Origin of the sequence: Prevotella aurantiaca, assembly GCF_015262605.1 — a bacterium.
Lineage (GTDB): Bacteria > Bacteroidota > Bacteroidia > Bacteroidales > Bacteroidaceae > Prevotella > Prevotella aurantiaca.
Genome location: NZ_JABZSJ010000012.1, coordinates 1 through 47,290 on the forward strand (window position 1 = coordinate 1; position 47,290 = coordinate 47,290).

General features: G+C 39.2%; 49 protein-coding genes, 1 tRNA gene and 1 pseudogene. 44 read left to right on the plus strand and 7 right to left on the minus strand.

What is annotated here, in order from left to right:
• Positions 1-72 precede the first annotated feature (72 nt).
• Positions 73-687 (minus strand): glutathione peroxidase, encoded by a 615-nt coding sequence (locus HXN26_RS03560; protein ID WP_025000509.1) that lies wholly within the window; start codon positions 685-687, stop codon positions 73-75.
• A gap of 32 nt (positions 688-719) precedes the next feature.
• Complete coding sequence (locus HXN26_RS03565) at positions 720-1,412, minus strand: SIR2 family NAD-dependent protein deacylase (RefSeq protein ID WP_273158761.1); 693 nt, start codon at positions 1,410-1,412, stop codon at positions 720-722.
• A 119-nt stretch (positions 1,413-1,531) separates the two neighbouring features.
• Between HXN26_RS03565 and HXN26_RS03570 the strand changes: the two genes are divergently transcribed.
• From HXN26_RS03570 to HXN26_RS03585, 4 genes are all read left to right on the plus strand, one after another.
• Positions 1,532-2,137 (plus strand): FKBP-type peptidyl-prolyl cis-trans isomerase, encoded by a 606-nt coding sequence (locus HXN26_RS03570; protein ID WP_025000507.1) that lies wholly within the window; start codon positions 1,532-1,534, stop codon positions 2,135-2,137.
• 45 nt (positions 2,138-2,182) lie between these two features.
• Complete coding sequence (locus HXN26_RS03575) at positions 2,183-3,076, plus strand: FKBP-type peptidyl-prolyl cis-trans isomerase (RefSeq protein WP_273158764.1); 894 nt, start codon at positions 2,183-2,185, stop codon at positions 3,074-3,076.
• A gap of 147 nt (positions 3,077-3,223) precedes the next feature.
• Positions 3,224-4,174: a BamJ family beta-barrel-assembly machinery protein gene (locus HXN26_RS03580; protein ID WP_273158766.1), complete on the plus strand. Its 951-nt coding sequence runs from the start codon at positions 3,224-3,226 to the stop codon at positions 4,172-4,174.
• Positions 4,175-4,322: 148 nt separating this feature from the next.
• Positions 4,323-4,781 (plus strand): Lrp/AsnC family transcriptional regulator, encoded by a 459-nt coding sequence (locus HXN26_RS03585; protein WP_025000504.1) that lies wholly within the window; start codon positions 4,323-4,325, stop codon positions 4,779-4,781.
• A gap of 75 nt (positions 4,782-4,856) precedes the next feature.
• Here the strand turns inward: HXN26_RS03585 and HXN26_RS03590 are convergent, their stop codons facing one another.
• Positions 4,857-5,033, minus strand: a complete 177-nt coding sequence (locus HXN26_RS03590; RefSeq protein WP_159102262.1) for a hypothetical protein — start codon at positions 5,031-5,033, stop codon at positions 4,857-4,859.
• Between the two features lie 22 nt (positions 5,034-5,055).
• On the opposite strand from HXN26_RS03590, the gene HXN26_RS03595 reads away from it, so the two are divergent.
• Genes HXN26_RS03595 through HXN26_RS03605 form a run of 3 tightly spaced genes read left to right on the plus strand, consistent with a single transcriptional unit; the run spans position 5,056 to position 9,051 of the window.
• Positions 5,056-6,924, plus strand: coding sequence for a membrane dipeptidase (locus HXN26_RS03595; RefSeq protein ID WP_273158769.1), 1,869 nt, complete (start codon positions 5,056-5,058; stop codon positions 6,922-6,924).
• Between the two features lie 11 nt (positions 6,925-6,935).
• Positions 6,936-7,958: a M28 family peptidase gene (locus HXN26_RS03600; protein ID WP_025000502.1), complete on the plus strand. Its 1,023-nt coding sequence runs from the start codon at positions 6,936-6,938 to the stop codon at positions 7,956-7,958.
• Between the two features lie 46 nt (positions 7,959-8,004).
• Positions 8,005-9,051, plus strand: a complete 1,047-nt coding sequence (locus tag HXN26_RS03605) for a C1 family peptidase (RefSeq protein ID WP_273158770.1) — start codon at positions 8,005-8,007, stop codon at positions 9,049-9,051.
• Positions 9,052-9,055: 4 nt separating this feature from the next.
• Here HXN26_RS03605 and HXN26_RS03610 read toward each other — a convergent pair whose 3' ends face one another.
• Both HXN26_RS03610 and HXN26_RS03615 read right to left on the minus strand, forming a co-directional pair.
• Positions 9,056-9,760, minus strand: coding sequence for a LytR/AlgR family response regulator transcription factor (locus HXN26_RS03610; protein WP_025000500.1), 705 nt, complete (start codon positions 9,758-9,760; stop codon positions 9,056-9,058).
• A 9-nt stretch (positions 9,761-9,769) separates the two neighbouring features.
• Positions 9,770-10,825 carry a sensor histidine kinase gene (locus HXN26_RS03615; protein WP_273158772.1) on the minus strand — a complete coding sequence of 352 codons (1,056 nt, stop codon included), beginning with the start codon at positions 10,823-10,825 and terminating at the stop codon, positions 9,770-9,772.
• 864 nt (positions 10,826-11,689) lie between these two features.
• Between HXN26_RS03615 and pyrE the strand changes: the two genes are divergently transcribed.
• Together pyrE and HXN26_RS03625 are read left to right on the plus strand one after the other, a co-directional pair.
• A complete protein-coding gene (gene pyrE, locus HXN26_RS03620) occupies positions 11,690-12,322 on the plus strand; it encodes an orotate phosphoribosyltransferase (RefSeq protein ID WP_273158773.1) in 633 nt (210 codons plus the stop codon).
• Between the two features lie 2 nt (positions 12,323-12,324).
• Complete coding sequence (locus HXN26_RS03625) at positions 12,325-12,738, plus strand: thioredoxin domain-containing protein (RefSeq protein ID WP_025000497.1); 414 nt, start codon at positions 12,325-12,327, stop codon at positions 12,736-12,738.
• A gap of 145 nt (positions 12,739-12,883) precedes the next feature.
• Here the strand turns inward: HXN26_RS03625 and HXN26_RS03630 are convergent, their stop codons facing one another.
• Positions 12,884-13,519 (minus strand): DUF4294 domain-containing protein, encoded by a 636-nt coding sequence (locus tag HXN26_RS03630; protein WP_273158775.1) that lies wholly within the window; start codon positions 13,517-13,519, stop codon positions 12,884-12,886.
• Between the two features lie 133 nt (positions 13,520-13,652).
• Between HXN26_RS03630 and HXN26_RS03635 the strand changes: the two genes are divergently transcribed.
• From HXN26_RS03635 to HXN26_RS03660, 6 genes are all read left to right on the plus strand, one after another.
• The gene (locus HXN26_RS03635) at positions 13,653-14,243 is read left to right on the plus strand and encodes a hypothetical protein (RefSeq protein WP_025000495.1); all 591 of its coding nucleotides are present in this window, start codon (positions 13,653-13,655) and stop codon (positions 14,241-14,243) included.
• 105 nt (positions 14,244-14,348) lie between these two features.
• Positions 14,349-14,434 (plus strand) — tRNA-Leu (locus HXN26_RS03640).
• Positions 14,435-14,540: 106 nt separating this feature from the next.
• Entirely contained in the window at positions 14,541-15,533 is a 993-nt protein-coding gene (locus HXN26_RS03645) for a TlpA disulfide reductase family protein (protein ID WP_273158778.1), read from the plus strand.
• A 3-nt stretch (positions 15,534-15,536) separates the two neighbouring features.
• Positions 15,537-17,078, plus strand: a complete 1,542-nt coding sequence (locus HXN26_RS03650; RefSeq protein WP_025000493.1) for a YifB family Mg chelatase-like AAA ATPase — start codon at positions 15,537-15,539, stop codon at positions 17,076-17,078.
• A 68-nt stretch (positions 17,079-17,146) separates the two neighbouring features.
• A complete protein-coding gene (locus HXN26_RS03655; RefSeq protein ID WP_273158781.1) occupies positions 17,147-17,965 on the plus strand; it encodes a pyridoxamine kinase in 819 nt (272 codons plus the stop codon).
• A gap of 46 nt (positions 17,966-18,011) precedes the next feature.
• Positions 18,012-19,673, plus strand: a complete 1,662-nt coding sequence (locus HXN26_RS03660; RefSeq protein WP_025000491.1) for a putative transporter — start codon at positions 18,012-18,014, stop codon at positions 19,671-19,673.
• A gap of 24 nt (positions 19,674-19,697) precedes the next feature.
• On the opposite strand, the pseudogene HXN26_RS03665 reads toward HXN26_RS03660, so the two are convergent.
• Positions 19,698-21,403: pseudogene (locus HXN26_RS03665) on the minus strand (RluA family pseudouridine synthase).
• A 324-nt stretch (positions 21,404-21,727) separates the two neighbouring features.
• Here HXN26_RS03665 and HXN26_RS03670 point away from each other — a divergent pair.
• The 29 genes from HXN26_RS03670 to HXN26_RS03810 all read left to right on the plus strand — a co-directional run bounded on the left by HXN26_RS03670 (position 21,728) and on the right by HXN26_RS03810 (position 46,772).
• Positions 21,728-22,216 (plus strand): glutathione peroxidase, encoded by a 489-nt coding sequence (locus HXN26_RS03670; protein WP_273158783.1) that lies wholly within the window; start codon positions 21,728-21,730, stop codon positions 22,214-22,216.
• 6 nt (positions 22,217-22,222) lie between these two features.
• Complete coding sequence (locus HXN26_RS03675; protein ID WP_273158786.1) at positions 22,223-22,666, plus strand: MarR family winged helix-turn-helix transcriptional regulator; 444 nt, start codon at positions 22,223-22,225, stop codon at positions 22,664-22,666.
• 612 nt (positions 22,667-23,278) lie between these two features.
• The gene (locus HXN26_RS03680; RefSeq protein ID WP_273158788.1) at positions 23,279-23,656 is read left to right on the plus strand and encodes a hypothetical protein; all 378 of its coding nucleotides are present in this window, start codon (positions 23,279-23,281) and stop codon (positions 23,654-23,656) included.
• Between the two features lie 112 nt (positions 23,657-23,768).
• The gene (locus tag HXN26_RS03685) at positions 23,769-24,638 is read left to right on the plus strand and encodes a tetratricopeptide repeat protein (protein WP_025001248.1); all 870 of its coding nucleotides are present in this window, start codon (positions 23,769-23,771) and stop codon (positions 24,636-24,638) included.
• A gap of 39 nt (positions 24,639-24,677) precedes the next feature.
• The gene (locus HXN26_RS03690) at positions 24,678-25,109 is read left to right on the plus strand and encodes an SMI1/KNR4 family protein (RefSeq protein ID WP_115082682.1); all 432 of its coding nucleotides are present in this window, start codon (positions 24,678-24,680) and stop codon (positions 25,107-25,109) included.
• A 23-nt stretch (positions 25,110-25,132) separates the two neighbouring features.
• Positions 25,133-25,561: a tudor domain-containing protein gene (locus HXN26_RS03695; protein WP_273158791.1), complete on the plus strand. Its 429-nt coding sequence runs from the start codon at positions 25,133-25,135 to the stop codon at positions 25,559-25,561.
• A 10-nt stretch (positions 25,562-25,571) separates the two neighbouring features.
• Positions 25,572-26,165, plus strand: coding sequence for a hypothetical protein (locus HXN26_RS03700; RefSeq protein ID WP_273158793.1), 594 nt, complete (start codon positions 25,572-25,574; stop codon positions 26,163-26,165).
• Positions 26,166-26,267: 102 nt separating this feature from the next.
• On the plus strand, positions 26,268-26,837 hold the full coding sequence (locus HXN26_RS03705; RefSeq protein ID WP_273158795.1) for a protein kinase family protein: 570 nt from the start codon (positions 26,268-26,270) through the stop codon (positions 26,835-26,837).
• Positions 26,838-26,840: 3 nt separating this feature from the next.
• The gene (locus HXN26_RS03710) at positions 26,841-27,449 is read left to right on the plus strand and encodes an SMI1/KNR4 family protein (RefSeq protein WP_273158797.1); all 609 of its coding nucleotides are present in this window, start codon (positions 26,841-26,843) and stop codon (positions 27,447-27,449) included.
• An 11-nt stretch (positions 27,450-27,460) separates the two neighbouring features.
• Positions 27,461-28,054, plus strand: coding sequence for an SMI1/KNR4 family protein (locus HXN26_RS03715; RefSeq protein WP_273158799.1), 594 nt, complete (start codon positions 27,461-27,463; stop codon positions 28,052-28,054).
• 85 nt (positions 28,055-28,139) lie between these two features.
• Positions 28,140-28,748, plus strand: a complete 609-nt coding sequence (locus tag HXN26_RS03720) for an SMI1/KNR4 family protein (protein ID WP_273158801.1) — start codon at positions 28,140-28,142, stop codon at positions 28,746-28,748.
• A gap of 61 nt (positions 28,749-28,809) precedes the next feature.
• The gene (locus HXN26_RS03725) at positions 28,810-29,298 is read left to right on the plus strand and encodes a hypothetical protein (protein WP_273158802.1); all 489 of its coding nucleotides are present in this window, start codon (positions 28,810-28,812) and stop codon (positions 29,296-29,298) included.
• A gap of 127 nt (positions 29,299-29,425) precedes the next feature.
• Positions 29,426-30,358, plus strand: a complete 933-nt coding sequence (locus HXN26_RS03730) for an SMI1/KNR4 family protein (protein ID WP_273158804.1) — start codon at positions 29,426-29,428, stop codon at positions 30,356-30,358.
• Between the two features lie 30 nt (positions 30,359-30,388).
• Positions 30,389-31,039 (plus strand): SMI1/KNR4 family protein, encoded by a 651-nt coding sequence (locus HXN26_RS03735; protein WP_273158806.1) that lies wholly within the window; start codon positions 30,389-30,391, stop codon positions 31,037-31,039.
• 139 nt (positions 31,040-31,178) lie between these two features.
• Entirely contained in the window at positions 31,179-31,652 is a 474-nt protein-coding gene (locus HXN26_RS03740; RefSeq protein WP_273158808.1) for an SMI1/KNR4 family protein, read from the plus strand.
• A gap of 63 nt (positions 31,653-31,715) precedes the next feature.
• On the plus strand, positions 31,716-31,976 hold the full coding sequence (locus HXN26_RS03745) for an AraC family transcriptional regulator (protein WP_273158810.1): 261 nt from the start codon (positions 31,716-31,718) through the stop codon (positions 31,974-31,976).
• Positions 31,977-32,014: 38 nt separating this feature from the next.
• Positions 32,015-32,551 carry a hypothetical protein gene (locus tag HXN26_RS03750; RefSeq protein ID WP_273158812.1) on the plus strand — a complete coding sequence of 179 codons (537 nt, stop codon included), beginning with the start codon at positions 32,015-32,017 and terminating at the stop codon, positions 32,549-32,551.
• Positions 32,552-32,852: 301 nt separating this feature from the next.
• Positions 32,853-33,500 (plus strand): hypothetical protein, encoded by a 648-nt coding sequence (locus HXN26_RS03755; RefSeq protein ID WP_273158813.1) that lies wholly within the window; start codon positions 32,853-32,855, stop codon positions 33,498-33,500.
• 45 nt (positions 33,501-33,545) lie between these two features.
• A complete protein-coding gene (rpoN, locus tag HXN26_RS03760) occupies positions 33,546-35,057 on the plus strand; it encodes an RNA polymerase factor sigma-54 (RefSeq protein ID WP_273158815.1) in 1,512 nt (503 codons plus the stop codon).
• A 34-nt stretch (positions 35,058-35,091) separates the two neighbouring features.
• Entirely contained in the window at positions 35,092-35,709 is a 618-nt protein-coding gene (locus HXN26_RS03765) for a phosphatase PAP2 family protein (protein ID WP_084472188.1), read from the plus strand.
• A 27-nt stretch (positions 35,710-35,736) separates the two neighbouring features.
• The gene (gene purE, locus HXN26_RS03770) at positions 35,737-36,243 is read left to right on the plus strand and encodes a 5-(carboxyamino)imidazole ribonucleotide mutase (protein ID WP_025001234.1); all 507 of its coding nucleotides are present in this window, start codon (positions 35,737-35,739) and stop codon (positions 36,241-36,243) included.
• A 119-nt stretch (positions 36,244-36,362) separates the two neighbouring features.
• Entirely contained in the window at positions 36,363-38,264 is a 1,902-nt protein-coding gene (locus HXN26_RS03775) for a 4-hydroxy-3-methylbut-2-en-1-yl diphosphate synthase (protein ID WP_273158818.1), read from the plus strand.
• 57 nt (positions 38,265-38,321) lie between these two features.
• Positions 38,322-39,341: an SPFH domain-containing protein gene (locus tag HXN26_RS03780; protein ID WP_273158820.1), complete on the plus strand. Its 1,020-nt coding sequence runs from the start codon at positions 38,322-38,324 to the stop codon at positions 39,339-39,341.
• Positions 39,338-39,676, plus strand: a complete 339-nt coding sequence (locus tag HXN26_RS03785; protein ID WP_273158822.1) for a transporter — start codon at positions 39,338-39,340, stop codon at positions 39,674-39,676. The genes HXN26_RS03780 and HXN26_RS03785 overlap by 4 nt, the downstream gene beginning before the upstream one ends.
• Positions 39,677-39,685: 9 nt before the next feature.
• Positions 39,686-41,083: a hypothetical protein gene (locus tag HXN26_RS03790; protein WP_273158825.1), complete on the plus strand. Its 1,398-nt coding sequence runs from the start codon at positions 39,686-39,688 to the stop codon at positions 41,081-41,083.
• A 291-nt stretch (positions 41,084-41,374) separates the two neighbouring features.
• Positions 41,375-42,160, plus strand: a complete 786-nt coding sequence (locus HXN26_RS03795) for a toxin-antitoxin system YwqK family antitoxin (protein WP_273158827.1) — start codon at positions 41,375-41,377, stop codon at positions 42,158-42,160.
• 704 nt (positions 42,161-42,864) lie between these two features.
• Positions 42,865-43,131 carry a hypothetical protein gene (locus HXN26_RS03800; protein ID WP_273158828.1) on the plus strand — a complete coding sequence of 89 codons (267 nt, stop codon included), beginning with the start codon at positions 42,865-42,867 and terminating at the stop codon, positions 43,129-43,131.
• A gap of 77 nt (positions 43,132-43,208) precedes the next feature.
• Positions 43,209-44,501 (plus strand): radical SAM/SPASM domain-containing protein, encoded by a 1,293-nt coding sequence (locus tag HXN26_RS03805; protein WP_273158830.1) that lies wholly within the window; start codon positions 43,209-43,211, stop codon positions 44,499-44,501.
• A gap of 3 nt (positions 44,502-44,504) precedes the next feature.
• Positions 44,505-46,772, plus strand: a complete 2,268-nt coding sequence (locus HXN26_RS03810) for an outer membrane beta-barrel protein (protein ID WP_273158832.1) — start codon at positions 44,505-44,507, stop codon at positions 46,770-46,772.
• Positions 46,773-47,290: the final 518 nt, after the last annotated feature.

Sequence of the window (47,290 nt, forward strand, 5' to 3'; positions counted from 1 at the left end):
GTAGTAAATAAAAGCGTTCCGTGAGCTTTCAGCCTACCAAATGTCCATTACGCCACTTTTTCCGTATTTTCTTTATTTCAATTTCAGCACGGCACGAATACCAGCCTCAACATCTTTCATGTCAGCAGTAGGCTCAAAACGATCTACAACATGGCCTTCGCGGTCGATTAAGAACTTCGTAAAGTTCCATTTAATGCTTGGATCTTTCGCATAATTAGGGTCTTGCTTGCTGAACTTTTCGTCCAAATACTTTCCAATCTGACTATTCGTATCGAATCCTTTAAAGCCTTGTTGCGCCTTTAAATAGCTGTAAAGAGGCTGTTCGTTCTTGCCATTTACCTCTATTTTATCGAACTGAGGGAAAGTAACGCCGTAGTTTCCCGTGCAAAAAGCCTTAATCTCGCTGAGAGAACCAGGCGCTTGGCCACCGAATTGGTTGCATGGAAAGTCAAGAACAACGAGTCCTTGCGCCTTATAAGTATCGTAAAGTTTCTGCAAAGCCTCGTATTGAGGAGTGAAACCGCACTGTGTTGCCGTATTAACAATAAGCAATACCTTGCCTTTATAGTCTTTTAGCTTCACCATACGCTCGTTAGCAGCCTTCACTTTAAAGTTATAAATGTTCTTCTGCGCCATAGTTGGAACAGCTAAAAGCACACAGATAAGTGCTAATATCAATTTTTTCATCATCTGTTATTTAATTTATTATAGGGTTATATTTAAATTCTTTCAATGAGTTCACGCATTCCTTCGCTTGCTCCCTTGCGGATAATGGTAATGTTAGGATTATGTCCTGACTCCACATCGTTAGGGTCTATCAAGAAAATAGGTACTCCGGGACGCACATAATGCACCAATCCTGCAGCAGGATAGACGTTCAGCGAGGTACCAACAATCACAAAAATATCGGCTTCGGCAACTGCTTTCGCAGCTGGTTCTATCATTGGAACGCTCTCACCAAAGAACACTATGAACGGACGAAGCAGACTTCCGTCGGCTGCTTTCTCCCCTGGTAGCACGTCAGGAGCGTCTTCTGACAGCTCTTTTATATAGTTTGGGTTGTAAGCATCAGCACTTGAGCAAGCCTTTTTCAACTCTCCATGCAAGTGAATAACATTGGCTGAGCCTGCCATCTCATGCAAATCGTCTACATTTTGCGTAATGACGGTTACGTCGTAGTTTTCCTCCAACGTCTTTACCAGCTTATGCCCATCATTGGGTTTCGCTGTAAAGAGCTTCTTCCGCAACTGATTGTAGAAGTTATTCACAAACTCTGGATTGTTCTCCCAAGCCTCGTGAGTGGCCACTTGCTCTACTGGATGATTCTCCCACAAGCCATCGCTGCCACGGAAAGTCTTAAAACCACTTTCCACCGACATACCAGCACCCGTTAGAAACACTATTCTTTTCATACCGTTATTTTACTTGTTGATTCTACAAATTTAGTAATTTTAATTAGATAAATGCTAAACTATATTCTAAAAATAGTATCTTTGCACATTATTTATATACAAACAAGAAAAGAAAATCAATGGACAAATTAAGCTACGCTTTGGGAATTGGCATCGGCACACAACTCAGTGGCATGGGTGCAAGCAACTTAAACATCGACGATTTCGCACAAGCGATTAAAGATGTAATAGCTGGCAACAAGTTACAAGTAAGCAATGAAGAAGCACAAACGCTTGTTAACAACTTCTTTGCCGAGCAACAAGCAAAGCAAGAGGCTACTGCTGCAGAAGCAGGCAAGGTGGTTAAGGCTGTAGGAGAGGACTTCTTAGCAGAGAATGCAAAGAAAGAAGGCGTCGTTGTATTACCTTCAGGACTTCAATATGAGGTTATTACAGAAGGAAACGGCAAGAAACCAGGCGCAACAAGCAAGGTAAAGTGTCACTATGAAGGCACTCTTGTAGACGGAACCAAGTTCGATAGCTCGTACGACCGCGGTGAACCTGCAACATTTGGGCTTAATCAAGTGATTGCTGGTTGGACAGAAGGCGTGCAACTCATGGGCGAAGGGGCGAAGTATCGCTTCTTTATACCTTACAATCTTGGCTATGGAGAACGTGGAGCAGGCGCATCTATTCCTCCATACGCAGCATTGATATTCGTAGTAGAACTAATTGAGGTTCTATAAAAAAGTACGTTAACAATAATAATACATAAAATAAAACATTAGAAAATGAAGAAACTTACAGTTGTAGCCGCATTGGCTATCGCCGCAGCATCGTTTACAGCATGCGGCAATCAGGCTCCAAAAGAAGAGATGAAATCTGACATTGACTCATTGAGCTACGCTTTTGGTGTCGATCAAGGTCAAGGTGTTAAGCAATACTTGCAGCAGATGAACATCGACACAGCCTACATTAACGAATTCATTAAAGGTTTGAACGATGGCGCAATGAATATGGACGATAAGAAGAAAGCAGCTTACAACGCTGGTATCGGTGTCGGTATGAACATGAGCATGGTTATTAAAAACCAAATCAATAAGAGCATCTTTGGTGAAGATTCTACTCAGTCTATCTCATTAGGCAACTTCCTCGCTGGCTTCGCAGCAAGCGCAAAGGGAGACAATAAGAATATGACCGTAGAAAAAGCACGCCAAATTGAACAAAGAGTACCACAGGCTCTTCAAGCTAAAGCTGCTGAAAAGAAGTACGGAAATGAAAAGAAAAAGAACGATGCCTACATGGCAAAGATAGCAAAGACTCCAGGTATGAAGGCTTTGAAAGAAGGTGTTTACTACAAAGAAATAAAGGCAGGAACAGGTGCAAAGCCTACTGCTTCTCAAATAGTAAAGATTAGCTACGTAGGTAAGACCATTGATGGAACAGAGTTCGACAAGAACGATAACATGACCATGCAAATTGGGCAAGCTGTTCCTGGCTTCAACGAAGCATTGTTGAATATGCCTGTTGGTTCAAAGTGGGAGGTTTATATTCCTTATGAAGCTGGTTATGGCGCACAACAACCAAGCCCTAACATCAAGCCTTTCTCTACTTTGATATTCACAATAGAGTTGTTATCTATCGAGAAAGCACCTGAAACAAATGCACCAAAAGCTGTGCAGTAATCTGCAATAGGCTTTTAAGCTATATATATATAATAAGGTGGGTTGGGATACGAGTTAGCCCAATCCACTTTTTCGTTATTACACCATTTTATGGAAAACAATAAGGGATTACAACTTGTAAGTATTCCTGTATAATCAAAAAGAACTATGAAGAGAATAGCATTTATGGCATTGCTCGTTGTGGCAAGTGCAAGTTTCAACACTGCAAATGCACAGAGCAAGAAAGAGAAAAAACAGAAAAAGCAAGAGCCAAAAGAAGCAATTGCAATCACAGCACCTGTCAGCAATGAGACCGCAATAATCAAAATAAAGTTCGATTCGTTAAGTTATGCAGCAGGTATAAGTATGACACGTGGACTGGAAGACTATCTTTCAAGTCAGTTAGGCGTATCAAAAGAAGATATGCCCGACTTTATGCGCGGACTGAAAGAGGGCATTTCAAAACGTAAGGACGCTTCTTTCTCTGCTTACACTGCAGGTTTGCAAATCGCAGCGCAAGTAGAAAGAGCGATGCTTCCCAATATAAAGAAGCAGTTTAAAGGTACATCTGCAGAGATTGACGATAGAGTTTTCTTCAAAGGTCTCGTTGATGCTATGGAAAAAGACACAACCTTCTTTAAACAAGAAGAAGCGCAAGAATACGTTTCTAAAAAGCAAAAAGCATTGGGAGACGAACGCAATGCTCAGGTAAAAGCTACAGGAGAGAAGTTCCTTGCTGCGAATAAGAAGAAGGCAGGAGTAGTTACTTTGCCAAGCGGATTGCAGTACAAGGTGCTCGTTAAGGGCAATGGACCGAAGCCAACAAAGGACGACCAGGTTGAAGTTGTATATGAAGGACGCACCATTGAAGGCAAAGTGTTCGACGCAACAGAACGCCACGGCAAGCCAAGCGATACTTTTGGAGTAAGCAATCTGATTAAAGGATGGACCGAAGCCCTCACGCTTATGCCAGTAGGATCTAAGTGGGAGATTTATATACCACAGGATTTGGCTTACGGTGCCCGCGGTGCTGGTGAAGATATTGCACCTTATTCAGCACTTATCTTTACCCTTGAGTTGAAAGATATAGTAAATACGCCAAAAGGTTCGAATAAGTAATCGTCTATATACTCACTTGACAAAATGTGCCCTCGGGCACATTTTTTTATGCTTTTTTATTGTTCAATCCATTTAAAATGCCTACTTTTGCTTTCAATTTGTAAACTAACAACCATGCCTAAGATAGGCAAGTAAACCTAAAACCTATATGGATAAGATTGATAAATTAGACAAAAAGATTCTTAGTATCTTGTCGTTAAATGCTCGTATCCCATTTAAAGACGTAGCAGCAGAGTGTGGAGTATCGCGCGCAGCCATTCATCAACGTGTGCAACACCTTATTGAGAACGGCGTAATTGTGGGCAGTGGGTTCCACGTAAACCCCAAAAGCCTCGGCTATACTACCTGTACTTATGTTGGATTGAACCTTGAACGCGGCTCGATGTATCGCAATGTTGTGGAACAAATCAACACCATTCCAGAAGTTATAGAGTGCCATTTCACCACAGGTTCATATACTATGCTCGTTAAACTCTTTGCAAAAGACAACGAACAACTGATGGATTTGCTCAACAACAAGATTCAAAGCATTCCTGGTGTAGTATCTACTGAAACGCTTATCTCGCTCGAACAGAGTATCAAGCGCGAAATTCCAATCACCGAATAACCATTCATAAAGCGAATAGCATAGTGCCTCAAGCATCAGAAAATAGGTATTAACAACATTAAAGAATAGCGGCATTTATTGATACTTCGCAGCAGCTTTTACAACAACTCCGTTACGATGATTGTCGTAACTAAGTTGCGACGTTTTCAGTAACTCCTTTGCGATGATAGCCGTAACCTCGTTGCGATTTTGGTAACTACTTAGAAAAAAGCCATCATCGAACCTACACCATTCTAAATTCGTTGAACTCACGTTATTATATATAAGTACGATTATGACACTAAATTATAATTTGGACGCCCATTTAGAAGAGCTTTACGGAAGCTATACAGAGGGAAGCCACAAGCCTATTATTGGTATTACCACCAATTTCTCAGGGCAAGACGTTACCATTCGTGAGGTTTTCCACAAACAGGTGATAGATGCTGGCGGCACACCGCTACTTATTCCACCCACCACAGATAAGCAAGTACTTACCAATATACTCGACCGCATTGACGGACTCCTACTTACTGGCGGTGCTGATGTGAACCCTTTGTGGGCTGGCGAAGAGCCAACGCTCAACGTAGGTAGCATTAACGATAAGCGAGACCTATCCGAACTGCTCACTACACGGTTGGCTTACAATCGCCAAATACCCATCTTTGCCGTGTGCAGAGGTATGCAGGTCTTAGCCATTGCCTTAGATGGAAAGGTGCAACAGCACATTTACGACCCTTATATCGTTGAGGAGACAGAGGAAAAGAAGCTCACACGTTTGAAAAGTGTTACTACCTTGCGCCCTGCAAAGCTTAAGCACGACCAGAGTGCAGCCTTCACTGAGCCTACACACAGCATTGCAATAGAGCCCAATTCCATACTTCATACCATTTACAAGCAAGACAAAATCTTTGTAAATTCATTCCATCACCAAGCCGTTTCAGTTACAGGCAAACGCTTTAAAGCAACAGCTTACGCTCCCGACGGCGTAATAGAGTGTATGGAAAGTGCTGAATTCAAACCTATCTTAGGTGTTCAGTGGCACCCTGAATGGTTGGAAGAAGAAGGTCAGAAGCTATTTAAATGGTTTGTTAACGAAGCTAACAACTTCCGTACAGCCAAGCATCTGCATACACGCATACTCACACTCGACACCCATTGCGACACTCCTATGTTCTTCCCACAAGGTGTAGACTTTGCCAAACGCGACCCGCGCATTCTCTACGACTTACATAAAATGACGGAAGGACACCAAGATGCCGTTACAATGGCAGCCTATTTACCTCAGCCACGCATAGGAGAGAAGTTCTCATCTAAGATAGATATCAAAGGATTAAAGCGATTTAACCCTGAACTCACCGACGTTTTAGACAACCTTACTCCCACTTCTTATGCCGATTTAATCTTCAACAAGATAGAGAAAATCGTAAAAGATAACAGCCGTTACCTTAGTATTGCACGCACACCGTCCGACCTTTACGAAGATAAACGCAAGGGACGCAAGAGCATTATGTTTGCAATTGAAAATGGTTTAGCCTTAGAAGGCGACCTTTCCAACGTGAAATACTTCGCACAACGTGGTGTTACGTACATCACACTGTGCCATAATGGCGACAATGACATCTGTGATTCAGCACGAGGGAGCAATCTTCACGGAGGTGTAAGCAAGTTTGGTATTGAAGTAATCAAGGAAATGAACCGCAACGGCATTATGGTAGACCTCAGCCACGGCAGCGAAAAGAGTTTCTACGACGCTCTTGAAATAAGCAGTCAGCCCATTGTTTGCAGTCATTCCAATAGCAAAGCCCTTTGCGATGTGCCTCGAAACCTTACCGACGACCAGCTGAAAGCATTAGCAAAGAAAGGCGGTGTGGCACACATAACGCTTTATCAAGGTTTCTTACGTAAAGGAGAAACAGCCTCAATTCTCGATGCTATCGCGCATTTAGAGCACGCTATTGATGTAATGGGCATTGACCACGTAGGTATCGGAACAGATTTCGACGGAGACGGAACAGTACGTGGAATGGCAGATGCAAGCGAAATGATAAACTTCACCCGCCATTTGCTTGCTCGCAAATATAGCGAACGTGACATAGAAAAGATATGGGGAGGCAACTGGTTGCGCGTAATGGCACAGGTACAGGCTGCCAAACAAAAATAAAAAGAACAACGATGAACGGAAAAATAAAGTTTTTATGTAATGGTATGGCAGTACTTTTCCTTACTGCCTTCGCCTTTGGTTGCAAAGGACAGTCGTCTAACAAGAGTACCGAACCCAGCGATACAGTGGCAACAGCAAAGCCCGTTGGTCCTAAATTCAACCCCGATTCGGCATTCGCCTATACTGCAGCGCAATGCGATTTCGGCCCTCGCACAATGAATTCATCGGCTCATGACAAGTGCGAACAATGGATTATCAAGAAGTTTAAGCAATACGGATGCGATGTTCAGACACAGAAAGCCGACTTAAAAGCCTTCGATGGTACAACATTAAAATCGACAAACATCATCGCTCGTACCAATCCTAATGCACAACGACGTATCTTGCTTTGTGCACATTGGGATAGTCGACCATGGGCAGACAACGATCCTGATTCAACAAACCATAAGAAACCCGTTATGGCAGCCAACGACGGAGCCTCTGGTGTTGGCGTTATGATAGAGTTAGCACGCCAGTTACAGGCAGACAGCACGCTGAATGTAGGTGTCGATTTTGTTTGTTTCGATGCTGAAGACTGGGGTGTTCCGCAGTGGGAAACCAACTATCAAGAGCAGTCGGGCGATAGTTGGGCTTTAGGTTCCAACTATTTTGCAAAGAACTTGCCCCTCGCCGTTCGTCCTGAATTTGGCATTCTGCTCGATATGGTAGGTGGCGAAGGCGCTCAATTCTATAAGGAAGGCGTTTCAATACAGTTTGCACCAGACGTTGTAAACCGTGTTTGGGAAGCAGCAAAGAGTGCTGGTTTTGAGGCGTACTTCCCCGCAGCGACAGGCGGAATGGTTACCGACGACCACTATCCACTCAACAAAATAGCAAGCATTCCTACGATAGATATCATTCCTTACTATCCTGATTGCGCTCAAAGTTCGTTCGGTCCGACATGGCATACCGTCAACGATACGATGGAACATATAGACCGCTCTACTTTACAGGCTGTTGGTCAGACTATCATTCAGGTACTTTACAGTATGTAAGATTGCCATTGCCACTGCATACGCTCTAATAAGTTGTAAGCTCAAAATGAAGAAATCAGTACTCACAATAGTTGCTTTAATCCTCCTTGTGGGGTGTTCAAAGCAACCTAAACAGCACCACCCAGTTGTCAATTTCACCGATGAAGTACGATTAAAGACTACTCCTGTGAAAGACCAAGGCTCCAGTTCGCTATGCTGGGTGTATGCTATGCTTGCCACAATAGAGACCGAACACCTTATGAAAGGCGACTCTGTAAACCTCAGTCCCGACTATGTGGCACGTATGTACCTTATGGAACAGGCTAAACAAAGCCTACTAATAAGGTCTGGAAGTAATGCTTCTGCCAACAGAAGTGCCACTATTACAACACGTGGTATGGCTTCTATGTTGATAGACCTTATACAAACGTATGGTTTATTCCCCTTTGACGCATACCATAAGCGCGAAAATGCCGACTACAAAGTGATTACACGCAAGCTCGAACGGGCAATTTTATCGCCCAAGACAAACACTTTAGCCGAGCAAGTGAACTATATCGATGCGCTATTGGACGACAAAATCGGTTTTATACCCAAGCAAGTATTTCTTTATCGCGCCACTTACACCCCGCAGCAGTTTGCTCGCAGCGTGTGTAAGAACAACGAATACTTAGGATTAACAAGCTTTACGCACCACCCTTTCGGCGAGTTCTTCCCATTAGAAGTGCCCGATAACTATTTCCACAATACATTCTTGAACGTTCCTATCGACACTTTGATGCACCGAATTGAACAATCTGTCCGCTCTGGACACCCTGTTTGCTGGGAGGGCGATACCTCTGAAGATGGCTTTTCGTTTGCTGAAGGTGTAGCAAAGTTGGACAACGACAACCAACAACCAACACAGGCAGACCGCCAAAGGGCCTTCGAAACCTACCGAACCACTGACGACCACTGTATGGAAATTGTGGGAATAGCCCACGATAAGGCTGGCAACAAATACTTCTGCTGCAAGAATAGTTGGGGTAAAAACAATCGTTTTGATGGCTTTATGTACCTAAGTTACAACTATGTGCGGCTGAAAACTATTGCCGCCTACGTTGTAAGAACCTAAGAAACTATCGCTTGCGCACTTCCAAATATTCTTTGAAGTGCGCAAGAAAGGCTCCGGTAACGTGTATAATCTCGTTGCCTATGTAAATACAATCGTTCCTATCCACCTTTCTTATTTTATCTAAAGCTACAATATACGAACGGTTTACTCGCATAAAATCGTTGTTAGGCAACAACTCTTCTGCCGTTTTCATTGTCATGTGTGTAACCAATCGTCGGTCGGAAAGGTGGAAAATAACGTAATCTTTCATTCCTTCCACATATATAACATCGCTCAACGACACTTGCTGTAGCTCTCCATCTACTTTCAGAAACACCGTTGTGTGCTGGTTGTTGAGTGGTTGCGACGCCATTTCAAACCATTTTTTAGCCTTTTCGGCAGCCGCAAGAAACTTGTTATAGCGTATCGGCTTCAGCAGAAAGTCGAGCGCATTCACTTCGTAACTATCGAAAGCATATTCCTTGAAGGCTGTGGTAAAGATGATTCGGGTATGCGATGGTACCATGTGCGAAAGCTCCATACCGTCCATATCGGGCATTTGTATATCGAGAAATAGCACGTCTGCACTATCGTTTACTATGGTTTGCAAAGCCGCAACCGAGTCGGTAAACGATGCTTTGAGTGTCAAAAAGGGTGTACGCTCTATGAAGTTCTCCAATAAGCGGATAGCCAGCGGTTCGTCATCGACGATGATACACGATAAATTCATAGGCAAATATTAACTCGTTACATTTATTTTTATACTCAACTTATAAACTCCCTGCTCCAGCGTTTGGTGCATTTCATAGCGTTTGGCATACATCAATTCCAAGCGTTTGCGCATATTTTCTGTTCCAATGCCGCTACCGCTACGACCGCAATTGCCTTTCGGATAGTTACTATTCTGGCACGAGAACAAGACAATCCCCTTGTCTTCAGTCAACGAAATATCTATAAACGATGGCTTTCCGTTACTTACGCCGTGCTTAAAAGCGTTCTCAATGGGCGACAAGAACAGCATAGGAGCAATGGTTAGTGCCGTGTTGGACGTATCAAAATGCGTCGTTATCTTCACATTTTTGTCGCAACGCAGTGCCATAAGAGAGATGTAGTTCTTCATAAAATCAATTTCTCCACTCAATGGAACCTCTTTTTGTTGCGTTTCGTAGAGTGCATAACGCAGCAAATCGGATAGTTCGCCAATGGAGTTTTGCGCCTCATCGGCATCAATCTGTGTTAAAGAAGAGATGTTATTTAGTGTGTTAAACAGGAAGTGCGGGTTCAGTTGATTCTTTAGCCAAGCCAATTCGGCTTCTGTATTGCGCTGTTTTTCTTCTAAAAGTTGTTTCTGAAGATTGTTCTGTCGTATGAAGTAGCGTACAGATATAGCGGCAATCGCCACGACATAGTTAAGAACCAGCCAGATGATAGCGAACTGATAGTGGTACAAATGTACCACCACACCATGGTCTGTATTGCTGCGTGGGAAGAACAAGTCGTAGTTCAGTAAAAATACCAAGGCAAATTCTACCAACCAAAACAACCATCGGTGCAGCTTACTTTTATCTTCGTAGAGATACGGAACAAGCACATAGAAGTTTGCCATAAAGACCACGAGGAGCAGAAAGAACATAACAGCGTTGGTGCGCACCGAAGCCGTTGCCACCCATGGGTCGCGTTCGGTGATATATACCACCACACACCACGTTGCAGTAAGCATTAAGTAAATGCCTATCTGTGCAAGAAATATAAGTATATTGCGCTTCTTTAACCACGCCTTCATTGTTTCCAACATTGCTTTTACTATTGTAAAGGTATTCCTATTTGCATACAAAGATAATTTTATTCCACCATACCTACAAATTATTTTCGACGAGTAATGCTCCTTGCTTCGACGAAAATACAAATAAATAGAGAATGTAAAAGTAAATATAAGTCTTTCTAACACGAAGTTTGAGTAACGATTTAGAGATGGTAGACCTATCCTTCTACAAACTGATTGTTTCGCGATACCATGTATAAAATAGCCTTTTAATGGTCTGAAATATAGCCATTGAGAAGCTTTTTATATGGGTGGAGAAAGACCATACCAATGTAAATATTTTTCAGCAACACCATTACCATATAACACCTTATGTATCAATATATTGCAATACCCATTGTTTTATATTGCAAAAGAGCCTGTTTTGCTGAGTAAAAGAGCCTATATTGCAGCGCAAAACAGGCACTTTTGCATTGCGAAACCGATATTATTGTTTTCAGTTGCTATTTTTTTTACAAAACAAGAGTATTTTCCTTGTAAAGTCTCCCTTATATCCTTTACGGATTAGAGGATTTATTGCAGGGGCAGAACAGACTCCGTTTCCAGTTTCTAAACATCTTTTTTATCGTATTATGAAGATGGTAATTCGTGGCTCTACAATGCACTAAACGGCCCAAAAATATAAAAAGCGTGAGGGTCTGATGTACATAATGCAATTTCAAACAATACGTTTTTTTACGTTGTAATTTAATTTATATTACACAAAACAGTTGCTTTCGATAACTTAAATAATTGATATTTTTGCCAAAGCATTAAAAAATACCTCTCTGTTCGCTTTGCGTATCATCGGTAATTCGTTATCTTTGCAACATAAATAGAAGCATACTATTGAAATATATGGAAGATTTAAGGAAAACATTTGCAGGCAAACTGCTCGGTATTAAAGCTATTAAGTTGCAACCCAACGACCCTTTTACATGGGCAAGCGGATGGAAATCGCCTTTCTACTGCGACAATCGTAAAACCTTGTCGTACCACGATGTGCGCTCATTCGTAAAGTTAGAACTTGTACACGCTATCTTAGCGCACTTCCCAGAGGCCACTGCTGTGGCTGGAGTAGCTACTGGCGCCATTGCACAAGGGGCATTAGTGGCTGAAGAACTGGCTATGCCGTATGCCTATGTGCGCCCAAAACCAAAGGACCACGGTATGAAAAACCAGATAGAAGGGCAACTACCAGAAGGCGCAAAGGTTGTTGTGGTAGAAGATTTAATATCTACTGGCGGCTCATCTCTTAAGGCTGTGGCTGCATTACGCGAGGCTGGCTTTGACGTAGTAGGCATGGTAGCTTCTTATACCTATGGTTTCCCTGTGGCAGAAGAGGCTTTTAACGAAGCAAACGTACAGTTGGTAACACTCACCGACTATCAAAGCGTAGTGGAAAAAGCTTTGGAAACAGGATATATTAATAAGGAAGACGTGCCAATGCTTGATGAATGGCGCAAGGATCCTGCTAATTGGAAGAAGTAATAATGAGTAAATTTGAAAGTAGCGTAAAGCAGATTGCTTATCCTCAACAAAGTGTTTACAACATGTTGAGCGACCTTACAAACATTGAACGCGTTAAGGATAAAGTGCCAGAAGATAAGTTGAAGGACTTAACTTTCGACAAAGACACTATCTCTATAAGCGTTGATCCAGTGGGACAGATATCTATGCGCATCATAGAACGCGACGAACCAAAGACCATTAAGTTTGCAAGCGAAAACTCACCGATGTCGTTTAACTTCTGGATTCAAATACTTCCAGTAGACGAAACATCTTCAAAGATGAAGCTAACCATTGATGCTGACATTCCTTTCTTTGCAAAAAGCATGGTTTCTGGACCTTTGCAAGAAGGCATAGAAAAGATTGCCAACGCCTTGGCAATGATTCCTTTCGAATAGAAAAAAAACGAAACTAAGATTGGAAGGGCGTGATTTTTCACGCACCTTTCACAAAGTTTCGCTTTCAAAATGACTATTATTTGCTTTTCAAGGTATTAGGAATATATAGGGTAATGCGGTGTTAGAGAAAGTCGGACCAATGTTATTACAATTGTCCAGCCTCTACTTGCAACACTATTCGCTCCACAAGACGGTCGGAACCTTGAGGGTCGTATCGCTTTTTAAGGCTAGCACCAAACACCCAAGCAAAGGCTTGATAGAAGCCAGCACGCACTGGACCGAGGAAAGCTTGTATAAGTTCGTAACCCGTAGAGTGGGTTTCGCGGTCGATAAGCTTAATAAGGAGTTTTCCTTGTGAATAACTTAGCTTCTTAATACGTGGGGTATACTCCTCTTTCAAGTCCTTTTCAACGGCTTTCATGTGCTCGTCACGTTCCCTTTTCGTAGGAATCGTCTGGAGATAAGCACCTGTTTCCAAGATAATTTGGTTGCATTCTTTCGCCAATGGCAACACCTTTTTAATATTATATACAAGGCGGTTGTATTCGTTACGCTGTTTATCGTTCTTGAATTCCATAGGCGGAAAGATGTAAATCTTGTTAGTTCGCACGTATTGTATGCTGTCTCCGCCTACCTTTGCCTTGCCAATATGCACCATTGGTACAAATGTGGGAGAGTTTAAATCTACCACACGGTCTTCAGGATTGATATGTTCTTGAGATGAAACGCCCATAGCGACTAACAAGAACCAAAGGAAAAGTATTATTCTATAGTGTATCATAACGACAGCAAAAGTAACAATAATTTCACAATCAAGTGCTTTTTTATATTATTTTATGGTTTTCTAAACTCAATAAATGCAACAATTTATCGTTAACATATAATAGGGTTAAATTGAAAAAATATAAATTGTCATGAAATTAAGAAGTTTTATAGGAAAAGGCATAATAGCACTTTCTGCGCTGAACGTAGCCACAGCTTGTAGCGACATGGTAGACTACGAGTTCAGCAATTACCACTGTAACCTTGCAATTGACAACAATGTGCATCTTGATGCAACGCTTGCCAGTTCGATGAACCATCTATCGCCAGGTGTATTTACAACAATAAAGCCTGACAATAAAGATGGAGTGTATTACTTTCACTTTCAAAACAATCAGGGTTTGGTGTCGGAAAAACGATTCAATGCCATTGATGAGCGTTTGCAAAGCCATCTGCGTATTGGTATGAACAAAGGTCTTATAGTGGGCTTTGGCAATCTGGACGCACCTGCAAGGTTCTATGCCTACGACTTGCAGTGCCCAAATTGCTTTGATATAAACTCTCTACCGTTCCGCTCTTTCGAGCTAACAATAAGCGGAACAGGTTTTGCTACTTGTAAAACATGCCAGAGAACATACAATCTTAACACTGGTGGAAACATTGTAAGTGGCGATAGAGGCAAAACATTAACACGCTATAGAGCAAATACAGCGGGACCAAATGGAATGCTGAGTGTACGTTAAGCATTGTATCAAGCATAAAATTAATAAAGATTAAAGGCTAAAATACAAAAAAACATCAATTATCTTGTGAAATCCGATATTTAGCATTATCTTTGCACTCGGTTTGCCGCAATGGTGGAATTGGTAGACACGAGGGACTTAAAATCCCTTGGCCAGTAATGGCTGTGCGGGTTCAAGTCCCGCTCGCGGCACTTTTTTAGATTGCGTATTCGTACGCATACAAATGAAAAGCATATAAGAGCGTTTGCTCTCAATAAGCTTTTTGCTTTTTATAAAACCTAATTAAACATCGTCCGTATGAAACGAATAGTTTATCTCTTCTTACTTTCTATACTATTAGTTTCATGTGGTGAGCGCAACGGATACTTTAAAATTGATGGTAGATTGCTGCATGTAAATCAAGGACAACTATTTGTTTATAGTCCTGAAGGAGTCATGAACGGACTTGATACCATTCAAATCAATGGCGGACGATTTACTTATGAAATACCATGTCAGTTCGATGGTACGCTTATTCTCGTATTCCCAAACTATTCTACCCATGTAATCTTTGCTGAACCAGGCGAAGCTGTGGAAATAAAAGCTGACGCTTCACACCTAAAAGAGATGGAAGTGAAGGGGACAGACAACAATGAACTGATGGGACAGTTCCGCAAACAAACGGCAATGGCGTCTCCACCAGAAGAAGTTAAGCTTGCAACTCAGTTTGTAAAGAACCACCCTGACTCTCCTGTAAGCATATACATAACAGAGCGTTACCTTGTTTCGAATAAAAGAGCGAACCTAAAGGAAACAACTGAACTCGTAAAACTGATGGAGAAAGAACAACCAGAAAATGGCGCTTTGGCACGTTTAAAACAGTATTTACAGGGTTTACAAAATGGAAATGTAGGGCAACCATTGCCTAAATTCACAGCAAAAGACCTGAATGGCAATATCATTAACAGCGCTAAACTAAAGGGTAAAAATACCATTATTTGCTCATGGGCATCTTGGAACGATGACAGTAGAGACATTCTTATGACGCTTAATAGTATAGCACAAAAGGATTCAACTACGATAATCGGTATTTGTCTCGACCCATCACCCAATGAAGCAAGAAGATATATCAAGGAAAACAATATAACATTTCCCAACATCTGCGATGGAGAGATGCTGGAAAGCAAACTTATAAAGACTCTTGGGCTAACATTAATCCCTGACAACATCATTGCAAACAAGGGCAAAATAACTGAACGAAGGGTAAGTGCTAACATGCTCAGAGGACGAATGATAAAGTTAGAAATCTAATTCATGCTTGTAAAAACTTATTGTGCTGCTGTAAACGGAATGGAGGTTACCACAGTTACAGTGGAAGTTAGCATTACAAGGGGAGTGATGTTTCATCTCACTGGATTGGCTGATGTGGCTGTAAAAGAAAGCCACGACCGCATTGCCGCAGCACTATTGAATAATGGATATCAGTTTCCTGTCGCGGATATCACAGCCAATCTTGCTCCCGCAGACTTACGTAAAGAGGGTTCAAGTTTTGACTTACCACTTGCAATTGCTATCCTTGGTGCAACCGAAAAAATAGCTTCCGACCATCTTGGTAAGTATATGCTGGTAGGAGAACTAAGCCTTGATGGTACATTGCAACCTATTAAAGGAGCATTGCCAATAGCAATTAAAGCAAGAGCAGAGAAGTTCAAAGGACTTATCGTACCAAAAGCAAACGAACATGAAGCCGCCGTTGTAGATACACTTGAGGTGTACGGAATGAATAATATAGGCGAAGTTATAAGTTTCCTTAACGACGCTTATACGCAGGCACCATGCAAAGTAGACACACGAAAAGAGTTTTATGAAAATCAATATATTAGCGATTTAGACTTCGCAGAGGTTCGAGGACAGGAGAATGTAAAGCGAGCTTTGGAGGTCGCAGCGGCTGGTTCGCACAACGTTATTATGATAGGACCACCCGGAAGTGGCAAAAGTATGATGGCAAAGCGACTTCCTTCCATACTTCCACCATTGGCATTAACCGAGAGTTTAGAGACTACGCAGATACATTCTATTGCTGGAAAGCTAAAGAAAAATACAGGACTCATCACTCAACGTCCGTTCCGAAGCCCGCACCACACCATCTCTGAAATTGCTTTAGTGGGCGGAGGAACCAACCCTATGCCTGGTGAAATAACCTTAGCCCATAATGGAGTCTTATTCTGCGACGAACTTCCAGAGTTCAGCAAGCATACCCTTGAAGTCTTACGCCAACCTTTAGAGGACCGTGCAATTACTATTTCGCGCGCCAAATATACTGTTACTTATCCTTGTAGTTTCATGTTTGTAGCCAGCATGAACCCTTGTCCTTGTGGCTATTATGGAGATATTACACATCATTGTGTTTGTTCTCCAGGACAGATACAACGCTATCTTTCTAAGATTTCAGGACCTTTACTCGATCGTATTGATATTCAATGCGAGATTTCTCCACTCCCTTTCAAAGATCTTTCCAAAGCTGAGCAAGGCGAATCAAGTGCTAATATTCGCGAACGAGTATTGAAAGCGCGCAGTATTCAGACCGAAAGATTTAAGAATTACCCCAATATTCATTGTAATGCACAGATGTCTGAACGCATGATTCACGAATTTGCAGAACCTGATGAACAATCGCTTGAAATACTTCGTAAGGCCATGGAAAGTCTGAAATTATCGGCTCGTGCTTATAATCGTATTCTGAAAGTAGCACGAACCATTGCTGATCTCGAAGCATCACCGAAGGTTCAAGTCCATCATATTGCCGAAGCCATTGGTTACAGAAGCCTCGACAGGGGTGATTGGGGCGAAAGATAATACTGTTTTTATTTTGCTATGTTTTTAGTTTGCAGTACCTTTGCAACCTGATATAATATAGAATTAGAATGCGTAAGAAACAAATTCTTCTCATTAACGATATTGCTGGATATGGTAAGGTAGCCACAGCAGCAATGCTACCAATCTTGTCTTATCTTGGTCATCCAGTGTATAATTTGCCAACAGCATTGGTTTCTAATACATTGGACTACGGCAAATTTCGCATCCTTGAAACCACTGATTACATTAAAGAGGTATTTCCTATTTGGAAAGAATTAGGCTTCCAATACGATTCTATCGCCACTGGCTTCATTGCATCAGAGCGCCAAGCCAAGCTTATATCAGCTTATTGTCGTGAGCAGGCTGCCACTGGTACAATGATATTTGTAGACCCTATCATGGGCGATGAAGGTAAATTATATAATGGTGTTACGCCAGCAACCATCAATTCGATGCGCGAAATGATTAGCGTTGCCGACCTTTGCTTCCCCAATCATACCGAAGCGTGCTATCTTACCGATTCTGAATACAACGCTAAAGACGTAACGAAAGAAGAAGGTTTCGAGCTTATTAAGAAGTTAAGACAGATAGGAACGAAGTCAGTACTTATTACTTCGATACATATCGACGGCCAACCCTCTGTGATAGGATACAACCATCGCAACGACAAATACTTTAGTTTGCCTTACAATGAAATCCCTGTGCATTTTCCTGGTACTGGAGATATCTTCTCAGCCATCCTCATTGGTCACCTGCTTGACGAAGAACCACTCATAGATAGTACCCAAAAAGCCATAGACGGAGTTTACAAACTCATTGAACTCAATAAGGAAAACGAGGATAAAAATAGAGGAATACCTCTCGAACAGTATTTGGATATACTATAAGTAACATCACATTTAACTGCTAAGAATGGCTTAAAAAGATAGTAAGATGGATTGGATAAACGGACTTTTCAATATTCACTCAGCACTTCAAGGCGTTATTATCGTTTCGCTTGTATGCGCTATTGGACTTGGTTTAGGTAAGATTAAGTTCGGTGGAGTTTCTTTAGGCGTTGCCTTTGTGTTCTTTGTTGGCATCGCTGTAGGAAACTTTGGTTTCAACATAGACACACAAATGCTTAACTATTGCGAGACTTTTGGTCTTGTATTGTTTGTTTACACGTTAGGATTACACGTTGGTCCTAACTTTTTTAGTTCCCTTCTTCACGAAGGAAAAGCCTTAAATATGTGGTCGTTAGCTGTCATTTTACTTGGAACCGTTATGGCTATTGGACTCACATATACCCTCAACATTCCTATGAGCGACATGGTTGGTATTCTCAGTGGAGCCACAACCAACACGCCAGCCCTCGGTGCAGCACAACAGGCTTTAGAGCATATTGGTGTAAGCGGTGGCCGTGCTGCCCTTGCAACAGCCGTTACATACCCACTCGGTGTTGTTGGTGTTATCTTTGCAATGATAATATTACGCAAGTTCTTTGTAAAGCCTCAAGACTTAGAAATAAAAGGCAGCGATGAGGAAAACCATACTTATGTAGGACAATATGTTGTTGTAAATCCTGCCGTTATTGGCAAAACCATTGCAGAAGTATCGCAAGGTTCTCATACCAAATTTATTATTTCGCGCATCTGGCGTGACGAAAAAGTAATACTTCCGCAGGGAACAACCCAACTGGAAAACCACGATAACCTTCTCGTTATAGCCAATAAGGACGACGTTGCCAGCATGGAAATACTCTTTGGACAGACTGTTCGTCGCGATTGGAATAAGGAACAGATAGATTGGAACAATATTGATTCGAACATAGAAAGCCGCATTATCGTACTCACAAAGCATGAACTGAACGGCAAACGACTTGGGCAGTTACAGTTGCGTGATATATATGGTGTAAACGTCAGCCGTGTATTACGTGGTGACATTAAGCTACTTGCTACCCAAGACTTGCGTTTACGCTACGGCGACCACCTTACAGTTGTCGGCACTCCCCATGCTGTTGATAATGCGGAACATTTTCTTGGCAATTCCATAAGAACTCTGAACGAACCTAATCTTGGCAATATCTTCCTCGGAATGATACTTGGTCTTGCCCTCGGAACCATTCCTTTTACGTTGCCTGGCATGGATTCTCCAATCCGTTTAGGTATTGCTGGCGGTCCAATTATTATGGGAATCTTGGTCGGAACATTTGCTCCGCGCCTGCACATGATTTCTTATACCACTCGAAGCGCATCGCTTATGCTGCGCAAATTAGGTCTTTCGCTATATTTGGCATGTATCGGTTTAGATGCAGGTAAAGACTTCTTAGACACCGTTATCCGTCCCGAAGGTTTAATGTGGGTGGGATTAGGCTTCCTGCTTACGGTACTTCCTATCATTATTATTGCCCTTATTGCCTTACGAACGAAGAAATACGACTTTGGTACAATCTGTGGAATCCTCTGCGGTGCAATGGCAAATCCGATGGCGTTGGTTTATGCTAACGACACCACCAAGGGCGAAACATCTAACATTAGTTATGCTACGGTTTATCCGTTGGGAATGTTTATCCGAGTGATCATTGCCCAAGTGCTGGTAATGTTCTTTGTTTAGCAAGACTTAAAAAGCAATATTAGCTTATATTTTCTTCTCGAAACGAATGCGTTTTCCCGTCGTTGGGTGCGTAAATTCAAGATATTCAGCGTGCAGATAGAGTCTATCTGCACGTTTTCCGTATAGAGTGTCACCAAGAATAGGACACGACAACCCTTCAGAATGTGCACAATGCACCCGCAACTGGTGCGTGCGTCCAGTAATAGGACATAACTCTACCTTTACCGCCTCGTTGTAACGACTATCTTGTAAAGGTGTTTTCCCTACTATTTTATAATGTGTTATAGCAGTCTTTCCTTTGTTTTTGTCTACTATTTGGCGCGGTCGATCGACCGCATCGGCACACAATGGCAACGAAATAGTGCCTTCACTGGGCAACCCTACCCTATTTAATAAAGTGGCGTCCAACAAGGCTATATAGCGTTTTCTCACCATTTTTGCTTTAAATTGTGCCTGCAAATGCTTATGCACTTCCTTATTTCGTGCCACAACAAGCAATCCGCTGGTTGCCATATCAAGGCGATGCACAATGATAGGGGTAGTCTCCTCGTAACCCCAACGCTGGCGTAGAATAGCCTCAACCGACTGCTGTTTGCTACGTCCAGGCACTGTAAGCATACCGCTTGGCTTGACTATGACAGCCAAATCGCGGTCTTCGTAAACGATGTCAATACTTTGTTTGGCTTCCACTTCCAACGCATTGGCAGCTACATTCATACCTTTCAGCATCCAAGTTAGCAAGGGTTTGCACTTTCCATTGCATGCAGGATAGAACTGTCCGTGCTGTCTTATCTCGGTTTTAGGGGGCTCTCCCCACCAAAACATCGCCATTTCTACTGGTCGCATGCCGTGTGTAAAAGCATATTGAAGTAATTTTGGTTCGCAACATTCGCCTGTTCCAGATGGTGGAAACAGCGTTATCTGCTCTCCCACAGTGGCAAAATGCATAGCAAACACAGACTGTGGACGATTCAAAATATAGTAATTGCGAAAGATAGAAAGTAAATCGCTGCGCTCACCCTGAGCATTCAAGAAAGTAAATTGCGAGAAAAGCCAACGCTGCAGATGGTCCGACTTAAGCTTACGGTCATTCTTTAACCCTGCTATCCTACTGCTATACGCTTCCACTCTTCGGCTTCTGCCTCTTGTAACAGCGCTGCATAACGCTTCTTTATGCGGTGCAATTCTGCCTTCATATACTGACTTTCGCGTATCATCTCCCTTTGTTCGTCTTCCGAAACAATAGCTTTTTCCTTCCTCCGCTCGTCGCGTAAACGTTTCGCAATAGCAATTTTTTGTTGTGCTTCTGCAACAACCTGCTGTGCTTCTACCTTGAGATCAGCATATTTTTTTATTGCTTTTTCGTAATCGTCCGACTGCTTTAAAACTTCAATTTCGTGGTTTAAAGCAGTTATTTCGGCTTCGTGTATTTTGAAATACCCATTAGGTTGTAAGTAATCGAACACAAGTGGAACAAAGCTATCGTCACTAATACCTTCTAACTGACCTGAGTAGGCTTGCAGATAGCCTAACTTTCCCCCGTATTCTACTATCAGCACACCAAACATTTTGCCTTCTTTCAACTCTGGAAGCGACTGTTGCAACAACGTAACAGCAAGGCGCGCAAGCGGAGAGGGCTCATAATAGAAAGGATTGGGAAAGACTTTCGCCTTGCCCATCGCTTCCTTTTCATTGCCAGTTGGCAACCTATGAAAACACTTATCCTCCATTTTTACTTCTTCTATCCTACCAAAGAATAGCATTGCAAATATACTGCTTTTCAATGGCAATACGCTTACTACACTTCAAATAAATACTATTTAGCCTGCAATTTGAAAAGTTTTGTTAAGAAAAACACCCTTTCTTACATATACACCAAACTAAAGTTAAAAAACGGAAGAATTAATATTTATATCTTGCGCGATATATTTTAAGTTCTTATCTTTGCACTCATAAAACAGAAGATAATAGTTGAGGCGTATTAAAAACACGCGATATAAAATTCAAAGGATAGCGATTTATAAAATCAGGAAACAAATAATCAAGGTAGAACAATGGACAAAAAGACAATTTACGACTTTATAGTCAAGGACAAAAAAGGCAACGATGTAAGCCTTTCAACATACAAAGGTAAGGTAATATTGGTTGTTAACACTGCCAGCAAATGTGGTTTTACTCCACAGTTCGAGGGATTAGAGAAGCTATGGAAGGACTTTGGAGACAAAGGTTTACAGGTAATTGGCTTCCCATGTAACCAGTTTGCCAATCAAGAATTGGGCACTGACGACCAAATTCAAGAGTTTTGCTCGCTCAATTATGGCGTTACCTTCCCTATAATGAAGAAGATTAAGGTGAACGGAAGCGAGGCAGATCCATTGTATAAATGGCTGAAAAGCGAAAAAGGTGGTTTCCTTACAAGTGCCATTAAGTGGAATTTCACAAAGTTCTTAATCAACAAAGAAGGTGAGGTTGTGGGCAGATTCGGACCTACCACAAGCCCTGCGAGTATAGAAAAGTATATCGTAAAGGAACTAAATAGATAAGTAACAATGGCAAACGATGCACTTCTTTTAGACAATCAGTTCTGCTTTCGCTTCTATACAGTGTCTCGGCTAATCGTCAAACACTATCAGCCGTACCTCACAAAGTTAGGCATTACCTATCCGCAATACTTAGTTTTGCTGGTTCTTTGGGAACAAAACGATATGCCAGTAAACGACATTGCCAAGCGTTTATACTTAGAAACAAATACGGTAACACCTATTTTGCAGCGCATGGAGAAGCAAAAAATAATTGTCCGTAAGAAGGATAAGCAAGACCATCGTAAGGTTATTGTATCGCTCACAGCACATGGTGAGGAGTTAGAAAGGTTGGCAAAGGACATTCCATCGGCAATGGCCAACACTGTATCGGAAGATGTAAAACAACACTTCATCAACTGCAATGCCGAAGCAAAGAAGCTATTAGACAGGATGATAGCTGAGTTATTATAAAATAAAATAGGATTCACAACATTTAAAAAAATATTATTTTATGCCCACAGACTTTAGGTTTGTGGGCATTTTCTTTTAATCATCTGATGGTAAAACATACTATTCAAAATCTTGCAAAATTCATTTTCACTTCTTATTAGAAGCCTGACAAGTCTGCTATAAAAGTGTAAATATTTTTTCAAAGCACATAAACCACATAACTACCTTGCTACCAACGTGTTGCAATACCCATTGTTTTACACTGTAAAAGTGCCTGTTTTGAACGGCAAAAGCGCCTATATTGCAACGCAAAACAGGCTCTTTTGCAAAGTAAAACCATTTCTTTCGTTTTAGCTTACTACTTTCTTTACAAAATAAGTACTATTGTAAGGCTATTCCTTAAGCATTCTTTCATCTATTCATTGAGGTTTTTTCAATAATGTTATAGACTTACAAAAATATGCTGTTGCTTGCCTATCTGAAAGATATTCCTTACATTTGTAGCAAATAAACGACCATCATCAACAACGTAAAGAAGTTGAGAACCAATTGCAAACAGGTATTATCTATCTTGCAAAATATGGTGAAAATATGCTCGTTTGCCGAATATAATAGAGTATAAATACTCATTAAATGGTATCAAACAATGATATTTACTTCGGAGATGAATTGGGAACAAGTATCTTTCTCGATGCTTTAAAGAAGAAAGTGCGCATCGTTTTGTCTGACGATTTAGAGGCATTAGAGCAAGAACTCACCGAAGAATACAAAGAAAAGATAGTGCAATTTCTTGAAGATATCAGTATTTGGTACAACAAAACAATCGATGCTGTTAAGCAATATGCTGATAATAAATATAGCATTAAGGATATTACCGATTCCGATATAGAGTTAATGGCTATATTTATACTATTCGAACAAGACGAGCCTGCACTATTTGGATTAAGCTACAGAACTGAATTCGATGTGGAACACGGTTGCGGTATCAAACTGAAAGGCAACAACCAATAGTTTGAAATAGTCGAAATAGGTCGTGCAGATGTTGCCTTTTGCTAATTAAAAGCCATCGTACAATCACATTATAAACAACTTATTACAGAACATAACTAACGAAATTGAATTTATGGCAGTATTAGAACAAGAGCTATTTGACAAGGTAATTGAATACGGCAAGGAAGCTATTACAAAATATAACGACGGAAAATACGACGACGCTTTTGCATTAGCAGAGCAAGGTTGGGCACAATTCCCAACACCTGTAGAGGGTTGGAACCAAGCATATAACTATGCAAAGTCGTTCTTTGGAAAGGCTTTAGGGCATCAAAACTTTGACGAAGCCAAGAAATGGCTAAATAGATTGATAGACAATAACAACAATCTGCACCTGTCAGACGAGGAAGTTCGGTTTTTAATGGGCCAGTATTGCTATGAGAAAAAAGATAAAAAACAAGCCTTTAAGCATTGGGATATTCTGGTGAAAGAGACAGGATTAAGATACTTTACAAATGCTAAGCCGGAGTATTTGGAGTTTTATAAGAACTATAAAGATACAGAAGATGATACGGAAGAACTATCTTCTGAACTTAACGAAACTATCAATAAGCTGTTAGACGAAGGCGATGAGTTAGTGGAAAGAGGTAAATATAAAGAAGCCATAGCCTACTACGAAGAGGCTATGAACCGTTTGCCTGAGCCTAAAGAAGAGTGGGGTTTGTTCGACACAATAGCTGTATGTATTGGCGATTCGTATTACGAAATGGGCGAATACATAGTTGCCGACAGGTTCTATTCTATGTCCTTAACACGTGGTAGTGGTATAGAGAACCCATACGTTTGGTATGTTAAAGGGCGCAACCTTATTAAATTAGGCAACAAAGAGGAGGGTGTCGATGCACTGATGCGTGCCTATATGTTAGACGGAAATAAGGTTTTCAATACCGACAAAGGCGAATTTCTATCGTACATTGAGCCATATATCGGAGCAGAAAACTAACGTAAAACCAATAAACAATATATTTTTTGTAAATGTAATATGGACTTTCAAGTATTATCTAAAGCAAAAGCAGACATTCATTCCATAGAACAAGAACTCTCTGTAAGTATTCCTGCCGACTACAAAGCGTTTCTTATTGAACACAATGGTATTTGTACGGAGAACACAATTGTCAGGATTGAGGCTATCGAAGAGGAAACTTTACTCAACGTTTTGTTTGGTAGCGACCCACAATTAAACCGAGCTTTGACGCTCGAATACTGGAATACAGAGTATAAAGACGATATTCCAGAGGGTGCATTGCTTATTGGCGACTTCCAAGATGGCGGCTTCTTGCTCTTGATTCCTGATGGGGACTACAAGGGTGTGTACTACTACGACCATGCCTACACGTTCGAATCGTCAGACGATGATGGTAACACGTACTTGCTTGCCGATACTTTCGAAGCATTCATAAATAGTCTAAAATAAGCCAATAGAACCATTCGTACACTATGGAAGTCTTCAAACTGGTAAACTTTAAGCACGAACACAACACCAATATGCCTATTGTTAGAAGCATAGAAGGTAGCGAATGCGAAGCAGTGTGCCGTTCCTTGTTTCATCGTTGGCACGTGAATACACCCGAAGAGTTCTTTAAAAAGGAAGAACAAGAGTTTGTTTTGTTGGACGATATAAATGCTGAAGACGAGGATTTAGACTGGAACAAGGTGTTCAATCGTATAGGAATACCTGTTCCGAACGAGGTTTTCATCAACTTTGAACGCTTCAACAACGTTGATGTTTTCCTATTCAAAGACTTCTGTAAATACTTCGATGATATTTGGTATCCCGCTGCTGACGACATAGAAGTATTTGATGCATCGTTTAACTGGATAGTTTCTGTAAAGCATTATGGGGCAGTACACTATGCAAAAATATAGAAAATAGGAAATGACAGTACCAAAGGAAACAGCCAAAATACAGGAGAAGAAGAAGGAATTTAGCTTCTATGCATCGCCTTTAAGTATAATCCATATATTAGGATTGCTTGTTTTTAGTTATCTAATAGACCATATTATTAATTCGTTTCTTGGCACTTCTCATCGCTATTTTCGCTATGAAAGTGCTATCCCATATATTATTTGTGGTTTAATAATAGTGTGTTTGCTTCGCAAAAAACGGGTTGAGATTGTTGATAACCATACTATTAATTTCTATACAAAAGGTAAACTGAAATACACAAACACCATAGACAACTTATTATATATAAGGTGTGCAGGGCAAGGAAAGATAACTTCATCTATCGTTTTTGTATTTAGCGATAAACGAATAAGGCTTTGTATGCCCTTAGTTATGTTCTCTCAATATTTCAAATTATACGAGTTAGAAAAACTATCTGGGTATTTAAGAACACAATTTAAGCTTAAACAAAGGGAGCATCGCACCGTATTTGGTGTTTCAAAATACGTATTTACCTATTGGAATCCGGAGAAAGACCAGAATTATAAGATATATTCGGAAAGCAAAGGTAGGCGTGTTTGCTGATATAAAGAGAGCTGTAACAAATAAAAAAAGCATAGTTTATGGTACCAATAAAGGGCAGTACGCTATGGTAAAATATAGAAAAAGATAAATCAAACATATCAAATGAAGCTATTAACAATGCAAGAAATCGCGCTTTCTATTATGAAAGAAACTCGCGATGTAGACCCAGAAATTACGGAAGGGCTTATTTTAAAGGAAGCCGTTATCCCTCGTTCGGAAATCGAAAAACTACAAACTAAGCTGCATATTGGTACGTTAAACCAAATATTCACAGAGTTAATACTTAGTTACAATTGGGGAAATTTTGGCTTTTTGAGCTACCAATTCGGGGTAAACGATGAGGAAACGCTGAATTGGATAGTACAAAGGAACTTGGAATATGCCGATTATGACATTCTGCATCAGTACGATTTGATGATTATTGCTAATGGAGATCCATCTACAATCTTGTTGGAATGTGCAACAGGAAAGGTCTACGCAATCGATAGCGAGACCGCTTATGAAGACCGAATACTAATAGCCAACAACTTCGAAATGCTTGTACGGGCGATGGGTACAGGGCAATACGCAGTGTGGAATGGTAAGGAAAGCGAGTTCATAAGTATGATACGAGAGTCCGTAAACGCCAAAGGAGTTGAGTTTTGGCGGGGTTTTGTTAGTTATTACGAATAGAATATGAATGTAATACATGTATTAGAGCCTTTAGCTTCAAATGCTATGGCAGAGAAAATAAACGAGTTAGAACATACAATAGGTACTGTTTTGCCTTCTCATTTCAAGGATTTGCTGATGCAAAACAATGTTTGCAAGCCTCATAAAAACCATTATAAGGATAAGGAAACAGAGTTTACCATTAACTATTTTCTCGGATTTTCGGAAAGCAAAAACGATGATATTATCGCAACATACAACGACTATGAGGGCAGAATGCCAGAGGAATTGATACCCATTGCAAGTGTTGATGGGGGCGATTGGCTATGTATTAACAAGATAATAGGTAAGGTTTACTATTGGTTTCACGAAGAAAACGATTGGGGATTAGAGGGAAATAACAAATACCCAACACTGGTTTCGGAAAACCTTAACGACTTTATTGAAAAGCTAACCCCTACCCCGTTGCCAACAAAAGAGGAGATTAAGCGAGCTATTGCAAGCGGTAAGGTAACCATAACCCCTAAGTATGTTGAGCTGAGAAACGCTATGCGAGCAAAGGAAGGCCTACCTCCTCTCACCTTTGAAGAGTGGGATAGACTGCTAAACGACCCTAATAGAGAAATAGACTAAGCTTTTTAAAGATGGATATACAAGGTATTAAACAACTTATTTCTTTCTCTAAGGAGAGAGAATTAAACCAGAGTTATGATATAACTTCGTTCTTAGAAGAAGTAAAAAGAACGTTGGGCGCAATTCCAGATAATACTGTTTTGCAGTTTATTACTACCTATGGGTTCTCCTATTTCAATGAAGAAATGGTGGTATCTCCGTTGGAAAAGCAGGCGAATAGCGACGAATTACTTTACGTTAGTGGTATTTTGGGCTTTGGAAATACTCAGAGAAGTGTTGAGAAAAGCATCAAAATGTATTATTGTAAGGAGCAAATAAGCATGAAATTCTTTCCCTTATGCGAGGGTGCCAGTGGCGATTTGATTGTTTATTCCTTAGAAGAAAGCAGCTTGGGCAATATCTATTACTGGTCGCACGATGCTCCAATAGGCGACGATTTGGTGCTGGTTGCAAAATCATTAAACGACTTTATCAGTAGAATTGAGCCTAAAAAAGAAGACAAAGAAGACAAAAGGGAAGTCGTAAGTGTTACCTATTCGCCCCGATTATTGAAGCTAATAAACGAGAAAAGAATAAAAGACGGACTGCCACCTTTGGAGCAATAGCACGTAAAAAACTATCAACGAAATAAAATAAAAACCTGTATAGCATACGCATACAATAGCTTTCAGGAAGACTTATAAAGAGGAAATGAATGTAATACATATATTAGAGCCTTTAGCTTCAAATGCTATGGCGGAGAAAATAAACGAGTTAGAACATACAATAGGTACTGTTTTGCCTTCTCATTTCAAGGATTTGCTGATGCAAAACAATGTTTGCAAGCCTCATAAAAACCATTATAAGGATAAGGAAACAGAGTTTACCATTAACTATTTTCTCGGATTTTCGGAAAGCAAAAACGATGATATTATCGCAACATACAACGACTATGAGGGCAGAATGCCAGAGGAATTGATACCCATTGCAAGTGTTGATGGGGGCGATTGGCTATGTATTAACAAGATAATAGGTAAGGTTTACTATTGGTTTCACGAAGAAAACGATTGGGGATTAGAGGGAAATAACAAATACCCAACACTGGTTTCGGAAAACCTTAACGACTTTATTGAAAAGCTAACCCCTACCCCGTTGCCAACAAAAGAGGAGATTAAGCGAGCTATTGCAAGCGGTAAGGTAACCATAACCCCTAAGTATGTTGAGCTGAGAAACGCTATGCGAGCAAAGGAAGGCCTACCTCCTCTCACCTTTGAAGAGTGGGATAGACTGCTAAACGACCCTAATAGAGACGATATATAGCTTATTCTTTGAGAACGGAAGCAGGCATATTTATCAACAAAACTTTACTATTCACAAAGATATGGAATATATAATCCAACCTCTTATCGGTGTCAATGAATTTGTTTTCGGTGGATATCGGAAGGATATCTTAGCTAAAACAAGCTTAAAAATCAAAACAACCAGAGAGGAAAAAGACGGAAACAACAGTTTCATTATAGATGACTATGGCGACTTTCTTGCCTATTATAATCAGCACGACCAACGATTATTCTTCCTCACCTTTGCTCCGTTGCCTAATGTAAAGCTCATTTTAGAAGGTAAAAACCTATTCGAAATGAAGGCATCAGACATCTATCAACAGTTGTCTTCCCACGATAATATATTATTAGAAGAGGACTATGTTGGCTTCGCTTCTACTATTTTAGGCATAGATATTTATGCGCCAAACTTTGCAGACGACAAAGATTGCGCATGCGAAGGCATTAGTATAGCGGTTAAAGGCTACTTTGATGCAATATACAAAGCAGAGAATTTGGATATAGATAAGCTACTGTCGGAGGCTTTATGAATTTGTTTTTAAGACGCATTGCACAAGTAAAACATTCATATACAGGTAATAACAAATTGTTTTCTTCTAAAGAATGAAAGGCAATTACAACTAAAATAGTAGGTCAATAGAATTAAATCATTGCGATATGAGAAGGATAAATCAACGAATGGCAACCCTTTTGGAGAAGGCGAACCAGCACAATAAAGACTTAATAAGCGCGGTTTGCGAAAGCATTCTAAGCAAGATTAAGGTGGTTGGAAACTGTGTATTGTACGATGAAGAGGACGTTATAGACGACAAGTACATCGCTTCCCTGCCTCAAAAAATAGAGAAACAAGGCGACAAAACAGGCTTGGAGATGTGGCACAACGAGATACGTTTGTCGGCTTTAGAGGACTTCTCCGTCGGTTGTATCCTGCCTTTTATCGACATGTTTAAGGAGCGTCTGAATGCCATTCACCCCCGAACATATTGCTTTATTATCTATGTCAGCCCCGAACAAGCCATCGATTTCCGCTTCCATGTGTTTAGAAAGGACGAAGGAATGTGGATAAACAGCGACATAGAAGCAGACGCTAACCCGCTATTATACGACTTAGAAGAGCGTCTGAACATTGATTCCATTATTCAAAGAATACAAGATTTCAAAGAAGAATACGTTGAATGTTTCGATCCTATCAGTGATGATGCGCTCCAACTTGCACAGGAAAACATTCCTTTTCAGCTACCAGCAGATTACATAAGACTGCTTCAGTTCTCGAATGGAATACTAATTTGTGGCGACGAAGTGCTCGGAATAAACCATAAACCTTTCGACCTTATCAAGGCATACAAGACTGAACACGAAGCAACACAGATGCGTATGCCCAGCCATATTGTTCCGTTTGCACCAGACGGCAGAGGCAACTATTACTGCTTCGATGCTCAACAAGGCAACCAAATCGTGTTTTGGGTGACCAACTATCAGTACTCTGAAGACGATAAACCCGAAGTTGTGAACTTCGATTTCTGCGATTGGTTCAACGAAGTGATGATAGATTGGTGCATAGAACTTGAAGGACAAGACATCTTTACATAGGTTACAACATCGTAAAAACAATATTACATCATGGAGATAGAAACTATATTAAAAGAAAACGGCTTATCTGGAGCAAGGATTTTATCGGCAACTGACAAAATCGAAATACCCGAAATGTGGTCTTTCTTGCTGACTGAAGAAGATAAAGACAAAAAGAAATCCCTCGTTATAGAACGCTGGTCGGACTTCAGCACCCTACTTCCTAAGACCTTAAATATATTGGAAGAGTTGCTCGACGATGTACTTTTAGTGTTTCATCAGCAACAAATTAAGATGGTTTACCTGCTGTTGGTCGATGAAGAATACGTGCTATATGTAGGCAATATGCCCACAACAGACAGCCAACTCGCACTGTTCCCCCACAAGTTGCAGCTATTTTACAAGCAGCTACATAATGGTTGGTTCGAGAATATAAGCGGTGGCTTAGGATTACTTCCTATAGAAAAGGTTCGTTTCCTAAGCCAATCGGAATGGGGTTTGCCCCAAGAGATATTGCAATCTACCGACTTAAACCAAACGTACTACGTGCTTCATAATGGCGGAAACGGCTATCTGTGCATCAACATAGAGGACAAAGAAAACCCCAAAGCGCTAATTTGGTGGACCAACGATGCACCAAAGATGGACATAGACTTTTGGAGTTACCTTGATTCATGGATAGAAATAGGTCTTTCCTACTAATGTTTTACAGCCACGTAGCACAACTTTAAACATACAAAAGTGTCTGTGCAACAAGCACAAAAAGGATACATTACGTACTTTTTTGCTTGTTTATCTAAGATAATCTCTCTATATTTGCAGTTGAACGAAGTAAAAAACGATGATGATAAACTATCAGATTACGAACAGTGCGCCACCAATTACAGAGGCAGACATCTTAGATTTAGAGCACAAAATAGGCTTTTGCCTTCCTGCTGATATAAGAAACTTCTACTTAAAGCATAATGGAGGATTGGTAGAAGATGGCGATAGAAACGTTTACTTAGACGATTCGGAAAACGAATATACCCTAAAATACATTGCACCCATCAAACATTCGCTTTCGCCTTCTCAATATACTATGGAGAAATTGTGGCACACTTTCATCGTAGAAAAAGAATTAATACAAAAGAAACATATTCCGTTTGCCATTAACAGCGGGGGCTTTCCATACTGCTTCGATGCAGAAACAGGGCACATTTTCTTTGCAAATTTGGAGCATTACGATGATAAAGAGAAGATGATGGAACCTGTTGCAAAGTCGTTAACCGACTTTATCAATGGTATGAAGACGGAAGATGAGGCATTTGAATAGGTCTATTTAAACGAGAAGAAAGGTACAAACCCAATATAAAATATAAGCGAAAGGAGTGAATCAATGAGTAAAATGTGCGAACCGATTGCCGATTTAGTGCAGTCGTTACACCATTTAGGTTTTACAACCATCGAACAAAAGGTGTCCGATTATCACTTTTCTGAACTCTATATCAAGATGAAGGGAAAGCATAACAACGAAATAGACACCATCAATATACCTCAAATTCAACGAAACAACGACTCTACTTTTACGTGTTCGTGCCATTGGTCTACTGTCGAACTATGCTTTGAAGAGGAGGAAACAAGAGCAAATGCAAAATAAGACGGAACAAAACAGAAAACATAAACCTATAAAAGGACATGAAACATCTATCTAAAAGCCTCATCGCACTTCTATTGTTTGCAGCCAACACATGTGCGTACGCTGGACAGAACATGAGAACAAAAGACTCGCTCATGGTAGTTACCGAGAGTAACGACAACGCTTGCACGAGCCATTTGGTACGAGATAAAAGCGGTGTACGGGATACATTGATAAGTATTTACTGTGCAGATGGCAGTGAAATAGAACCTTTAAAAGAAGTAAACAGCAAGAACAAGCAAACGCAAATAGAAGTATTCGCCATTTACAATGCCGCAGCTGACGGCAGCCAATATGTGCTTTACAACCATCAAACACAAAGAACTTATATCACATTTGCTACTATTGCCGATTTTAAACCCGCATCGGTATTGTTGAAAGAAGACGAAAAGTATGTTTTATTGAAAACCAACAACAGTGCCAAAGCATTTCCCAAAGAAACTCTGAATGCTGGAAATAGAGAGAAATATATTGCCAACGGAAGTAGATATAAGGTGATTAAAGCAGGCGTAAAAGCCATTAAAAACAAGCCATAAAATTGTAAAGATTTTACAGAACACCTTTTAATGTGTAACATTCTAATTATCAATGCTTTGCAATAGAGCCTATTTTGCATTGTAAAAGAGGCTGTTTTGCATGGTAAAAGAGGCACTATTGTAACGCAAAACAGGCACTATTAGAATGCGAAACAGAAACTACTGTTTTTTGCTACAATTATTTTTACAAAATATTAGTGCTTATCTTGGTTTTCTATCCTACGCAATGAAGCTGGGAAAAATTTGGTTATTAAACTTAAAATGAGTAACTTTGCCATAATCAACAACTGCATTTAAACGTATGACAACACACCCGTTATGGTCGGAAGAATATTGGCTTCTGCTCTTACAAACATACTTGAAGAAGCCCATAGGCATAAAACGGACTTATGCTCGTCCAATGGTTGAACTCAGTTTGGAGCTGCATATTCCACCACGCATACTATCTGAAAAGATGGAACAGCTTGCAAGAAGAGACATTCCAAGCCTGCAAACACTATGGGAAACATACGCCAACAATCCTAATAAGCTGAGAAGAGAAGCGAAACGCATCAGGGGAATGAAGGGATTTGGCAAGCCTGAGAAGTTCTACGAAGGCGTAGAAGCAGAAGAAACCTTCGAAAAAGACTTCCTACCCATAGAGAGAGCGACCGACTTAACGCCTGCTGCACTCATCGTTGTGCTTGACTTGTATTTCCATCTCACCCCAATTACGATGGCAGAAGAAACCCCTGAAGTGAAAGAAGTGGCTCAACTGCTGGGTATTACCCCCCGTCGTGTGGTGGAAATTATGGACGTTTATCGTTTCTGCGACCCTTACCTGAACCACGACGACCTTATTATTTCGCCGCTTTTACTGCCCTGCCAGAACGTATGGGATAGATATGGCAATGCCAATACAAAGAAACTTTCGGCATTAACACAAGAATTACACTACTATTTCAAATGATTTATGTTTCTTTTTTCGTAATTTTGCAAACATATTTAGGTAATTATGGCACAAAAACAAATACAGATACAAGAGCAAAAACAGTTGCAAGTACAGCGACTTTCCCAGCAACAAATGCTACAAGTGAAGTTGCTTGAGATGCCATTGACCGAATTAGAAGAAAGCGTTAATGCCGAATTGGACGATAATCCAGCCTTAGAAAAAGGACAAGACGAAGGCGAATTGAATGAAATACCGGATAGTTCAGAGGCTAACAACGACGATTTCGAAGCTCAACAAGAACAACAAGAGCGACAAGATGCACTCGACAAGGCGCTTGAACGCATGGGAGGCGACGACGAACTGCCTGTTTACGACGGACGACAACGCCACGATAATGCTGACTACGAAGAGATTGTGTATGGCGATACAACATCGTTTATCGACAAACTTAACGAACAAGTGGGCGAAAGAGAGCTTAGCGAAAGGCAGAAAACTATCTTAGAATATCTCATTGGAAGCCTCGACGACGACGGATTGCTGCGCAAAGAGCTTGACGTAATAGCTGATGAACTCGCCATTTACCAAGGTATTGACTGCGACGAAAAGGAAATTTCCGACACATTACAGCTATTACAAGACTTCGACCCTGCAGGTATTGGTGCACGTTCGTTACAAGAATGTTTGCTCCTGCAAATCAAACGCAAAGTAACAGAAGGCGAATGGGAACGCGATAGCAATATTTATGGCTATCTTAAAACTATCTTTACCGAATATTTCGATGCCTTTACAAAGAAGCATTGGGACAAGATACAAGCAGCACTCTCGCTATCTGACCTCCAAATAAAAGCACTTCAGGCTGAGATTCGCAAACTAAATCCAAAGCCTGGAGCCTCTATGGGAGAGACAATGGGCAGGAATGTGCAGCAAATAACGCCCGACTTCATTATCGATACCGACGATAACGGCAACATTAGCTTTACTTTAAACCACGGAAACCTGCCTGAATTGCATGTCTCGCAAAGCTTTAACGATATGTTAGCAGCCTATAAAGACAACAAACAGGGCATGAACCGACAGGAAAAAGAGGCATTGTTGTATGCTAAAGGTAAGGTAGAGAAGGCGCAAGGCTTTATAGAAGCCATTAAACAACGCCGTAATACACTTTACACAACAATGAAAGCTATCATCGAAATACAGAAGAAGTTCTTCCAAGAAGGTAACGAAGCCGATTTAAAACCGATGATTTTGAAAGATATTGCCGAGAAAACAGGCCTCGATATATCTACTATTTCGCGTGTAAGCAATATCAAATATGCGCAAACAAGATGGGGAACGTTCCCTCTTCGCTTCTTTTTCACAGACAGTTATACTACGGAAGATGGAGAAGAGATGTCTACAAGGAAGATAAAAGTGGCATTGCGAGAAATCATTGACAACGAAAATAAGCAAAAACCGCTTAGCGATGATGCGCTGGCAAAGGTGATGAAAGAGAAAGGTTTCCCTATTGCAAGACGCACAGTGGCTAAATATCGCGAACAACTAAACTTACCTGTGGCGCGTCTGCGTAAGGAATAAGTAAACCAAGAACATGGGTACGACACATAAAAATATGAGCGAAAAAAATATCATACTAACTGCACGAATAGCGAGCATGCTGCTCACGCCATTCTATTTGCCTGTATTGGGCATATTGGCGATATTCATTTTCTCCTACCTTAGTATGTTTCCGTGGCAGGTTAAATTGTCTTTGGTGGTGATGGTTTACCTTTTTACTGTGCTCATACCTACTGTACTCATTCATCTTTATAGGCAATATCATGGTTGGTCCCTCTTGCAATTAGGACAAAAAGAACGAAGAATGGTGCCTTATGCTATTTCCATAATCTGCTATTTCGGCTGTTTCTATCTTATGAATCTATTACATATGCCGCATCTGATAACTTCTATCTTGATTGTAGCGTTAGTAATTCAGATTCTTTGTGCCATTATAAATGTGTGGTGGAAAATATCTACACACACAGCAGCCATAGGCGGTGTGCTTGGAGCACTACTTGCTTTCTCGTTTATGTTAAGCTTTAATCCAGTATGGTGGCTATGCTTAGTCATTGTTGCATCGGGAGTTGTGGGCTCAAGTCGCATTATATTACGACAGCATTCCCTTACTCAAGTAACGGCAGGGTTCTTCTTAGGCACGTTAAGTGCATTCTTTACAATTATACTTATATAAGCAAACAAGATATTAAAACAAAGATATATGAAACCAATAGTCAGTATTATCATGGGTTCAACAAGCGACCTTCCTGTTATGGAAAAGGCTTGCAAGTGGTTAGAACAATACGAAATACCATTTGAAGTAAACGCACTTTCAGCTCATCGCACCCCCGCTGCAGTAGAGAAATTTGCCAAAGAAGCAAAAGAACGTGGCATTAAAGTAATTATTGCAGGCGCTGGTATGGCAGCAGCATTGCCTGGTGTGATTGCAGCCTCAACCTCTTTGCCTGTTATTGGCGTACCTATTAAAGGTATGTTAGACGGCTTAGACGCTATGCTTTCTATCATACAGATGCCTCCTGGCATACCTGTTGCTACGGTAGGAGTAAATGGTGCGCAGAATGCAGCGATATTAGCAGCCGAGATGATAGCACTTGGCGACGAGGAAATTGCTAAGAAAGTTGAAGCATGGAAGGCTACTTTAGGACAAAAAATAGAGAAGGCCAACCAAGAATTGGCTGAAATAAAGGATTATAAATTTAAGTGTTAAGAAAGGAACAAAAGCTATAAAGAGATTTAGACAAGCGTTTGTATTTGCTCAAAGTACCTTGCGTTTGTCTGAATCTTTATTGTTTAATCCCCTAAGCCCTTAACACTCAAAAGATAAAGATGATAGATTTATTCAATTACGAACGTAGAAAAAGTTCTGTAACACATATTGGTGCATTGGATATGGGAGGCGAAAATCCTGTCAGAATACAATCAATGACAACCACAAACACTAACGATACAGAAGCGAGTGTGGCGCAAGCGAAACGTATAATCGCTGCAGGTGGAGAGCTTGTTAGACTTACTACGCAAGGAAAACGTGAGGCTGAAAACCTCAAAAATATCAATTCGCAACTACGCACAGAAGGTATTATGACACCACTCTGTGCCGATGTGCATTTCAATGCGAATGTTGCAGACGTAGCAGCAGTATATGCTGAGAAGGTTCGCATCAATCCTGGCAACTATGTAGACCCAGGACGCACATTCAAGATATTGGAATATACCGATGAGGAATATGCCAAAGAACTTCAAAGAATAGAAGACCGCCTTACTCCTTTTATTCAAATATGCAAAGAAAACCATACAGCTGTACGCATAGGTGTAAACCATGGCAGCCTTTCTGACCGTATTATGTCGCATTATGGCGATACACCTGAAGGCATTGTAGAGAGTTGTATGGAGTTCTTACGTATCTTTAAGAAACAGGACTTCAACGATATTGTTATTTCTATCAAAGCTTCTAATACGGTTGTAATGGTGCGTTCGGTACGCCTTCTTGTATCTGAAATGGAGAAAGAAGGTATGAACTATCCTATCCATCTTGGTGTTACGGAAGCTGGAGAAGGAGAAGACGGACGCATAAAGAGTGCCGTTGGTATCGGTGCATTATTGAATGACGGCATCGGAGATACTATCCGAGTATCTTTAAGCGAAGAACCAGAATGCGAAATACCTGTTGCTAAATACTTGGCACGCTACATTCGTCAGAAGAAAGGACACATTATTGTTCCAGCAGAAACCTTCAAAGACTTCGATTATTTACGTCCTGAACGTAGAAAGACTAAGGCAGTAGAAAACATTGGTGGCGAGAATGTTCCTATTGTAATAGCTACACGCAATACAAAAGAAGAAAATATCGATGTTGCTTCTACACTTCCAACGCCCGATTACATCTATGTAAACGATATGTTACCAGAAAAGTTGAAGAGTGGACAAAAATATATTCTCGACTACAATGCATATATAGAGTTAGCAGCAAAGGGCGAATTACCTTCTGAAAACATTTTCCCAATCTTCCCAACTCCTGCCATTCCATTCATTGGAACAGTGAAATCGAAAGTAAAATTCTTAGTTTTGAAGTATGGAACACCATCAGAAGAATTTCTCGCTTGCTTGAAATACCACCCCGAAGTAGTGGTTGTTTGTGTAAGTTCGCATCAGAACAAGCTTGCCGAACAGCGTGCATTGGTTCACCAAATGATGATTGCAGGAGTAGAAAATCCTGTTGTTTTTGCACAAATGTACCAGTTTTCAGTTGAAGAAAGCAAAGAAAATGCCAACGAACCGAGTGCAAAAGAACAGTTCCAACTATCTGCTGCTGCTGATATGGGTGCATTGATGATTGACGGGCTGACCGATGGTTTGTGGCTTATGAATCATGGTAATATTTCGCAAGACGATGTAGAACAAACTGCCTTTGGTATTCTTCAAGCAGGCAGATTACGTATGGTAAAAACCGAATATATCTCTTGTCCTGGCTGCGGTAGAACTCTTTACGATCTCCGTACTACCATTGCACGCATTAAAGAGGCCACAAAAGGCATGACAGGATTAAAGATTGGCATAATGGGTTGCATCGTAAATGGTCCAGGAGAAATGGCTGATGCCGATTACGGATACGTCGGTGCAGGACTGAAAAAAGTGAGTCTATACCGCAAAAAGGTATGTGTTGAAAAGAATATACCCGAGGAAGATGCGGTAGAACATTTGCTCGCACTCATTAAAAATGACCAAAATTAAGACCATAACTATAGGATTCGCAACGTTTTAGATGTGTTATCCATAAAACATACAAAAATGGACATAAGAAATTTATTTAGACATCAGCTGCGTTCTGTTATTGAATGGAAAGAACAAAGCACCGATATTTTGTTTCATCGATTGGAAACTTCAACTGATGAGATAAAGAATTCAAGTAAGTTAATCGTAGCACCAGGTCAAGGTTGTCTACTCGTTTATGATGGAAAAGTAAAAGCAACATTGACAGAGCCTGATACTTATGAATTGAAAACAGCTAACCACCCCTTTATAACAACGTTGCTCAATCTTGCACAAAATATGGAGAGCGAGCATAAAATGCGTTTCTATTTCTTCCGTACAGCAGAACTTGTAAATGTACTTTGGGGTACTGCTACACCTGTAAAGTATATGGAGCCCAACTATAATATTCCTGTTGCATTGGGCGCTTGCGGTAACTTTTCTGTGAAAATTGAAGATGCTGCTATAATGTTCAGCACACTTTTAGGTACTGTAAGCGATTATACTGCTACCGATGTTCGCCAACTTGTTGCATCGCGTATAGTTGCTCCACTAACTTCTTTCCTGGCAGAAAAGGCTTATCCATATACAGAAATAGATAAACACTTAATGGAAATGTCGGACGACTTACGCCTAAAAACAACCGAAGAACTACAACGTTTAGGCTTAATTCTTACCGATTTCCGTATAGACTCTGTTACATTCGACGATGAAACATTGGAGCGTATTAACAGAATTGCTGATATGACAGCCGAAAAATTGGCAGCAACAGAGGTTGATCTCGATTATGCTGGTGTACAAAAACTTGCTGCTTTACGAGATGCTGTACGTACAGAAGGTGGACTTGCTGGTGCTGGTATGCAAATTGGTGCAGGTGTTCAATTGGCAAAAGAATTTTTTAATACTCAAGATAACAATGTAAAGCCAAACGAAACCACTACTTCTACAACAACAGACAATACTGCTCGGTTAAAACAACTAAAACAATTGTTTGACGAAGAGCTTATTACTGAGGAAGAATATAAAAAGAAGAAGAACGAAATACTTGATACATTATGAAAAGAATCATTATCATTGCTTTAATCGTACTCATCACAAACCTACTTGTAGGATTGATAGTAACAGCATATTCACCGCTTAATTTACTTTTCACCAGTTCAGCAATCGTTATCAATGGACTGCTGTTAGCTTTGTCATTTTTAGGGCGTGCTGAGAGTACACATCGTTTAAGTCTTGGTTTTATATTCGCAGCGATAGGTGCATTAGAATTTGTTACAGGGTTTTTCGCACCTGAAACTTGGAGCAATAACTGGTGGCTAATAGGTGTTGTTTCTCTTACTGCCATACAATGTATATTGCTTTTCTTAGCAATTTATTATTCAAAAGAAGGTTAATACTCGTAGATGGCAACAAAAATTAAAGCTGTAAAATGTCCACAATGTGGTAGCGAGAAACACGAAAAGATAGACGAAAAGCGGTTCAGATGCAAGAGTTGTGGTACTGAATTTTATATAGAAGATGATGATATAAATATCAATATCAATCATCGATATCAATATGAAGAAAAACCAACTTCTCCATTTAGCAGCTATCTAAACATAGGAACTAAGGTTGGTATTGCGGCTTTATTAAGTCCAATAATTTTTATTCTGTTAATATTTTTCTGGATATTCTCCGGTAATAGCAATAACAGCAGTAGAAGGTCTTCCGTAAATGAAATAAAAAAAGATTCTATTGAGGTAACAGATAATAGAAAAAAAATCTTAATGATGGAACATAATGGGAAACCATGTATATTCTATCTCGTTAATCGAAATTATTCTATAGGCTACAACAATGAGAATCCTAATTATATCAATGGAGTTTATGTTGGTTTCCGCGATGCAATATCTGGTCAAATACTCACTGAACAGCTATTAATCTCAGAAAAAGATTTGCGCAACCAGAATATTTCTTTAATCACAACGATGCCTGAAATACGCTATTTTTATCAAGCCAACCAATATTTTCTTATCGTTTCAAAGCGTCTCGTATATGAAATCAACGCAAAGAAATTGACGATTAGTAATGTTTCACAGTCGCTTTTTAAAGGAAAAGATGCAATGAATACAGGTCTTTCGTCAATTAACTTTATAAATGAAGACAATGGAGAAGGCTTTGAAGTACACAACAATTTGGCAGAAACCTACTTTTACTTCCCCGCCACAAACCGACTCTATACTGAAGAGGCTTATAATTATGCCTGTGAGTTGTCGCCAAAGCAGTTGAACGGAGAAGTAAAAGACACTATTTACTTGAATCTACAGCAAGAGAATATGAGCAAATCTACAAGTAATGGAGGACGCTTACGTATATGGGAAATAAATGCTATATTCCATAATGGAGACCCACAAGACTTCAGTTTCTACAATTGGATTAACAAATCTTATGGTCAATCCCGTGGAAATCGTTTAGTAAGTGCAAAACCAATTACGAACTGGTTTACAGGTTTCAACAGCAAAATGCTTTATCGAAATAAACATTACATACTGATAACATTCAGACCTACAATATCTGAAGATGCTAATTCTGTATTCCAGTTGCGCGATAGAAACGGAAATATCTTATGGACACAGGTATTTGATTATCAGTTTAATGAAATAAGCGACGCTATACTTTGTGGCGATAAATTCTGGATATGGGGAACAAGAAAAGATATTGATAATTATTCTTCTCCACGTATTTATAGCTTCAATTTAAAGGACGGAAAAATGGAGGAGCATATCTCCATTCCTTATGAATATAAAATCGAAGCTAAATAATTAACTTACTTTTTCTTGTGTTTGCAGTATCACAGACACAAGAAAAATAAGAAAGTTCTACATCGATAATTGGAGTGGATATAGTGAAACAAAGTTGAAAAAACACAAGTATCAAGGACATCCTGCTAACTATAGAAAAAGTGATAATTATTTTTACAGATGATGATGCTTTCAACTTTAACATCAATCATCGCTATGAGTATCAAAACGTATCCTTGTCATTATTCGATAAGTATCTTAAAAAGAAAAACTAATATACCTTTCGAATATAATATTAAAATAAATAAGACAATGAAGCAAGCATTCATATTACTTTTGCTTTTTCTTGCCTCCGTAACATCGAAGGCTCAAGAAAAATATACAGAATATTATTCTAATGGTAAAATACGTGTATCAGGATTTGTTGATAAAAATACAGGCAAACGTGAAGGACATTGGATTACTTATAGAGATGATGGCTTAAAAATACGTGAAGAAAACTATAAAAATGGACTGAAAGAAGGACCAGAATATACGTATTTTGATAATGGAAATATCTCTACGATATCAAATTATCGAAATAACTTATTAGACGGATACCGCTTACAATATCACTATTCAGATAAAAAGAATAGTAAAAAACTTTATTATAAGGGTTTTTATCGCGAAGGGGAAGAAGATGGTATGGCTTATGTTTACGAATCTGATGGAAGGATTATTTCTAAAAGACGTTATGAAAATGGTCACCAAGTTACAGACACAACTTACTCGTACGATAAAATATATTATAAAACTTGGCATCGCGTAAAAGACACTTCATATCCATACAACTATATCTATAAGGTTACTGAATGGTCAGAACCATATAAACATTCATCTACAAAAATAGTGCAAAACAAAGCCATAACACAAAAGAAAACACCGTTAAAACCCAAGCAAGTTCGTATTGCTGACCAACATAAAACCAAACAGACTGTTCCTAATAATGGTAAGAAGAAACAAAGCTCACCAAGTTTTAATAATACGCGGAATAAGTCTGAAACACCCAAGAAGTCGAAATTAAAAGTGGCAGAAGATGGTTCAATACGATTAGAATAAAAAACCGTAACCATCTTGCAGAAACAGATAAAAGGATATAAAACCTATATTTTCAACAAAACCATTACAAATTTTTAATATAAAAACAGACTGCAACTTCCACCTGCCAACCTCATTCGTTGGCAGGGATCACCCTCCACATACCATCTTTTCATACCAAAAATGCACAGAAAAAACGCATTTTTACTGAAAGCATAAATAGATGATATTCTGAAATTTATGAAACTATTATTCTTTTTCCAAAAAACGTCCGTACTTTTTTCTAAGAATGTACGGACGTTTTTTTGAAAAGTAGGCTAGAATAACCAGTTTTCCAAATGTCTATCACACTGAAATATTAGAGAAAATAACTACATTTACAGTTGCGCACTTTGGTTGATAACGTACAATTAAGTTTGATAAAAACACCTATTGGTGTATTAAATTTTAAATTTTCCTTGTTTTGTATTTGTTTTCTTCTTATATTTGCATTGTAACTATACTAAGTTATAATTAGAATAAAAAAATTGTTCATCTGAACCTTAACATACCCTATTAAACCCTTGCTAGGTTTTTTAATGGTTTTATTGAAATCTATTATTAATTAAAACAAATGGTAGCATAAATATTAGAAGATAAGCATATAGTTATAATATTAATCTCTATGAGTTTAATATTGATAAAAACGAGTTAACAAATATCAAAAATACAAAAACATTTCTAAAATGAAAAAGAAAGAAGAATTAAGCATTGACTTAAAAGAACAAATTTTAAACGAAGGTATGAGTCAAATTTTTGGCGGTGGTGGGCCAACGACTCATATAAATAACGGTTCTGGAGAATGTACAAACATCAATCGTGGTTCTCATTGTAGCGTTATTAATCATGCACATAATTGCTCGGTGATTAACAATCACAAAGAATGCAAGGAAACCAATAACTGGTTTGGGAATTGCAGCGACATAAACAGAACCACCATCTCTATGGAATAAATTATCGATATTTAGACTCATTATTAGATTTGATACCAAATAGTTTGTGCTATTTGGTATCATTAAGCTGACTTCATATGAAAAAAAGTAAATATACCATATCTCAAGAGCTTGAGAAAGACATTTATTTATTAACTAGTTTTGTCACCAGAAAACATATTCTTCTATCACATAATGCATATAATCTTTACAATAATGAAGAAAAATGTACAACTCTAAAATCTACTTTTCCAAAAATCTTCGATGTTTTAGTAGATAATGGGTTTCTAGTAGAAGATGATCTCGATGAGTTTAAGGTCAGCTATGATAATTTTAATCATGAAAGAGGAGATAAAAGTTATTACCATTTGATTATTAATCCAACTTTAGACTGTAATCTTTCTTGTTGGTACTGTTATGAGCACAAAATTAAAAGTAGTAGAATTGATAGTAACATAATAAAAGGAATTAATCTGCATATTAAAGAAAGATTTTCTGCATTATCTTTTAAAGGCTTGAAACTTTCTTTTTTTGGAGGGGAACCCTTTATGTTTGCTAATGCTATTAAAGAAATTATTTATGATACTTATAACTTCTGCTCCAATAATAATATAGAATTATTGTTAGATTTTACGACAAATGGAACTTTAATTTCAAAATCAATCATCAACCATATTTCTAAATACAGATGTAATTTTCAGATTACATTTGATGGAGACAGAGAACAGCACAATAGGATAAAATTTACCAATAACAAAAAAGTTGACACTTATTCTTTAACTCTAAATAATATAAAATTAATACAAGAGAATATTCCCAATAGTCTTATTGCTATTAGAATCAATTATGATGGTCAAACTCTTAATAATTTTGATAGAATATTGTCAGACTTAAAAGGAATTGACAAGAACAGAGTTAAAATAATATTAAAGAAGGTTTGGCAGGTTGATAAGGATGAAATAAGTGAGGATTTGCTAAACACCGTAAAGGCAAAATTATGGAAAAATGGATTTGTCGTTGATGCTTATGGGGATCCTGGGATATGTTTTGCAGACAGAGATTCTGAAGCTGTTATAAACTATGATGGTAATGTTTTTAAATGTACTACCATTGATAAATTCGACAAGTCAACTGCACTAGGTACTTTGGACTTAAAAACAGGTCAAATCATTTGGGATGAGAAGAAAATAAGGTATTTGAGAAGCACCACTATTCTTGAAGAGTGTAAAAAGTGTATTCAATTTCCAGATTGTGGTGGCCCTTGTAAAATACGTCTTGCGGCAGAACCAAATTGGAAATGCCCAAATTTATCACCAAATTTCGACATTTATGCTCATGCTCGTAGTCTCTTTAAAAACGAACTTATTGAACAAGATCTAAAAAATAACTAAAATATGAGAAGAATTATCTTAATTTCGTATCTAATATGCCTTATCCTTTTAGTTAGCTCAAAAGCTTACTGCCAAATTCATATAAAATTTCAAATAGGTGGGCAAGAGAAAGAAGTAATACCACGTGTTGAAAGTGTTGTTATGCAGAACGACTCTGTTATAAGTTTCTCTACATTCAATACTTCTAATACTGAATTGACTATTCCTGCAAAAGGAGCATATAAAATATCATTATCAGCACACAATTACCAACCGTGGGAAAGCAATTTGAACTTAAGAAACGACACTGTAATTAACGTCATAATGCAGAAAAGTCCAATTGCTCTACAAGAAGTAGTAGTTAAAGGAACAAAGACTCCAACCGTTACAGCTACAGGTGAAACCTTTTATCTTTCAAGTAAAGCCCGAAAGGAGAAAGATCCGTTTAAAGCTTTATCAGAGATACCTGTTCTAAATGTAAATCCCATCTCGCAAAGCATAACAACTCGAGATGGTAGTTCTCCTTTGATTTTAATTGACGGAAGATTGGTAAACTCTGGAATTAACCCCATTCTACCCGCAGATATAGAGTCTGTTACTGTAGAAGATGTTGTAAGCGCTCGCTATTTAGATCAAGATATTAATAAAATAATTAACATTCACTTACGGAAAGAACGTCCTCTCTATTTGTATTTCGAAGAACGTACTCGCCATGATATTCCATTAAGAAAAGGTTTTGTTGGTTCTAATTTTGAAATAGGACGAAGCCATTTTGCTGTTTATGGAAGTGTTTTCTATAACTATCTAACAAAAGATAGAATTGATTATGAAACATTAGAAAAACAAAATAATCAGCAGAAACAATTAATAGGCTCGAATATTTCTAGAAAAAATGATTTTGACCTAAAACTATTATTTAAATATGAGCCAAATGCTCGAAATTATTTTGCTTGGAATATAAGTAATCGCATAAGTAATATGCATAAGTCAGCTACATATAATGGAGAATATTTAAATAATAACATTTCTAACAAGATGACTGCCGACGACCATACCAAAGATAAATCAAATGGGTGGTTAGGATCGTTTTTCTATGAACATACATTTAAAGATAAGTCAAGTTTAGATGTGTATTCGTATTTTAATCATGCAAAAGCAAATCGCAGGCAACAATATGCTGAACATATCACCTCTGATTTGATTCCTACGTTTCTATCGCTCGACAATATAAGAAATCAGGTTGGTTTAGATGTAGATTATAATGGGGTTCGTCATAAATATGGACAGATAGAGGCAGGCAATCATTTTTTGTACACGCACGACAATCTTTGGGATAATGTATTTTCTCCATCAGTTTTAACACATGTATCTCAGTCTAGTAATTATTCATATATTTCTTATTCAAAAGTATGGAAAAAAATTATGCTGATGACATCGGTAGGTTTGCAGGGATTGTTTGTGAAAGTTGATAGCAGGAGTGATAGTTATTGGCGTCCAAAGACGTCTGTTGCTATAGGGTTTAGAGTATCAAAATCACAAACCGCACGCTTGTCGTATACACTCAATAATATTCTCCCATCACCTCAACAATTAGCACCAGTCTCTTCATCTGTAAATCCATGGCAGAAAGTAGAAGGTAATATGAATCTGCGTCCGATACAAACCCATGATTTGGCATTAACTTATGATATAAAAATATTGAATTGGTTACGCTTGCAGACTTTCGCAAAGCATAAGATTACCACAAATATGATAGAAAGTTTTTTGCGAAAAGAGAATAACTATGTTATACAATCGTATAGGAATAATGGCTGTTATAATATATGGAACACTGGTTTTGGGTTGAGTATAAATAGTAATTCTGTTCAAGCTTACTTATCACCAGCACTGAATTGGGAACATTATGAAGGAGGCAATCGTCTATCTTCATGGGGTTTAAATGGTAATCTCACGTGGTGGGCTTTAGATCAGATGGCAATTCAAGTAGAAGCTGAATGGAAAAATAAGAGTTATTCTGCAATCTCAATAACAAAGTATTCTAATCCAATGAGTGCTAATATATCAATGGCTTGGTATCCAACAGATAATATTCAAATTTCTGCAGGTATCACTTATTTAGGAGGAATAAGAGAGCAAATAACAACGATTGATACTCCTAATTATTATCAACGTCAAAAGATGTCATTCCATAGTGAAAGTTTTCGCCCTTGGATACTATTTGCATATACTATCCGAAAGCATAATAAATTAAGAATTGAGAATAAGATGCCGTATTTTGATATGGACCGTTAAAGCTTTGATTTCAATAATTACCCTCCACATACCATCTTTTTATACCAAAATTGCACAGAAAAAACTTATTTTTTACTGATAGCATAAATAGATAGTATTCAGGTATTTACGAAACTATTATTCTTTCTTCAAAAAACGTCCGTACTTTTTTCTAAGAATGTACGGACGTTTTTTGAAAAGTAAGATGGAATAACCAATCTACCAAATATTCATTGTGCCACAATCTATAAATTAAGCCAATGGAAAAAGAATAAAATGCAGCGAAAATTTACATTTCTTGCCTACGGTGTAATTCGCATCATCTACAACCTCAATATCTTTCCTATCTCTTATCCTTATGTTGTTTAGCACTTCCTTCACAACACTACCAAACAAAATTTACCCACTAAAAATTTTTTCATTAAAACACAGATGAATATTAATAAGAAATGAAGAGAAATGTAATTAATATTTTTAAATTTCTTATTAGGCGTAATGGACATTTGGTAGGCTGAAAAGCTCACGGATTTTAGTAATGG

What these genes read in the sequence shown, in the direction of transcription:
- HXN26_RS03610 (WP_025000500.1), bottom strand. Translation starts at nt 9,760, where the DNA reads ATGAATTTATCGTGTATCATCGTCGATGACGAACCGCTGGCTATCCGC.
- HXN26_RS03595 (WP_273158769.1), top strand. Translation starts at nt 5,056, where the DNA reads ATGACACTAAATTATAATTTGGACGCCCATTTAGAAGAGCTTTACGGA.
- HXN26_RS03765 (WP_084472188.1), top strand. Translation starts at nt 35,092, where the DNA reads ATGAGCGAAAAAAATATCATACTAACTGCACGAATAGCGAGCATGCTG.
- HXN26_RS03630 (WP_273158775.1), bottom strand. Translation starts at nt 13,519, where the DNA reads ATGATACACTATAGAATAATACTTTTCCTTTGGTTCTTGTTAGTCGCT.
- rpoN (WP_273158815.1), top strand. Translation starts at nt 33,546, where the DNA reads ATGGCACAAAAACAAATACAGATACAAGAGCAAAAACAGTTGCAAGTA.
- HXN26_RS03800 (WP_273158828.1), top strand. Translation starts at nt 42,865, where the DNA reads ATGAAAAAGAAAGAAGAATTAAGCATTGACTTAAAAGAACAAATTTTA.
- HXN26_RS03580 (WP_273158766.1), top strand. Translation starts at nt 3,224, where the DNA reads ATGAAGAGAATAGCATTTATGGCATTGCTCGTTGTGGCAAGTGCAAGT.
- HXN26_RS03725 (WP_273158802.1), top strand. Translation starts at nt 28,810, where the DNA reads ATGGAATATATAATCCAACCTCTTATCGGTGTCAATGAATTTGTTTTC.
- HXN26_RS03715 (WP_273158799.1), top strand. Translation starts at nt 27,461, where the DNA reads ATGGATATACAAGGTATTAAACAACTTATTTCTTTCTCTAAGGAGAGA.
- HXN26_RS03645 (WP_273158778.1), top strand. Translation starts at nt 14,541, where the DNA reads ATGAAACGAATAGTTTATCTCTTCTTACTTTCTATACTATTAGTTTCA.
- HXN26_RS03785 (WP_273158822.1), top strand. Translation starts at nt 39,338, where the DNA reads ATGAAAAGAATCATTATCATTGCTTTAATCGTACTCATCACAAACCTA.
- HXN26_RS03740 (WP_273158808.1), top strand. Translation starts at nt 31,179, where the DNA reads ATGATGATAAACTATCAGATTACGAACAGTGCGCCACCAATTACAGAG.
- HXN26_RS03795 (WP_273158827.1), top strand. Translation starts at nt 41,375, where the DNA reads ATGAAGCAAGCATTCATATTACTTTTGCTTTTTCTTGCCTCCGTAACA.
- HXN26_RS03730 (WP_273158804.1), top strand. Translation starts at nt 29,426, where the DNA reads ATGAGAAGGATAAATCAACGAATGGCAACCCTTTTGGAGAAGGCGAAC.
- HXN26_RS03720 (WP_273158801.1), top strand. Translation starts at nt 28,140, where the DNA reads ATGAATGTAATACATATATTAGAGCCTTTAGCTTCAAATGCTATGGCG.
- HXN26_RS03735 (WP_273158806.1), top strand. Translation starts at nt 30,389, where the DNA reads ATGGAGATAGAAACTATATTAAAAGAAAACGGCTTATCTGGAGCAAGG.
- HXN26_RS03700 (WP_273158793.1), top strand. Translation starts at nt 25,572, where the DNA reads ATGACAGTACCAAAGGAAACAGCCAAAATACAGGAGAAGAAGAAGGAA.
- HXN26_RS03615 (WP_273158772.1), bottom strand. Translation starts at nt 10,825, where the DNA reads ATGTTGGAAACAATGAAGGCGTGGTTAAAGAAGCGCAATATACTTATA.
- HXN26_RS03685 (WP_025001248.1), top strand. Translation starts at nt 23,769, where the DNA reads ATGGCAGTATTAGAACAAGAGCTATTTGACAAGGTAATTGAATACGGC.
- HXN26_RS03790 (WP_273158825.1), top strand. Translation starts at nt 39,686, where the DNA reads ATGGCAACAAAAATTAAAGCTGTAAAATGTCCACAATGTGGTAGCGAG.
- HXN26_RS03775 (WP_273158818.1), top strand. Translation starts at nt 36,363, where the DNA reads ATGATAGATTTATTCAATTACGAACGTAGAAAAAGTTCTGTAACACAT.
- HXN26_RS03600 (WP_025000502.1), top strand. Translation starts at nt 6,936, where the DNA reads ATGAACGGAAAAATAAAGTTTTTATGTAATGGTATGGCAGTACTTTTC.
- HXN26_RS03625 (WP_025000497.1), top strand. Translation starts at nt 12,325, where the DNA reads ATGAGTAAATTTGAAAGTAGCGTAAAGCAGATTGCTTATCCTCAACAA.
- HXN26_RS03655 (WP_273158781.1), top strand. Translation starts at nt 17,147, where the DNA reads ATGCGTAAGAAACAAATTCTTCTCATTAACGATATTGCTGGATATGGT.
- HXN26_RS03635 (WP_025000495.1), top strand. Translation starts at nt 13,653, where the DNA reads ATGAAATTAAGAAGTTTTATAGGAAAAGGCATAATAGCACTTTCTGCG.
- purE (WP_025001234.1), top strand. Translation starts at nt 35,737, where the DNA reads ATGAAACCAATAGTCAGTATTATCATGGGTTCAACAAGCGACCTTCCT.
- HXN26_RS03750 (WP_273158812.1), top strand. Translation starts at nt 32,015, where the DNA reads ATGAAACATCTATCTAAAAGCCTCATCGCACTTCTATTGTTTGCAGCC.
- HXN26_RS03705 (WP_273158795.1), top strand. Translation starts at nt 26,268, where the DNA reads ATGAAGCTATTAACAATGCAAGAAATCGCGCTTTCTATTATGAAAGAA.
- HXN26_RS03755 (WP_273158813.1), top strand. Translation starts at nt 32,853, where the DNA reads ATGACAACACACCCGTTATGGTCGGAAGAATATTGGCTTCTGCTCTTA.
- HXN26_RS03745 (WP_273158810.1), top strand. Translation starts at nt 31,716, where the DNA reads ATGAGTAAAATGTGCGAACCGATTGCCGATTTAGTGCAGTCGTTACAC.
- HXN26_RS03560 (WP_025000509.1), bottom strand. Translation starts at nt 687, where the DNA reads ATGAAAAAATTGATATTAGCACTTATCTGTGTGCTTTTAGCTGTTCCA.
- HXN26_RS03680 (WP_273158788.1), top strand. Translation starts at nt 23,279, where the DNA reads ATGGTATCAAACAATGATATTTACTTCGGAGATGAATTGGGAACAAGT.
- HXN26_RS03650 (WP_025000493.1), top strand. Translation starts at nt 15,537, where the DNA reads ATGCTTGTAAAAACTTATTGTGCTGCTGTAAACGGAATGGAGGTTACC.
- HXN26_RS03805 (WP_273158830.1), top strand. Translation starts at nt 43,209, where the DNA reads ATGAAAAAAAGTAAATATACCATATCTCAAGAGCTTGAGAAAGACATT.
- HXN26_RS03575 (WP_273158764.1), top strand. Translation starts at nt 2,183, where the DNA reads ATGAAGAAACTTACAGTTGTAGCCGCATTGGCTATCGCCGCAGCATCG.
- HXN26_RS03660 (WP_025000491.1), top strand. Translation starts at nt 18,012, where the DNA reads ATGGATTGGATAAACGGACTTTTCAATATTCACTCAGCACTTCAAGGC.
- pyrE (WP_273158773.1), top strand. Translation starts at nt 11,690, where the DNA reads ATGGAAGATTTAAGGAAAACATTTGCAGGCAAACTGCTCGGTATTAAA.
- HXN26_RS03570 (WP_025000507.1), top strand. Translation starts at nt 1,532, where the DNA reads ATGGACAAATTAAGCTACGCTTTGGGAATTGGCATCGGCACACAACTC.
- HXN26_RS03710 (WP_273158797.1), top strand. Translation starts at nt 26,841, where the DNA reads ATGAATGTAATACATGTATTAGAGCCTTTAGCTTCAAATGCTATGGCA.
- HXN26_RS03695 (WP_273158791.1), top strand. Translation starts at nt 25,133, where the DNA reads ATGGAAGTCTTCAAACTGGTAAACTTTAAGCACGAACACAACACCAAT.
- HXN26_RS03670 (WP_273158783.1), top strand. Translation starts at nt 21,728, where the DNA reads ATGGACAAAAAGACAATTTACGACTTTATAGTCAAGGACAAAAAAGGC.
- HXN26_RS03780 (WP_273158820.1), top strand. Translation starts at nt 38,322, where the DNA reads ATGGACATAAGAAATTTATTTAGACATCAGCTGCGTTCTGTTATTGAA.
- HXN26_RS03810 (WP_273158832.1), top strand. Translation starts at nt 44,505, where the DNA reads ATGAGAAGAATTATCTTAATTTCGTATCTAATATGCCTTATCCTTTTA.
- HXN26_RS03690 (WP_115082682.1), top strand. Translation starts at nt 24,678, where the DNA reads ATGGACTTTCAAGTATTATCTAAAGCAAAAGCAGACATTCATTCCATA.
- HXN26_RS03565 (WP_273158761.1), bottom strand. Translation starts at nt 1,412, where the DNA reads ATGAAAAGAATAGTGTTTCTAACGGGTGCTGGTATGTCGGTGGAAAGT.
- HXN26_RS03605 (WP_273158770.1), top strand. Translation starts at nt 8,005, where the DNA reads ATGAAGAAATCAGTACTCACAATAGTTGCTTTAATCCTCCTTGTGGGG.
- HXN26_RS03675 (WP_273158786.1), top strand. Translation starts at nt 22,223, where the DNA reads ATGGCAAACGATGCACTTCTTTTAGACAATCAGTTCTGCTTTCGCTTC.
- HXN26_RS03585 (WP_025000504.1), top strand. Translation starts at nt 4,323, where the DNA reads ATGGATAAGATTGATAAATTAGACAAAAAGATTCTTAGTATCTTGTCG.